Raw genomic sequence first — 57323 nt, forward strand, 5'->3', positions numbered from 1 at the left:
GATGGGGCGGCCCGCTCTGTGGCGCCGCGCCGCCGCTTTGATCGATTGCCATGATTTCAGCCTTCAGTCGCGAACGGACCCGATGGCGAGGATCATCGCACGTCTTGGCCGGTGATTCTATAAAAGACAAAGGAATCGATCCACTTGCAGGCGACGCCGACCGCAATCCCGACGACGGTGTCGACAAGGCGCAGGATTGGCTGCAACCCGGCTTCCTGCGGATTGCCGGCGGCGACGATCATGATGACGGCGATCGTGATCGCCGTTAAGCCCGCCTCGTCGCGCCGGCCGATGAGAAACATCAGCAGGACGCCGATCGCGATCAGCGCCGCCATGCCGACGATCGTCGCGGGCAACAGCCAGAGATAGACCAGGCACAACACAAAGCTTGTGAAGGTTGCCATCAGGCGCACCATTCCTGCCGTGAGACTGTGGACGCGCGAATCCTTGTAGACGAAGACGGTGGAAATCACCGCCCAAAGCTCGCCAACGGATGTGGTGGGCCAGCCCCAGAGAGGCAGCAGGAATGCCATGACGCAGTAGGTGATGAGGCATGCGATGGCCATGTCGACGGCATACGTGATGTCCCACACCGAGAGTTTTGAAAATTTCATGAGCGCTACATCAACGATTCGATTTTGGCGTCGAGGACAAATCTTACGCCTTGCGTCCGACATCCGGGGAGAGGGTGTTTCATCTTTTGAGCATGAAAGATAATGCCAGGCGCCGGGCCGGCGAGCCTGTAGCCAAGCATGATCTCAAGTATGATCTCAATATGATTCTGCGCCGCTCCCGCTTCGTTCATCAATTGCCGGTTGGCAAGGACCGCACCCTGATCGTGCATGCGATCAGCCATATGCGATTGCCTGCCGACGCCGATGTCAGCACGCTGATCGACCATTTTGCGCAGCCGCGACGGATACCTGAAGACTGCGAGGCGATGGCGGCGCTGATTGCCCAGCCGGACGAAAAGCTGTCGGAGTTGCGCGATGTGGTCGAGCGCACCGTCATGGAATTGCTGTCGCGCCAGATATTGACCGAAAAGACGCCGGAGGAAGAGCTGGCGACGATCGGCGCGGAGCTTTCGTCCAAGCACGGCCGCGACCCCGCCGAGATGCTGGAGCAGTACCGGCGCGAGTTAAAGGAGGGGGTCGCTTCCTACTGGTCGGTCGGGGCTGCGTACGGCCTCGACGATCTCGGCGCCACCGGCAAGCGCGTCGACGCCATTCTGTTTGGCGATTGCGATATCCAGATGGAGGCCGATTTCCTGCGCCGCGAGGCGGCCCGCCGCGGCATCGATCTGCATGTCTCCGCGACATTCCCCGACGACATCAGGTTTGCCAGCGAACACAAGCATGACGTGATTTTCATCGGCGCGTTGCGCGCGCGCCATCTGGTCGCCGAGGATATCGACGGCTTCAATCCGCATGCGGCCTATATCGGCCACACCACCGAGCTTCTGAGCAAGTTGCGCGAGATAACCTCTGCGCCGATCCTGATCGACAATCTGCCGGAGCCGACGGTGCAGCCGCTGGGACTGGCCGAGCGCGGCGTCAAGGGACATCGCACGCGATTCCGCCTGACCAATGTCGCATTGGCCGAACTCGCCAGCGCCTTTGCGGATGTCTATGTGATCGATGTCGCGGCGGCACTGGCGGCGGTCGGCTCCGAGCGGCTGCTTGATGACGGGCAGGTCGGCTTCACCCATTTCGGCTCGCCGGGATGGATGCTGCAGCGGCCGGAAAATGAAAAGGCCGCGGTTCATAATATCTTTCCGGATACCGCGCCGCTGGTGCAGGCGCTGGGCGGCGATCCCTACGGCCGCGAGACTGTGATCGCCGAGAAGCATATCGATGCGCTCGTCACGGTGATGGGAGTGGGGCGCAAGAAGTGCGTCATCCTCGATTTGGACGGCACGCTGTGGCCGGGCGTGCTCGCGGAAACCGGCAGTCCCTTTGCCTGGACGCCGGAAGTCAGCGGCGCTTTCTCCTATATCGGGCTCTATTTCGGCCTGCATGAAGCCTTGCTGAGCCTCAAGAAGCGCGGCGTCGTGCTGGCCTGCGTGAGCAAGAACGACGAAGCGACCGTGCGCGAGCTCTGGAAATATCCCGATCACTATCCCAGGCAACGCCTGCTCACGCCCGATGATTTTGTCACATGGCGCGTCAACTGGGACGACAAGGTCGGCAATATCCGCTCGATCGCCGAGGAATTGGGCTTCGCGCTCGATACGTTCCTGTTCATCGACGACAGCCCGGTGGAACGCGATCGCGTGCGGCAGCGATTGCCGGAGGTGGAAGTCTGGGGCGAGGATCCCTTCAGCCTGCGCCGCCGGCTGCTCAATGATCCGCGGTTACAGATACCGGTCATTACCGCAGAGGCGGCCACGCGCAGCGCGCTGGTGAAGGCGCAGATCGCGCGGCAGCAATTGCGCGCCGAGACGGTGGGCGAGGCGCAATATATCGAGTCGCTGCGCATTCAATGCCGGATCGAACGTCTCATGCCGGACTCGACCAGGCTGGAACGGGTCGGGGAGCTGTTTGCGCGCACCACCCAGTTCAACACCACGGGCCGGAAGTTCTCCTCTAGCGAATTGGCGGCGCTGGCCGGCAATCCGGAGGCGCGGATTTTTGCGATCGACGTGTCGGATCGCCTCGGCGATCACGGGCTGGTCGGTGCGGCAATCATCAACGGCGGCGATATCACAGGCTTTGCGATCAGTTGCCGTGCGCTCGGCATGGGCGTCGAGCATAGGTTCCTGCGCCATGTCCTCGACGCGATGAAGGATGCATTGCCTTTGCGCGGGCGCATCATCCCGACGCCGCGTAATATCCCCGCGCGCAATATCTATCGCGACAATGGTTTTGCAGAGCGGGAAGAGGGGCTGTGGGAATTTCCCAAATAAGCCCGCCGGAGCGGTGCTGCGCAGAGGGCGCCAGCTCGAATTCAGTTGCTATGCAATTGGGGCAGGCGGCGAAGGGTAGATGTGTCGGCAGCCATTTCCTTGCGAGACTGATAAACTTTCAATACTTTTTTGGATGTTTCAACATTTAACCGGGCAAAGTCATTTTTCAGGGCTTCCAGGTCACCTGCGGTTATTCGACATTTATCGGCACCCAGAAACAGCAAAGACATGGTCGTAGCCCAGGAGAGATCCAGGGCCTTTGCCAAAATCAGAATTACTTCCCTGTTCTTGTCCACCATCGCACGCTCCACGACGTCAATCGGGAGGGCGCATAACAAGGACAAGGCGACCGCGGTTTCGTCGAACTTGAGGGAATAGGCGAATTCAAAAATCTTCTCTTCATTCAGCTCGCCATATTGATGCAGTTTCCCCACGGTGCGTTTGGCGGAAAAGTAGCTTTTCGATGCTGGTCCGAACTTTGCGTGGATCATGCCGGTGACATCGGTGACCACGGTTTGAATCTGACCACCCATCTCGGAGCGCTCCCGCTCCAGCTTCTTTTTGACTTCTTCGGACGCCTTCGCAATCAATTGTTGAAAGAGATGGCGGGGGATGTCTTTGCGCAAGCCAACTTGCTCGGCAAGAATAGAGTCATCCTCCGAGCGCTTTACAAGCTGTAGAAAGCTGCAATTTGAAAGACGCGCGCCGCCGTTGCCGGCTACGGACGTTACGACCTCTTTGTTGCCACGCGCGACCAAAACATCCGTAACGTCATTGGAAATTGATTTCCGTTTTGAAATCGCAAGCAGGTGTTGCTGACTTTTGCATCTGGCATTTTCAACCAGCATTTTGGCGTCGAGCCGCTCGGATTGCCGAAGGACGGGGCCCGCAACATCGATCGAATCGTCAAAAGCGAGTTTCTTGATTACCTTGAACGGCGCATTATTGCTGGGGGCGAGTTTATTAGCCAGCCGAACGCGCGAAACGATTTCAATTTCGTCCGCAAGTAGCCCGATGACTTCGCCGAAAGTCCAAATTTGATCTTCGGAGTACCGGCCTGCAATAAGAATATCGGTCGCGTGCCATAAAGCCTTCAGGCGGCTTTCGGCCGTTCCTCTGGATACCGCGCCTTCCAATTCCGCCAGTAGCGACGTTGGTTCGGTCATCTGACACGCCCGGTTTTCTCTATAAGGACTTTCCTGTACGCAGCCTGGAATAATGCCGGCGTATTAAACGGCCTGCGCGTATAACAAATAAATAAATCTGCTGCCGATTTATGTTGCCAGTATTAACAGGGTGCTAATGCACCGGCTCGACACATCAGGTCTCCGCCGGCTTCCGTTTTTTTAAGGCTATAGTTTTACCGGGCGCCAAGAATTTAAATATAATATAAATATAAAGGCGGTAGAGGTGATGTGGCAATCGTCTACCGATTCTCAAGATAAAAGCCGCGTCAGCCTTTTGGCCGACGCGGCTTTTGTTTAAGTGCTGGAGGCTTGCATTGAATGGCAGATCGCCTCAACCTCTTCAAGTTTGATGTAATGGTGTTTTTCGGTCTGTCAGCTGAGGTCCATGATGACCATTGATTTGCGGGAAAGTTATGAGGGCGATTCCGGTGGCGCTCTTAACAAGGACTCGATTTGGCGGGGTGAAGAACGGCGAGAAAATCCACGCACGGAAATTGATGAGGTCGCTTATCTCTCAAGCGGTGGAGCGAGTACACGTTGTCGCGTGCTCAATATTTCGGCGGATGGTGCGGCAATCGATGTCCCAAATGCGACCTTCGTTCCCGATCGCTTCCAATTAATGACTGAAACAGATCGCCGGGTCCGAAGATGCCAGGTCGTCTGGATAAAGCAAAACCGGATTGGTGTCGCGTTCGTGAAAGATAGCGACGCAAGTTAGTCCTCCCGAGCTGCAGCAGGATCAACGCCCGCGGTGACTCCGGTTAAAACCGTCAATACTCGACCCACACAGCGGGGGCAGTCGACGGGCCTGAGCTGCGACCGCATTATCCGCAACCGATACAGATAAAAAATCGCTTTTACGAAACGTTTAGGCGATTTCTTTATAAGTGATCATTCGCTTAGAATAGCGCTCTAACGCTCAGGATGAGCGATGTCACCTGCAGTTTTGTCGATCGTCGACGAAGTAGAAACAGCGATAAGCGCCGGATCGCCGGAAAAGCGTCTGGAGACGATCAAGCGCGTGACGGATCTTTTTCTGCTGTCCGCCGGCAATTTTAATAGCGAGCAGATTGACTTGTTCGATGGCGTGCTCGATCGCCTCATAAAGACGATAGAACTTCGGGCGATTGCGGATGTCAGCACCCGCATTGCTCTTGCCGAAATGAGCAGTCAGCTTGCTCCTTTGGCCCAGGCGCCTCCATCTGTCGTTCGTCGCCTTGCGGGCAATGACGAGATCGCCATCGCCGGTCCTGTTTTGGCCGAATCCGCGCGACTGAATGCCGAGGATCTGATCGAAATAGCGAATACAAAAGGAGAGCAGCACCTGTTGGCCATTTCGGGCCGTTGGTGGTTGAAGGAAATTGTGACCGATGTGATCCTGGCTCGCCGATACCCGGCTGTTAGCCGCCGGATAATCAATAACCCGGGCGCACGCGTTTCCGCCGCCGGATTTGCGATTGTGCTGACACAAGCGGAATCTGATCCTGAACTTGCTGTCGAAACCGGAATACGGGTCGATCTGCCCCGGGAGCTTCGTCAGAAACTCCTGCTCAGCGCAACTGAAGCAGTCCGCTCCAGCCTGCTGTCGCGCGCGCCTGCGGACCTTTTCGAGGAAATTCGAACTGCGATTGCAGCCGCCTCGGCAGGACTGGATCGCGAGATGTCCAAAGTTCGAGATTTTACGGCGGCCAAGAGCTTCGTGGCGTTGCTGCACGAAAAGGGCGAATTGAATGAAGCGACCTTGTTAGAATTTGCCAGCCAGCGTCAATATGAAGAGACCGTGGCCGCGCTTGCCAAGTTATCGCGAACCACGATTGAGGTAGTCAGGCCCCTGATGCAGAGTCTTCGCGACGACGGTATCTTGGTCCCTTGCAAGGCAGCGGAGCTTGGTTGGGAAACCGTGCGGGCGGTGCTGGATAGCCGCTTCGCGGCCGGAAAAATGGGACCGCATGAACTGGCCAAAGCCCAGGATCAATTTGCCAAACTAACGGTGGAAAACGCGCGCAGGTTGCTCAGGTTTTGGCAGGTTCGATCCGCTTCATGAATTTATTGGGCGCATCTCATTCGACCAATTCATCGGCCGCAACAAGAATGGATTGCGGCACGGCAAGCCCCAACGTCTTTGCGGTCTGCGTATTGATCACCAACTCGAATTTAGTGGGTCGTAGCACGGGCAGATCGTCCGGCTTGGCGCCGCGTAAAATCTTGCCGGCGTAGACGCCGAGCTGACGATAGGTATCGGAAAGGCTGGCACCATAGCTCAGCAGTCCGCCATCCGCCGGATACTCGCGGATGTGGAAAATGCCGGGCAACCCATGACGAGATGATAGCGCCAATATGTGGCCTCGACGGGAGTCGAAGAACGGATCGTTCTGTACGACCAGCCCGGCAATCCCGGCCTTCGTCAAAGTGGCAAACGCCGTTTCGATTTCGGCGTCTGTTGCCGCCTCTTGCACGACCAACTCGCGGCTGAGCGCCTTGGCTGCGGCAGCAACCGCCTGCCGATGCTGCTCAACCACCTCGGTGCCAAAACGCGGATTGACCAGCAACCCCAGGGTTTGCGCCGATGGTACCATCGAACAGAGGAGCTCCAGCCGCTTGCCACCCAGGTCGCCCGTGAAGAAGTTGACGCCGGTGGCCGTTCCCGGCCGGTTCATGCTGGTGACCAGGCCTGCGCGCACCGGATCTTCGCCGACGAGAAAGACAAGGGGATGATCCGGTGAGCCCGCAACCTTGGCTGCTCGCGCGGCCGGGTCGCCTGCGCCCACGATCACCGAAAGGGGGTGGCGGACCAGTTCGGCGGCCAATGACGGCAAAGTGCTGTAATCGCCATTCGCCCAGCGATACTCGATGCTGACGTTGCGGCCCTCGACATAACTCATCTCCTGGAGGCCGCGGCGAAAGGCGTTGGTATGGCTTGCGGCTTCATCGGCGGAGCGCGTGCTCAGAAATCCGACCGTAGGCATTGTCTGCTGGGCGCGTGAAATTGCCGGTAGCGCAGCCGCAATTCCCAGCCCCGCCATAAACGCTCGCCGCTTCATTGCTCCCCCGAGGTTTAGTCAAGGCATCCTATCCACAATCAACCATTGGGCGAGGGCAATTATGCGGTGAGACTGCAAAAAATGTCGGCACGCTCGATATCCATTGCGATAATGGTTTTGCGGAGCGGGAAGAGGGGTTGTGGGAATTCGTGAAATCGGCGGCGGGCTGAACTGATGTCGCGGATCGATTTATGCCGCGGCAATTGTGCATCTATTCGATCACCTGGTCGGCGCGGGCAAGCAGCGTCGCGGGAATGTCGAGACCCAGCGCTTTTGCGGTCTTGAGGTTGACGACCAACTCAAACCGGGTCGGTTGCATGACCGGCAGATCGGCCGGCTTTGCACCACCGAGAATCTTGCCGGCATAGATACCCATCAGGCCGTAAAGTTCGTCAGTGCTGGTTCCGTAACTTGCCATGCCCCCGGCTTCCGCGATTTCGCGGCGGAAATAGATGGCGGGCGTTGCGTTGCGGGCCGCCAATTCAATGATGTGACTGACGCGGGTAAAGAAGTAAGGACTGGCCATGACGAGCAGTGCGCCAGCGTGCGCCTCGACCAGCGTGGCAAAGGCGGCATCGATTTCGGGCTCGGTGTTTGCTTTAAGAATGATCAACTGCTGACCGAGGGCTCGCGCGGCCTCTTGTATGAGGCTGGCGGATGGCTCGGACCAGGTTTCACCGGGATTGACGAGCACGGCAATTGTCCCGGCCTTGGGAACCAGCTCGCGAAGCAATCCGAATTGTTTGGGTCCCAACTCACCCAGAAAGCTGGCGACGCCGGTCAGGTTTCCTCCCGGGCGGTTGAGGCTGGCGACCAGGCCCAGCCTGACGGGATCATCAGCGACGGTGAAGATGATCGGTATCGTCGCAGACGCAGCCCTGGCGGCCGGCGCCGTCAGTTCTCCACCGGCGGCGACGATGACGGACACGTTGCGGCGGACCAGATCCGCAGCGAGCGCCGGCAGGCGATCATTTTGACCCTCGCTAAAGCGAAGTTCGAACTTTACGTTTTTCCCCTCGGTATAGCCGATCTTGCTCAGCCCCTGACGAAGCGCGGTCAGCAAGGGTTCATCGCTCGCGGATGACCTCGTGCTGAGATACCCGACCACCGGCGTTGCCTGCTGCGAGCGTGCCGCAATCGGCCATGCCGCAGCCACGCCGCCGATGCCTGCAATAAATTCCCGCCGCCGCATGTCCGCCCCGAAGATCAGAATGTCGCAATTTAACTGTCACGACATCGAAAGACCACTGCAAGCCCATCCGACCAAATATCTTCGGAGCTATCGACTTCCGGGTCGGCCAGTAGGCGACATAGGCGAAGGGGTTTAGTTCATCTATTATCCAAATTGATTTGTCATCTGACCTAGGCGGCGCGAGGAATGACTTCACCAACTCTGGACTCCGACCCGAGCGAATCCCGCTACCGGTTCGACCGGGTGCAACGCTGGCTGCACTGGATCATGGCCGCGCTGATAGTGGTTGCGATCGCATTGGGTGCGATATCGTCCTTCCTGCCGGCCGGACATCAGCCGCGCCAGGGTATTTTGGAAATACACAAGTCGCTCGGCTTTACGATTTTCGCTCTTTTGATCGTGCGCGTGGTGTGGCGTCTGGTGGCCGGCGAGCCGCTCTACCGCGCGCCGCTCGGACGGCTGACCCATCTGGCTAGCCGCGCCGGCCATGTTGCCCTCTATGGCTTGATGCTTTTCATGCCGGTCACCGGATATCTTTACTCGGCGCCGGGTGGCTTTTCCTTGCCCTGGTTCGGCTTATTCCAATGGCCGCGTCTGCTGGCGCATGATGATAATCTGAGCGCATTGGGAAAGTTGCTCCACGATCGGGGTGGATGGGTGATCGCGGTTGTGGTGGCGGTGCACCTCGCCGCGGTGGCCTGGCATCAGTGGATCAAGCGCGACGAGGTGCTGTCCCGGATGACGGGCTGAAGCTGCGTCAAAGCACCGCAACTATCCCTCCCGGTGCCCCGCTGCGGAGTACCTTCACCGGACCGACAATTGCCATCTAATGGCTGGATGAGTAGACAGATTGCATTGTCGTTCGTGCTCGGGGGAGCGAATTCATGAAGTCATATTGCGTTGCAGCGGTTCTGGCACTGGCTGCCTCGGCGTTCTTGCCCACCAAGGCATTGGCAGCGGATTGCGCCAATCGCGGTCAGCTCGACGACGCCTATTGCGATGCCGACAACGATCTCGTCGCCGATATTCCGGCGAAAACCCGGGATCCCAGCGTGATCGTGTTCGCCTATACGCCGGTGGAAGATCCCGCCGTCTACGAAAACGCCTTCAAGCCCTTCACCGAATATCTCGGCAAGTGCATGGACAAGCGCGTGGTCTATTACCCCGTGCAATCGAACTCGGCCGAGATCGAGGCGATGCGCTCCGGCCGGCTGACGGTTGCGGGCTTTTCGACCGGACCGATCGGGTTCGCCGTCAATATGGCGGGCGCGGTTCCCTTTGCCGCCAAGGGAACCGAAAAAGGCGTCGAGGGCTATAACCTCATCGTCATCGTCAAGAGCTCGAGCCCGTTCCAGAAACTCAGCGACCTCAAAGGCAAGAAATTCGCGCACACCGCGCCATCCTCGAACTCCGGCAACCTCGCGCCGAAGGCGTTATTTCCGGCGGAGGGGCTCAAGCCCGGCGAGGACTATCCGATCATCTTTTCGGGCGGTCATGACAAGTCGGCGCTGGGCGTCGGCTCCGGCGACTACGAGGCCGCCGCCGTCGCCTCCGACGTGTTCGACCGCATGGTCGCGCGCGGGACGCTCAAGGGGGATGATTTCCGCATCATCTATCGCAGCGCGACGTTTCCGAGTTCCGGTTTCGCCTACGCGCACGACCTCAAGCCGGAGATCGCCGACAGGCTGAAGAAGTGTTTTTACGATTTCCGTTTCCCGCCCGAGATGCAAAAGGATTTCGAGGGCGACGATCGTTTCTTCCCGATCACCTATTTGAAGGAGTGGGCGATCGTGCGGAAAGTCGCCGAGGATTCCGGCACGCCCTACAACAAGGCCGCCTATGAAAAGGAAGCGGCACGAGAAGCCGAAGCCGCCAAAAAGAAGGCCGAGCAGCCGAAGAAGCCGTGATGCAGGCATCTGAAATCGCGCCGGGGGTTGGATCTGCAGAAGACTCGCGCGCGCTGGTATTGCGCGGGCTCACCAAGGAATACCGCAAGGGTTCTCCGGTGCTGAGGGGAATCGATCTGGTGCTGCCGGGTTCCGGGCTGACGGCGATCATCGGTCCCTCCGGCACCGGCAAGAGCACGCTGATCCGGTGCATCAACCGGCTTGTGCAGCCGACCTCGGGAGAAATCCTGTTCCGTGGTCAGGACCTCGCCAAGCTGTCCGGGCGGGCGCTTCGCAACGCGCGGCGGCGGATCGGGATGGTGTTTCAGGAATACAATCTGGTCGAACGGCTGACGGTGATGGAAAATCTGCTGTGCGGTCGACTGGGTTACGTGCCGGCGTGGCGTGCGTGGCTGCGCAAATTTCCGCCTGGGGATATCGCCCGCGCCTTCGACCTGCTCGATGCGGTGGGGTTGCCTGATTTCGCGACCCGGCGGGCCGATGCCTTGTCCGGCGGGCAGCGCCAGCGCGTCGGCATCGCGCGCGCCATCATGCAGGAGCCTGAGATTATCCTGGCGGACGAGCCGACGTCGTCGCTCGATCCCAAGACCTCCGTGGAGATTATGGAGATCCTGAGCAAGTTCGCTAGCGAGCGCGGCATCCCCGTTATCGTCAACATCCACAATGTCGAGCTGGCGCGGCGCTTCGCTTCGCGCGTGGTCGGCATGTCCGGCGGCAAGGTGGTTTACGACGGCCCGCCGCAGGAATTGACCGAGGCGCATCTAAAGCAGATTTACGGCGGCGAGAACTGGATGGAATGAGCGACGTCGCGAACCAGAATGCAGACCGGCCAAAGCCGTTCGCCGTGAACTGGGGCGCGCGGCTCGGCTGGTGCCTGCTCGCGCTGTATCTGGTCTATGCCTGCGCGCAGCTTGGCTTCAGCCCGGCGCGGTTTTCCGCCGGGCTCGAACACGGCCAGCGCTTTCTGGAGCGGATGTTCCCGCCGAATTTCACCCGCTGGCAGTTGATCGCCAGCGGCATCGCCGAGAGCCTGCAGATCGCTGTGATCGCCACCTTCGCCGGCATTTTGGTTTCGCTGCCGATCGGTCTGATGGCCTCGCGCAACCTGATGCCGGGCTGGATCAGTTGGCCCGCGCGGGGCTTCATCGCGCTGTGCCGTTCGTTTCATCCCATCATTGTCGCCATTCTCTTTGTCAAAGCGATCGGGTTTGGCGCACTGGCGGGCGTAATGGCTTTGATCGTGGCGTCGATTGGCTTCATCTCAAAGCTGTTCGCCGAAGCGATCGAGGAAATTTCCGCCAAGCAGGTCGAGGCGGTGCGGGCCACCGGCGCCGGGTTCCTCAGCGTCCTGATCATGGGCGTGCAGCCGCAGGTGCTGCCGCGCTTCATCGGCTTTGCGACCTACCAGCTCGATTCCAATTTGCGGAACTCGACGATGGTCGGCATTGTCGGTGGCGGCGGCATCGGCGCTTCGCTATTCACGGCCTATCAGCGTTTTGATTTCGACGTGGTGCTGGCGATCCTGATCGTCATCGTCAGCCTCATCATGCTGGCCGAAATATTGTCCGGCTGGGCGCGCAAGGTGTTCCAGTGACGGTGACCGAACATCTCGACCGGGAGTGGCAGCGTTTCACGCCGTTGAAACGGCTGTCGCGATTTGCCTTCTATCTCTTCGCGGTCGCGGCACTGGTCATCTCGGTGCGGACCATCGATGTCATTCCGGAATTTCTCTACGACGCGCCGGAACAGATGGCCGATCTGTTCAGGCGGATGTGGCCGCTCGATCCCAATTACATCAAGCCCACGATCACGAGCCTGATCGAAACCCTGCATATCGCCACGGTAGGGACCGTGATCGCGATCGTGCTCGCGGTGCCCGTCGGATTGCTCGCCGCGCGCAACGTCACGCCAAGCCTTCCACTCAATCTGTTCGCCAAATTCGTTTTCGTGACCTCGCGCTCGATCAATTCGCTGGTCTGGGCGCTGCTGTTCGTCGCGGTGTTCGGGCCCGGACCATTGGCGGGCACCATCGCGATCGCGTTCCGCTCGATCGGCTTTACCGGCAAATTATTCGCCGAGGCGCTGGAGGAGGCCAATCAAGGCTCGATCGAGGCGCTGACCGCCGCGGGCGCCTCGAAATTCTCGATCCTGCTGCTGGGCTACTGGCCACAGGTTCGCCCGGCCTTCTGGTCGATCGCGCTGTTTCGCTGGGACATCAATATCCGCGAATCCGCCGTGCTTGGTCTGGTGGGCGCCGGCGGCATCGGTGTCGCGCTCGAGACCGCGCTCAATCTGTTGTACTGGGATCAGGTCGCGGTGGTTCTGCTCGCGATCTTTGTCGTGGTCATCCTGGCCGAAATTATCGTCACGCAGGTGAGGGCGAAGGTTCTGTAGCTTCGGTGCCAAATGCGCCGTGTCACAAATCTTTCATATACCGCCTATACTTCGCCGCTTTACCCTACTGCTGATCGTCCGATCCAAGTGCCTCTTTCCGCATCGGAGCTTTTCCATGAAATCGGTTCGTTTTGTCCTGATCTTGCTTGCGCTGTGCGTTTGCGCATCCTGGCAGTCCGCCAAAGCGGCTGACATCATCTGCTACAATTGCCCGCCGGAATGGGCCGACTGGGCCTCCATGCTCAAGGCCATCAAAACCGATCTCAACTACGACATCCCGCACGACAACAAGAATTCCGGCCAGGCTTTGGCGCAGATCCTTGCCGAGAAAAGCAATCCGGTCGGCGATATCGGTTATTTCGGCGTTACCTTCGGCATGAAAGCCAAGGCGCAGGACGCGCTGGAGCCTTACAAGCCCGCCAAATGGGATGAGGTCCCGGCCGGATTGAAGGATCCTGACGGTTACTGGACCACGATCCATTCCGGCACGTTGGGCCTGTTCGTCAACAAGGACGCGCTTGGCGGCAAACCGGTGCCGGCGTGCTGGAAGGATCTCCTGAAGCCCGATTACAAGGGCATGGTCGGCTATCTCGATCCGAGCTCGGCGGCGGTCGGCTATGTCGGTGCGGTGGCGATCAACATCGCGCTGGGCGGCTCGTCCAAGGACTTCAATCCCGCGATCGGCTTTTTCAAGGATTTGAAAAAGAACGACCCGCTCGTCCCCAAGCAGACATCTTATGCGCGCGTGGTTTCGGGCGAGATGCCGATCTTGCTGGATTATGATTTCAATGCCTATCGCGCCAAATACTCCGAGAAAGGCAACTTCGAATTCGTGATCCCCTGCGAGGGCTCGGTGGTGTTTCCCTATGTCGTCGGTCTGGTGAAAAACGCGCCGGACAAGGACAAGGCCAAAAAGGTCATGGACTATCTCTTGTCCGACAAGGGGCAGGCGATCTGGACCAACGCCTATCTGCGCCCGGCACGCCCGATCGAACTGCCGGCGGCCGTCAAGAACAAGTTCTTGCCCGACAGCGACTATGCCCGCGCCAAGAGCGTCGACTGGGGCGAGATGGAAAGCGTGCAGAAAGGCTTTGTGGACCGCTATCTCGCCGAGGTCCGTTGACTTGATCTAGACTTGGCCCTGAGGGAAGGGCAGCATCGCCTGATGTCGCATCGCTCTTTCGTCTGGTTCTGCCTGCTGCCGTTGGCCGTGGTGACGGCGGCCTTCTTCCTGCTGCCGATGGTGCGGCTGGTGGTGACCAGCGCCGATGGGCCGCAAGGCTTGGCCGGATATCTCGCGATCCTGACCGAACCGCGCTACCGGGCGACCCTGATCAATACGGTTCTATTGGCGGCCGCGACCACATTGGTCACATTGATCGTGGCGACCATCGCCGGAATGTTCCTGCAGCGCCATCGCTTCCCCGGCCGCGCGGTGCTGATTGCGATGCTGACTTTTCCGCTGGCGTTTCCGGGTGTCGTGGTCGGCTTCATGATCATTCTGCTGGCCGGCCGCCAAGGGTTGATCGGGGATATCACCAAATTGCTGGTCGGGGAAAAATGGGTGTTTGCCTATTCGATCTACGGATTGTTTCTCGGCTATCTCTATTTCTCGATCCCGCGCGTCATTCTCACCATCATGGCGGCGGTACAGAAGCTCGATGTCAGGCTGGAGGAGGCCGCGCGTTCGCTCGGCGCCAGTCCATGGGCGGTGCAGCGCGATGTTGTGCTGCCTGCACTGGCGCCGGCCTTCGTGGCGTCAGGCGCGATCGCCTTCGCCACCGCGATGGGCGCGTTTGGAACGGCGTTTACGCTCGCGACCAATATCGATGTGCTGCCGATGCTGATCTATACCGAGTTTACGCTGGCCGCGAATTTCTCGATATCAGCCGCGTTGTCGGTCGGGCTTGGCGTCATCACCTGGTTCATCCTGGCGCTCGCGCGTTCCTTCAGCGGCGATGCGGTCGCGGCGGCCGGGTGAAACCATGCGCGATCGCCTGATCTTTGCCGGCCAGTTGCTGTTTACGCTTGTGGTCGCCGCTTTCCTGGTGGTGCCGGCGGTGCTGTCGATGATGGCCGGCGTGACCGTGAATTATTTCCGCGGCATTTCGTCGGGCGTGACGCTGCAATGGGTAGGGCAGGTCTGGGAGCTCTATGCCGGAACCATCCTGCTGTCGTTCATGATCGCCATCGCGACGCTTGTCGTGACGCTGGTGGTGGGCGTTCCCGCGGCCTATGCCCTTCATGTTCGCGGCGGCAGGCTTTCGCGTATCGTCGAGGAAGTCATCACCTTGCCGCTGGCGATTCCGGGGCTGGCGATTGCGCTCGCGTTATTGATGACTTATGGCGGCTTCAGCGATTTTCGTCGCTCATGGTTGTTCATCCTGGTCGGACACGTCATTTTCACGATGCCTTTCATGGTGCGGTCTGTCATGGCGGTGTTTGCCACCGTCGACGTCAAGACGCTCGATGAAGGCGCCGCGTCGCTGGGCGCCTCGCCGTGGCGCCGGTTTCGCGACGTTATCGTGCCGAACGCCGTGCCGGGTATTCTGGCCGGCAGCCTGATGGTGGTGACGCTCTCGCTCGGGGAATTCAACCTGACCTGGATGCTGCATACGCCACTCACCAAAACGCTTCCGATCGGTCTTGCCGACAGCTACGCCTCGATGCGGCTCGAAGTGGCTTCGGCCTATACGCTGATATTTTTCGTCGTGATCATTCCGCTGCTGGTGGCGATGCAGGTCTTCGCGCAAAACGAGGCGGCGCGATGAGCGCGATAGCGGGTCATGGCGCGGCGGTGCGGGTCGAGAATTGCGGCAAGACATTCGCGGACGGCACCCGTGCGCTGGAGCCAGCGACGCTCGACATCGCGCGCGGCGAAACGCTGGTGCTGCTCGGCCCCTCCGGCTGCGGCAAGACCACGATGCTTCGCATCATCGCGGGCCTCGAACTGCCGGATGCCGGCGGCAAGGTGCTGTTCGACGGCAGGGACATGACGTCAACTCCGATCGAGAAGCGCAATGTCGGCATGGTGTTTCAGTCCTATGCGCTGTTTCCGAATATGAGCGTTGCGGAAAACATCGGCTACGGCCTCAAGATACGCGGCGTGCCCGCGGATGAGCGGGCCGCGCGGGTTGCCGAACTGGTCACGTTGACGAATATCACGGGACTTGAAAACCGCCGGATCGACCAGCTCTCCGGCGGCCAGCGTCAGCGCGTGGCCTTGGCGCGCGCGGTGGCGATCCGGCCGGGGATCCTGTTGCTGGATGAACCCTTGACCGCGCTGGACGCGGCCTTGCGGGATCGCTTGCGCGGCGAGCTTAATCGGTTGCTTCGGGCACTCGGTATCACCGCGATTTATGTCACCCACGATCAGGCCGAAGCGATGGAGCTGGGCGATCGCGTGGTGGTGATGCGCAAAGGCGCGATTGCGCAGATCGGCACGCCCCGCGACATCTATTTCGCCCCGCAAAGCCGCTTTGTCGCCGAGTTCATCGGCGCGGCCAATATCATCGAAGCGCCGCTCGATCGTGGCGAACTGGTTTTGCCGGGCGGCCGGCTGCCGATCGGCGGCGATGCCAGCCTGCCGGCTGCGGTTGCGATGATACGCCCTGAAACGATCGGGATCGTCGACGTCGGTACCGCGGCGTTGACGGGAATAGTCGACAGCGTCAGCTTCACGGGCAATCGGCAGCGCATTGTCGTCAGCGGTGTCGCCGACAAGCCGCTCACGGTAGACGCGCCGAACCTGGTAAAGGCCAAGGCCGGCGACCGGATCGGGCTTGCGATATCAGCGGAAGCCATTCGCTTGTTGCCGATGGAAGATTGAACAACGATGTCCAACAAACCAATTTGTATCGCTCAGATTTCAGATTTGCACATCAAGGCGCCGGGGCAGTTGGCTTACGGCCGTGTCGATACGGCGAAAGCGTTGGAGCGCTGTGTCGCAGCCTTGAACACGTTCAAGCCAGTCCCGGACTTCGTCGTGATATCGGGAGACCTCGCCGATACGCCGACATCTGAAGAATACGACTACCTCAAGCAGATGCTGTCGGCGCTGAAACTGCCGTTCGCCGGCATTCCCGGCAATCATGATTCCCGCGACATGATGCGCGCCGCGTTTCCGCAAATCGCTCACGCGGCCCCAACCGGGCCTCTCAACCAGAAGATCGAAGTCGACGCTCTCGATCTGCTGCTGCTGGATTCGAGTGTGCCGGGCAAACCCCATGGCAGGCTCGAAGCATCCACCCTGCAATGGCTCGATACAATGCTGGCCGCGTCAGTGGACAGACCCGCGCTGCTATTCCTGCATCATCCGCCATTTGCCGCGGGCATCTGGCACATGGATCGCCAGAACCTGGAGAATGCCGCTGAACTGGAATCCATCGTCAGGCGTCACCCGCGCGTGCAACTCATTGCGACCGGTCATGTTCATCGCGCCGCACTGACGATGTTTGCGGGCATTCCCTGCACCATCTGCCCGGCGCCAAATCACGCGGTAGACCTCGATCTCGCCGAACTGCGCGAACCGTCTTTTAAGGTCGAGCCGCCGGCGTTCCATCTCCACACCTGGTTTCCGGGTGAGGGTTTCGGCCGTCTGGTGACGCATCAGGTACCAACAGGCGAGTTCGACGGGCCGCATCCGTTCTTCGGACCTGATGGAAAGCTGCTCTAACTTCGCTTGCTCGCGCGAAGTCGTCGTTTTCGTATCGGCAAGCGCTGATGGTCTTGCGCTTTTTGTCGCGCTCTTGCTGTTTTGTGCCGGCGGTTGAACCCGTCGCAACTTTTGGGGCAGCCGGCCTTAAACTTAGGTAAGGTCTCGATCGACCCTCTGTACAATAGCCCGCTCTGACTCCTTCCGATTAGGGTTGCCTTAAGCTGCCGATGCGTCGGGCGGTGAGGCGATCCGAGGAGTTCAGCGATGAGGATCTTGTTCGCAGATCTTTCCCAGAAACTGGCAGAGTCAGCTTCAGACTTCGCTTGTGTCGATCGAAATCTGATCAGGGATGTGCACGATTGCTATCGGCCAGGACTATACGACATGCGCGGTCCCGGCCTGAGAATGGCGCGACAAGTCGTGAGACGGAGGCGCATGTGAAGCCAATCAAGGCAGTTATCGGCGCAGCGGTATTTCTGGCTGTGTTCGCCGTCACAGGGAATGTGCGGATGGATTCCGTCGCCGCAAGCGGTGACCCGAGAGCCGAAGCGGTGACTGACGCGAACGGAAATTTGCACGTGCCTGCCGACTATCGATTGACGTATGAATTCCTGGGAACGTGGGCCGTTGCCGCCGACAAAGACCCGGGCTCGTCGGAGTTACACACGGTCTACGTTTCGCCCGGGAGCATCGCTGCCTATCGCAAGGAGGGACACTTTCCTGACGGCGCGGTGCTGGTGAAAGAGGTTTTCAAGGCGGCGACGGGAGAAATGACAACCGGCACGATCAGCCATGCCGACAGTCTCATCGGCTGGTTCGTGATGGTGAAGGACAGCGAGGGTCGCTACGCCGGCAACAAGCCGGTGTGGGGTGACGGCTGGGGCTGGTCGTGGTTCGACGCTGCCAACCCGTCGGTTTCCTCGCGGCATCTCCCGCTACCGGGTGGCGGCGTGGCGACGTCGACCGACTACCGGGAGAATTGCAAATCCTGTCATCTGCCGGCGCAGGCAACGGATCTCATTTACGTCGACGGGTACCCGCCGTTGAAGCGGTAGCGTAGCGGTGGCCTATTTATTAAGTAAAAGTTAACCATACCGGGCCTAGCTTTTCGCGCGCCAAAGGTGCGCTCCAGCGAAAGTTCGACCATGATCGATCAGCAAACCGGCGTTAATCGCGTTGTTCTCGGTGATCCCGTGCCGTTGTTCAGCGCGCCGCTGGTGACCGGTGGATCATTCGATCTGCATGTCAGCGCGGGCCGCTGGGTGGTGCTGAGCTTCCTCGGCTCGCCTTCCAATCCGCGGGCGATGGTTGAAATCGACGAACTCGTGCGCGCCAGTTCTTCGCTTGGCGAGGACCACGTCGCGATCGGTTGCGTCTTCACCGGGCAGCCCGACGATATCGCGAGCTTTGCCGCGCTCACCAGCAACAAGCTTTTCTTTCTCGCCGATTATGATGGCGCGATCAGCCGTGCGTTCGGGGCGCAGGAGATGCCGCGCACCGTCGTGCTCGATCCGATGCTGCGGGCGGTCGCCGATATCGCCTGGGACATGCCGCAGGGACATGCGCAGACCGTCGGCAATGTGCTGCGCGGGCTTCCCTCGGTCGATGATTCCGCAGGGGTGCCGATGTTTGCGCCGGCGCTGATGATCCCGCGCGTGTTCAGTTTCGAGATCTGCGACTTTCTGGTACAGTTCTACGACCAGCAGGGCGGCGTGGATTCCGGCTTCCAGTTCGACGTCGGCGGCAAGACCACGACGCTGTCCGACTGGCGGCTCAAGCGCCGCAGCGACGTCGCGGTGGCGGCGCCTGAAGTGCGCGATCTCGTCCGCGGCCAGATCGTTCGCCGGCTGCTGCCCTCGATCGAGCAATTTTTCCAGTTCAAGGCGACCCGGATGGATCGCTGCATCGTCGCCTGCTATGACAGCGAGGTCGGCGGCCATTTCCATCGTCATCGCGATAACGTCAATGCCGGCGCCCAGCACCGGCGCTTTGCGGTCTCGATCAATCTCAACAATAATTTCGAAGGCTGCGACCTGATGTTTCCGGAATTCGGCCGCAAGGTCTACCGGCCATCGGAAGGCGGCGCGCTGGTGTTCTCCTGCGGCGCCCTGCATCAGGTGACTCCGGTCACCAAGGGGAAGCGTTATGCCTTCCTGGCGTTCCTTTACGGTGAGGAAGACGCCAGGAAGCGCGAAGCCAACAATGCGCGACTGCATATCGGCGAGACGCTCTACACCGGCATGAACGACCGGTTGTTCCCCGAAGACGCACCGTCGCTGGACATGACCGCGGTGGCATGATCGCCGCGATAGCGGAACCATGAAGCCCGGCATCAGTACCATGTTGCGCATTGTCGGCAATCTGTCAGGGAACGCCGGGATCAAGCCGGGCTAACACCCGTTTCATTCGGCCTCTTGTTGATCGTTCCGCCGAGCAGGCTGACGAGTTCTGCCTGTCGCTGGACGCCGGTTTTTGAAAACACGGATTTCAGGTGCGTTCGGATCGTATTGGGCGACAGTCCGCTGGATAGCGCGATCTGCTCGATAGACTTGCCGGTGGTGAGTTGACTGGCCAATCTTGCTTCCGCTGGCGTGAGATCGAAAAGGGCCTGGAGCAGTTCCGGTGCAGGGCTGTTGTTCGGAATGACCGAGGTGATGAAAATAATCGACAACGAACCGGTAAAGACATCGAGCCCGGCCCCCCGCAAGGGGACCACATGCGCGACAAAAGGCGGCTCGTGTTTGGTGCCGCCCACGGGAATCGATCTTCCGAATCCTGTTTGGGAGTTGGCGACATTTGAAATGGCTTCCATCAAAAGCGCCTGAGCGGGCTTGCTTTCAAATTGCACGATGTTGCCTGCTCCAACACCGATGCCGGCGCATGCCAAGAACCGTTTGTTGGCCGAGATGACACGACCGTTTGCCGTCAGACCGGCTGCCGGCAATCCGATCAACTCGAGCGTTGTCACAGCCGTCTTTGCCCGGTCCAGCCCGAGCCGTCCCGACAGCAGCGCCGCCCGGGCCAGATGCGGCCGCAACTTATCAAGCTCTTCCGCAACAGCCCGCGGCACAGGGCCCTTGTCGTGGGCCTTCTCGATCGAAAAAACCAGCGTGTCACCCGATGGCGCGTGGATCGATGTTCCGACGCACCATCCAAGCCCGCGAGGCCGCAGGAGGTCGGTATAGTAATCCGACGCGTCTATTTCCTCGATCGTCAGCGCGTCGAAATCCGTCAGAAATCTCGGCTCATTGAGCGGGACCAGCCGCTGCCCTCGGGGATTGTCGAGAAACCAGCGGCTCCTGGTCCATTCGACAACGGTGCTTTCGATCGCCTTCGATGAAAGCCATCGTGGAACGCCCGGGCCGGCCGCGAACAACAAGGTGCCCTCGGCATTCGCCATTTGTGCAAGTCGGTCGAGGACTGGTCGCCACTTCTCCGGCAGGACGGCAGCTTCATAAATTTCATCAATAAACGGATCAAAAACAAACGAATCGTTGCGCACTACGCCCCCTGGTCAGTCCCCTGTGATCTCAGGTTGCAGACGCATTCCTCGCGGTCAACACGGAACCGGATTTATCGTAACCAGGCCGGTGAATTGCTGTGGCGGATCGCTGGAACAGGCCAGCTTAAGCGCTGGACGGGAGAGTTTACCTAAACGAGTGAAGACAGGCGGCTCGTCCCATGATGATCCTCGACGAAAGTTCAGATTTCTTTTCAATTGCCTCGCGTGATCAGCCGTAAGTGAAGTCCGGCTTGCTTTGCCCGACTTCTATGATGTAGCCGTCGGGATCGCGAATGTAGCAGCGCGTTTCGCCGTATTTGTCCTTTGGCTCCGTGATAAATTCGGCTCCGCGTTTTCGCCAAAGTTCGTAGCAGGCATGAATATCCGCAACGCGAATATTCATGAAGCTGCTGACTGAATCCGGGTCGGCGGGGACGCTGAGCGTTACCGATGGCTTGTCGGGCGTCGGGCCGCCCCCGACGTTGACGATGAGCCATGTGTTCGCGATCTGGATATATCCCGGCGCGCCGCTACTGTCGCCCCGGCTTAGAATGCGACCTCCAAAGACCGTTTCGTAAAATCGAGCGGATCGTTCGATGTCGGCGACGGTGAGAAAGTGTGCGACCGATATCCCCTCCAGCGGCGGCATTTGATAGCTTTTCTGCTCGACCTGAATCCCGTTCATGGACGGCTCCCATTCGGATGATATTCCAACTCATCACCTAACAGCTTCACGTTAGAACGGCGAACCTCAGCACCTCAATTGAACGTAGGGGTCACGGAACGATACGAAGGTTTATGGCGTTCGCCCCGAAGACCCGCCGCCCATGACATGCATGACATGGCGGAAGGTATTTTTGAGGGGCGTGGTCGGGCGAACGTATCGCGAGGCGCCAAAGTTTCAGCGATCCATGTCCGCGCTGATACCAGCCACATGCGCGGGCAGGGCGATTTGAAACACGGCGCCTTTGGGAGTGTTCGGGACGACCCCTAGCCTTCCGTGGTGGCCCTCGATAATCGAACGGCAGATCGACAGGCCCAGCCCCATACCGCCGGACTTTGTCGTGAACAGTGGAGTGAACACGCGCTGGATATCCTGCGACCGGATTCCTGCTCCGGTGTCGGCGACCGACACCACGACATCGTCGTCGCCGTGAACCCCGGAACTGACGGACAGAACCCGAGGCCCGTCCTCGACCGCCATCGAATCGATGGCGTTTGCAATCAGGTTCAGCAGCACTTGCTGCAGTTGAATTCGATCTCCCATGATCCGCGGCAGTCCCGAATTGGCCGGGGAGTTGAGGTGTATTCCGTGCCTTCGCAGATCGTCGCGCGTCAAAGCAAGGGCGTCCCCGATGAGATCGTTGACGTCGAGCAAGGTTCTGATCTGGCCCTGCTGCTTCAACGACGCCCTGATACTTTCGATCACCGCTTCCGCACGGCGGCCATCGGCGGTGATCTGCTTGAATGCGTCCTTTGCGTTGTCGAGATCGGGTACCGGGCGATTGAGCCAGCGGAAGCCCGTGTCGGCTCTCGTCATCATGGCCGCCAGTGGCTGCCTGAATTCGTGCGCCATCGTGGCCGCGACCGCGTCACCGGTCATCAGGCGCGCGTCGCGCTCGCGGCGCTGGTCGAGGATCGCGTGGAGCAGCCTGCTGTAAAGCATCGTTATTTCATACAGCAGGAAAATCAGGACGAGACTGCTGGATATCGCCGCAAAGGTCCGGACCGAATACCAGCCGATGCCGAAGCGCATCGAGGAAGAAAAGTAATTCAGCGGGATCAACATCGAGTAGGTGCACATCACGACCAGCAGCCAAAGATCGAGCATCGAATTGCGCCGGAACCAAAGCACGATAAGCGCCGCAAAACTCATCAACGCCACGGGCAATCCGACATAAGGCCAGAGCGGTCCGAAATGAGAGGAGTCCAGCATGATCGGCGGCAACGACGCTTCGCCCGCAATGAAAAGAAATGAAACCGCCAGCACGAAGGCCGTCGTAGCCACGGCGCTTGCGACGATCGCCGTGCTCGCGGCGCCACGGAGGGACCGTTTGCCGGGATTGCCATCCTTCAACAGGGCATAGGCGATCACAAACACGGGAAAGACGGCGTATTGAAAGAAGTAGACCCAGGACGTGCTCTGCAGGCCGCCGATCAGGCCGGTTCGTGTGAACACGCCGGGGAACGTCAGCAGATACGGGATCAGCATCAACGCCGTGAAGAGATAGCCATTCGCAATCACCAGCAACGCACGCGAGCGCTGGATGGAAAATTGGGCGAATAGAAGCACCGCGGTGATGGAATCGCTGACAAACATCCCGGTCAGATAAATCGGGATGAAGGCTTCGACCCGGCCCGTCTCGATTCTCGATAGCGGCCCGGCGGTGATCAAGATGAAGACGGTTACCAGCACGAGCACAACGACAAGCGCGAACCGTTTTTGCGCCGGACCCGGCGGAGAGTTCGCAAGGGTGTAATGCTGTTCCTCTGGCGTACCGGCGACCGCTTTCGGCATTTGAGGCACGCCCTACCGGTTCGCAGAACGGCACGGAGCCGTCCTCAACCAGTCCTGGTGCCGTACGGCCCGCATCTCGCACCCCAGTTGGTTCTGGTTGATGGGACGGTCGATGGCAGCGCAAGCTTCGGCCGCCCCCATAGCCTTCAAAGCCTATCCCATGAGCCAACGGTCATGCAATGAGATGACCGGCAGAGGGCGACCAAATATGACAGGATCGAGCGGCGTAGATCCGGCGTCCGCTACGGGTATCGCTGTCATTTGACAGAGACGAATCAACGATGTTTAGGGTACCTGCAAGCGATATCCGCTGCCGCAGGACATTGTTCACCCATGGATATGAAGAGCCCCGTTTCGCTCAATAGCGAATATCGTTTTTACGAAGGTCCGGTTGCCACCTGTGTTGCCAACGGGATTCAGGCTGCGAATTTTCTCGGCGATCGATTCCTGAGAAGGACGCTTCGTTTATCTTCAGAAATCGGTGAGCTGTACGCTCACTCGATGAACAGCGCCTTTTCCGCAACAGAATCCTTTCTTGTCACGGGAGCGCCGCACGCAACGGCCTATTATCCGCGGGACTTTGCCTGGTTCTATCCCGACGTTCTCGATCCCGATACCATCATGGATTCCGAGGATGCCATTCGCAGGGTTCGTCTGCTTGAAAGAAGTGTCCGGCTCATGCTGGAGGCCGTTCGCGCCGGTGTTGTCACCACCACCATTATCCCCGCGGGACGCAACCGGTACATTGGCGTCAACTACTTCTCGCGACCTTCAGACACGCTGCTCGGCATCCTCGCCGGTCTGGAGCAAATCATAACCGCCGACCAAAGGGCGTCGGCGTCGTATCTGGGGTTGTCGCAAGGCGCCCATGCGGGCCGCCTGTTGCTGAACGAGTATCGCGACGATCTGAAAAAGGCGATCATCCAGCTCGCAACATCGCTGGAGCCGTTCGACGATAACGGAACCGGATATTTGCTGTGTGACGCGGCCGCACCCCGCTCCGCGGCGACGGATACCCGCGCCGAACGCAGGCGTTTCGTCACCAATGCCTGCGTTTATGCAACCTTTACGCGCGCGATAGAACTTGAAGTCATCGGTATCAGCGAACTGGAGCAACTGCTCGGGCGCGAACTTTCTCAATATAAAGCGCAACTTCTCTCCTTGTTCGGCGCGCGTGGCTATATCCGCCATTCCCTGGATTGCCGGAACGAACTGCCTGCGTCTTGCGTTGCGCTGGACTTCGTCAATGTGCAGCGAGGATTTTGGGATTTAAAACGCGAGAGCGAGCGCGCGTTGTTCGCAGCCACGACGGACCTGATCCTCGCGGACCCGCGGTTTCGTGTACCGAATACGTCTCACTTCCTGGTTTCCACCAATAATCCACGCCGAAGGATGATCCACAAGATCGCTTCCCCCTCCTATCAGGGGCGTTCTTCCTGGCCGACGTTTAATGTCGAATTCGCGGACCGCATGCTGGATTACGATGACTTTTCAGGAACCGATACCTATCGATCCTGCGCCCGGGATATCCTGAGCGACATTCGCGCTGCAACTGAATTGCATGGTGGATATCAGGAGCTCCTGACTGAGAAGGGTCTCAGATATGTTACGTGGGCCTATAAGGGAGCTGTTGCTCACTCCTGGTTTCCTCGTTTCCTGACCGTCTGGAAAAGGGCATTCGGAACGCCGCTGCTGGATTGGAAATAACAGCGTATCGATGCGGCGGCTTCCCCAAAACGAGCACGGCCTTCGCCAGGGGAGCTGGCGAAGGCCGCGTAGTACATCTCTTCCCGCCTAGGTTCGCGAAGAGATGTGGGAGCTCGTTTCCGTTAGGGGGCCACGGTTTTTCGAAAACCGGTTCACACCCTAGAACGGCAGCAGCACGTCCATCACCTGTTGGCCGTAACGTGGCTGCTGGATGTCGCTGATCTGGCCGTGGCCGCCATAGGCGATGCGGGCCTGTGCGATCTTGCTGGAATCGATGGTGTTGTCGCTCTGGATGTCTTCCGGCCGCACGATACCGGCGACGATCAGTTCGCGCATTTCGAAATTGACGCGGACCTCCTGCTTGCCTTCGACCACGAGGTTGCCGTTCGGGAGCAACTGGGTGACGACGGCGGCGATGTTGGTCTGCAAGGTTTCCGCGCGCTGGATCGTGCCCTTGCCGTCGCTGTTGGAGGTGGCGTCCGCCGTCAGCAGGCGGCCGGGAAGGGCGGTTTTTCCGGTCAGGAGGTTGCTGCCGAGGAACGCGGTAATGCCGGAGTCTTCAGTCACGGTGCGGGTGCGCTGGGTCTCGTTGGCGAAGTTCGCCTGGTCGGTGATGTTGACGGTGACGGTCAGGAGGTCGCCGATCTGATGCGCGCGCTGGTCCTTGAAGAACGACCGCGATCCGTTGCGCCACAGTGAATTGGCGTTGTAGGAAACCGCTTCCGGCTTCGGCATCGGCATCTGCACCGGCTTGTAACCGGGCGCCGTTGTCGGATTGTCGATCGACGACAGTTTCGGCGTTTCACCGATCTGGGAAAGACGATCGATCGATGAACAGCCGCCTGTGAGACCGACGATGGTCATCAGACTGGCCGTCAACGCGAAGCGATTGATACTGGACCTGAACAACATCTACATTACTCGGCTTTTGGAGACACTGGCGCGTTATTGCTGTTGGCGACTGAAACGGGGGCGGCGGTTTCGGCATCGGCGGTAGCGGGAAGCCGCGGGGTGGCGACTGAAATCGCGACCTGGCCGCGGCCGATCACGACGCCGGACACCGTGCGCTTCGATTGCAGATTGAGAACGTTGACGACGTCGCCGTCGGTGCCGTTGTCCATGGCCTTGCCGCGAACGGTGAGATAGAGGCCGGTGGCTTCGTAAATCAGCGTCACGTTGTCGTCGCGCTGCACCAGGTCCGGTTTGCCGAGATCGGCGACCTTGATGGCCTGGCCGGCGCGCAGTTGCTTGCGCATCTGCATGCCCACGGCCTTGGTGCGGGTGGCGGCGTCGCCGCCGACTTCGGCCTTCGGGCGCCGTTCGGTGATCACGTCGGAGGATTTCAGCACATCGTTGCGCTCGACGTTACGGGTCAGCACCGCCGTTTCCACCGTCTCGATCGCAACGCCGGTGAATCGCAGTTTGGCCGACGGCTTGTTGTTATCGTTCGAAACCTCGAAGGAGATATCGAAGCGGCCGTTGCGCGGCTCGTAGCGGACCGAGATCGGCTGCAGCGCGCCGGTGCTCGACGCCTCCAGCCTGATATCGGCGATGTCGCGGTCGAAGGTCAGGCCGAGATTGGCGGCGTCGCCAAGGCCGTTGCGATGTTCGAGCGTGTGGGCGACCGCGGCTTCGATCTCCTTGCCCTCGAAGGCGCGCGACAGCCGGGTCACCGAAACCGCCTTGATGTCCCTGGTGTCGACGCCGATCACCTGATGGGCCTGCAATGCTGCGATAACCTGCGCGGTCGGCAGCGAGCCGGTGGTGCCGAGATCGGGCGCACGATAGATCGCGATCTGCGCGGATGTGCCGGCATTGTCGATCATGTCGCCGATCCGCACCACGTCGCTTTCGACGGTGACGGTTGAGCGAAGCACCGGACCTGCGATGACTTCCTCGCTGTCCTGCGCCCACGCCGTCACGGATGTGGCAGCAAGCAGGATGACGGCAAATATGAACGCGCGGGCAGTCATCGTCAGCTCCCTCAGCGGAACAGCGCGGTGGTGGATTGCATCATCTGGTCGGCCGCGGTGATCACCTTCGCATTCATTTCGTAGGCGCGTTGCGCGGCGATCAGGTCCGACATTTCCGAGACGACGTCGACGTTCGCCTGTTCGAGGCTGCCTTGGGTGATGCCGGCATAGCCTTCGGCGTTGGCGAGGCCATCCTGCGGCGCGCCGGAAGATGGCGTGTCGGTGAACAGGTTGCTGCCGACCGGCTGCAGGCCGGCCTTGTTGATGAATCGCGTCAGGCCGATCTGGCCGATGATCGTGGACGTGTTGGTCGATCCCGGCAGCGTCACGGAGACCTGGCCCTGGGCGTTGACGGTCAGGCCCGAGGCATTGTTCGGGATCGTGATGGTCGGCTGTACCGGATTGCCCTGCGCGGTGACGATGCGTCCGGTGTTGTCCATCTGGAACGTGCCGTCCCTGGTATATTGATAGGTGCCATCCGGCATCAGGATCTTGAAGAAGCCTTCGCCGGTCAGCGCGAGATCGAGATCGTTGCCGGTCTGCGACAGCGTGCCCTGGGTCATCGAGCGCGGCGTGCCGACGGTCTTGACACCGCCGCCGATATCAATGCCGACCGGCAGGATGGTGCCCTGATCGGAAGCCTGCGCGCCGACCCGGCGGACATGCTCGTAGATCAGGTCCTGAAACGAGGCGGTCTGCTTCTTGTAGCCGGTGGTGCGCAGGTTCGCGATGTTGTTGGAGATGACCTGGACGTTGAGTTCCTGGGCCGCCATTCCGGTCGCAGCAGTATGAAGCGCTTGCATGGATCGTCTCCTGAATGGCCGTTAAGCCGGAACGTCGGCGAGTTGCTGAATTGCAGTCTTGTGCAGATCGTGTTGCTGCTGCAGCAGCGTCGACATCGACGTGTAGGCGCGCGTGACGTCCATCATGCGGCTCATTTCCGCCACCGCGTTGACGTTCGACTTCTCGATGAAACCCTGGCGGACCACGGATTTGATGTCGGGCTGCGCCGCGCCGCCTTCGCCGGCGGCATAGAGGTTCAAGCCCTCTTTCAGCAGTTTCTGCGCGTCGGCGAAGTTCACCACCCGGAGCTTGCCGCGGATCGAATCCGTGCGGTTGTTGCCTTCCACCACGGTGACGGTGCCGTCGGGCGTGATGTTGATGTCATGGTCGGTCGGCTGAAACACGATGGGGCCGCCGGTGCCGAGCACCGGATTGCCAGCAACCGTCACCAACTGGCCCTGGTTGTTGATCTGCAGGCTGCCGTCGCGGGTGTAGCGTTCGCCGCCCGGCGCCTGCACCACCAGAAAGCCGGAGCCGTCGATGGCGAGATCGAGGGGATTTTTGGTCTGCTCGCTCGCGCCCTGGGTAAAGTTGCGGAAGGTGCCGCGGTCCTGGACATAGCTGACGCGGCGGTCGCCGCCGACGAAGTTGTCTTCGTGCGCGCCCGACTTCAGATATTCCTCGAACAGCGAACTGTCGGCCTTGTAGCCCGTCGTATTGACGTTCGCGATGTTGTTGGCAACGACATCCATCTGCCGTTCCAGCGTCGTCTGCCGCGATAGTCCGACGAGAAGCGTGTTCTCCATCGCTCATTCTCCCCTTGATGATCCGCGCCCGAAGCCCTCCCAGGCTGGTTGCGGATCCTGCGAACCGCTGGCTCTCCCAAGCCGCGATCCGCAGACCACACAGCGAAAGCCGTGCCAGTTCGGAAAACGTCGATTTTATAACGGCTTAGATATTTAAGAGGGGTCCCGCACGGGCGGCAATAAGGTCTTGTTGACCATGTTTGCCCGGCAACTTTTTCCTACCTGGAGCGCAAAAGAAAGGTTCCATTAACCATTATTACCTTAGCGTTGCTTTCAGAGAGCGCGACTGCGCTGGCGGCATTCGTATTGCGTCCTTGAGCCTGCCTGCCGGCATCGCGTTCATTTCCCAGGGGATCGTCTCTTAATGGGATCATTTCCTAACAGGGCTGCGGGCAATGGCAGACAAGGACGAAGCGGAAGGCGGCGCGGAAGCTTCGGAAGAAGTCGTCGCCAAGCCCAAAGGCAAACTCAAGCTGATCCTTGCCGTGGTCCTCGTGCTCGTCGTCTTGGGCGGCGGATTGGGCTGGTTCTTTTTCCTGCGCCATCACGGCGAAGAGCAGCATGCCGAGGCGCCGCCGCCAAAACCGTCAGCCTTTGTCGAGGTGCCGGACATGCTGGTCAACCTGGTCGGCTTGCCCGGCGAGCGTGTGCAGTATCTGAAATTGAAGATCGTGCTCGAGGTCAAGGAAGAGAAGCAGGTCGAGACCATCAAGCCGAACCTGCCGCGCGTCACCGATATCTTCCAGACCTATCTGCGTGAGCTGCGGGCGAGCGACATCGGCGGTTCGGCCGGGCTGTTTCGCTTGAGGGAAGAGTTGACCAAGCGCGTCAATGCGGCGGTGTCGCCCGACAAGGTCGCTGCAGTTTTGTTCAAGGAAATCGTCGTTCAGTGACGAGACGGATTTGGAATCATGGCGGGTAACGATCCAGTCGACCAGGATGCAATCGCAGCCCAATGGGAAGCGTCGCTGGATTCCGAGGACCCCACGGAGGCCGCGGAAGCGGCTGCGGCCAATGAACTCTCCGGCACGATGGCCCTGCAATGGGCCGCGATGGTCGAAGACGGCAGCCGCGATTTCGGCAACGGCAAGAACGGCGGCGAGCGGGTTCTTTCGCAGGAAGAAATCGACAATCTGCTCGGTTTTACCGTCGGCGACGTCAATCTCGACGACAATTCCGGCATTCGCGCCATCATCGATTCCGCGATGGTGTCCTACGAGCGTCTGCCGATGCTCGAAATCGTTTTCGACCGGCTGGTGCGGCTGATGACCACCAGCCTGCGCAACTTCACCTCCGACAACGTCGAAGTGTCGCTCGATCGCATCACCTCGGTGCGGTTCGGCGACTACATGAATTCGATCCCGCTGCCGGCGGTACTGTGCGTGTTCAAGGCCGAGGAATGGGAAAATTTCGGCCTCGCCACAGTGGACTCCAGTCTGATCTATTCGATGATCGACGTTTTGCTCGGCGGCCGCCGCGGCCAGACCTCGCTGCGCATCGAGGGGCGTCCCTATACGACCATCGAAACCAATCTGGTGAAGCGGCTGGTTGAAGTCGTGCTGACCGATGCCGAGCAGGCCTTTCGGCCACTGTCGCCGGTGACTTTCAGCATCGACCGGCTGGAAACCAACCCGCGCTTTGCCGCCATCAGCCGGCCGGCCAATGCCGCCATTCTGGTGCGGCTGCATATCGATATGGAAGACCGCGGCGGCAATATCGAGCTGCTGCTGCCCTATGCCACTATTGAGCCGATCCGCAGCGTGTTGCTGCAGATGTTCATGGGTGAAAAATTCGGCCGCGATCCGATCTGGGAAGGTCATTTCGCCACCGAAGTGGGGCAGGCGGAGATTTCCGTCGATGCCGTGCTCTATGAAGCCGACATTCCGCTGAAACAGTTGATGAAGCTGAAGGTCGGCGACACCCTGCCGCTGGAGATGCGCGCCGACGCGCTGGTCGCGGTGCGCTGCGGCAACGTCACTCTGACCGAAGGACGGATGGGCCGGGTCGGCGACCGCGTCGCCATTCGCGTCACCAAGCAATTGCGCAAGCCGAATACGACCTTTGCGATGTTCGAGAAAGCCGACGAACAAAACAAGCTGATGGAGTCCCAATGAGCCATTCATTAGGTGTTGCGATCGAGAGCCTGGTGGCAGTCCTGCTCCTGCTCACCATCGGCTATTGCATGCTGCTGAACACCCGCCTGAAGCGGTTGAAGGCGGACGAACATTCGCTGAAGGCAACGATCGGGGAGTTGATCACGGCGACTGAAATCGCCGAACGCGCCATCGGCGGCCTCAAGCATACCGTCCGCGACGTCAACGAGAACCTCAACACCCAGCTCACCTCGGCGGGCCAGATGTCGCTGCAGTTGAAGAAGCAATTGCAGGAAAGCGACAATGTGCTGCGGCGGCTGTCCAAGATCGCCGCGGCGGCACGGCCATCGTCCGAGCCGGAAGCGGAGCCGGCGGTTCCCAAGATGTCGGCGGCCAAGGCGGTTGCCGCCGCAGCGCAGGCATTTTCTGACCGCAGAAGGGCTGATGGCCTCGCCGCATGAAAGCTTTTCGTGACATTCGCGTTCTGCCTGTTGTCCTGGTTGCGATCTTCGGCCTTGCGGTATTGAAGATCGCCGGGCTCGTGATCGATGGCGGCTACGTGTTCGATTACAGACCTGAAAACACCGGCCAGTCCTGGGCGCAGGAATCCTTTAATTTCCCCGGCGGAAGCAAGACCGCTGCCAACAAGATCGACAAATCCGACATCACGGGTTCGGTTAACGAGAAGCCCAAGGAAGAAGAAGCCAAGCCCGCCGTCGCCGCGCCGGAAGTGGCGAAGCCCGAAGGTGTCGCCGTCAATCCCGAGCAGCAGCAACAGGGCATGACGGTGTCGCCGTCCGAGCGCGCGATCCTGGAGCGGCTGCAGGCGCGGCGGCAGGAACTCGAAGCCCGTGCGCGCGAAATCGACATTCGCGAAAGCCTGCTCAAGGCCGCCGAAAAGCGCGTCGAGTCCAAGGTCGAGGAAATGAAAGCCGTGGAGTCGCGGATATCGACCGCGACCCAGCAGAAAAGCGAAGCGGACACCGCGCGCTTCAAGGGCATCGTGACCATGTACGAGGCCATGAAGCCAAAGGACGCCGCCAAGGTGTTCGACCGGCTCGAAATGCCGGTGCTGATCGAAATCGCAACCCAGATCGCGCCACGCAAGATGTCCGATATTCTCGGGCTGATGCAGACCGAAGCGGCCGAGCGGCTCACCGTCGAGATGGCCCGGCGCGCCGGGTCGGACAAGTCGGCTTCCGCGGCCGAACTTCCCAAGATCGAGGGCAAGATCATGCCGCAAAAGCCCAATTAACGGGGATATTTAACAAGTCCTTAAACCGCCAATTCTAGATTCGAAGGCTTTAGGGCATGCGGGGGCGCATGGCCGGCGATGTTTGAACCGAAAGACACGTTGGAATGGCGCGAAGGGCTGCCGCTGGATCTGGGTCACTGGGCCGTGTATGCGCGCGGACGATCCAGCGTGGCCTCAAGGCGGCGTGCTGGCTGCTTTTGATCGCGCTGATATTGCCCGGCGCCGGCCGCGCCGAACCGGTCAAGGGCGAGGCGACATTTTCCGCCGGTGGCGGTTTTGCCCGGCTGGTGCTCAAGCTGGCCGATGATGTCGAGACCGAAGTGGTCACGGCCGGTTCGATCATCGTGATCCGCTTCAAGCGACCGGTCGATATCTCCATCGACCAGTTGTCCGATGCGGTGCCCGATTATGTCGGATCGGCGCGGCGCGATCCCGATGGCATGGCGATCCGGCTGTCATTGTCGCGCCGGGCCACCGTCAACACCATGACGGCGGGCGAGCGGATATTCGTCGACTTCCTGCCGGACTCCTGGAAAGGGCCGCCGCCCGGCCTTCCGCCGGAAGTGGTGCGCGAGCTGGCCGAGCGCGCACGCGCCGCGGAACGCGAATTGCGCCAGCAGCGCGCCGTCGTCGAAGCCAAGAAGCGTCCGCCGACGCGGGTCCGCGCCTCGGTGCAGCCGACTTTCGTTCGTTTCATTTTTGAGGTGCCTGACGGCGTCGGGGTTTCCTCGGTGCTGAACGAGCAGAAACTCAAGCTGATGTTCAACGCCGTGCTGGTGTTCGATCTGGCGGACGCCAAGCTCGCCGCACCTTCGAACATCGCGTCGATCAATCAGCGCACCGAAGGCGAAACCTCCCTGGTGGAAGTGACGCTGATCGGTGACGTCGACGTTCACTCGTTCCGCGAGGACAAGAACTACATTATCGATGTGGCGTTCCAGCAAGCCGACAAGGCCTCGCCGCTGGCGGATGCCTCGCACGCTCCGGCCGCCGCGCCGGCTGCGGGCGAGAAGCCTGCAGTGGCGGCTCCGGCCTCGCGCCATGCCAATGAGCTGACGCCGCCGACCTCGGAGGTGATCGCCAAACAAGCCAATATCGAGATCAAGCCCGATCAGCCGCCGGCTACGTCCGAAACGCCCTCCGAAACTGCCAAGGAAGCTTCCAAGGAAACGATCAAGGAAGTTCCGTTGGAGCCGCTGAAGGAAGCGCCCAAAGAAGCGATGAAGGAAATGCCGGCTGTTGTCGCCGAGGCCGCGAAGCCGGAGTCGGCGGTAAAGGAGATGCCGGAGCCCGCGCCGAAAATGGCCGCTGCCGAAGCGCCGCGCGAGGCCAAGCCGCAAGAATCCAAAGTGCCTGAAGCCAAAGCGCCCGAAGCTAAATCCACGGGCAGCGCGGCCAACGTCAGCGCCCGGCGTGACAGCGAAGGGCTGCATTTGACCTTTGGATTTACGACCATCACGCCGGCCGCGCTGTTCCGTCGCGCCGATGCGGTTTGGCTGTTGTTCGATACCAATAAGCCTGTTGATGTCGAGCCGATCCGCAGCAATGGCGGCGCGCTGATTGCCGAAGTCACCCCGATGCCGCTGGACAAGGGGCAGGCGGTTCGCATCCGGCTCAACCGCCCTCAAATGCCGTCGCTGACCGGCGACGATCAGGCCGGCGGCTCGAACTGGGTCGTCACCTTTGCCGACACGATGCAGACGCCGACGCAGCAATTGGTCGCGACGCGCAACGTCACCGATCCCGCCAAGGCCAGCGTCACCATCCCGATCTCGCGGCCCGGTCTGCTGTACCGGTTTGCCGATCCGGATGCCGGCGACGCCCTGATGGTGGTCACGGCGACGCCGCCGGTCCGCGGCTTCATCAAGCGGCAGGACTTCGTCGACATGTCGCTGCTGGAATCGATCCATGGTGTGGCGATTCGTCCGAATTCCGACGATGTCACCGCCGAGATCGCCACCGACAAGATCATTCTCAGCAGGCCCGGCGGATTGACGCTGTCGTCGTCCAATAATGGCGGGGAGCGCGCCCCGACCTTGGCCCGGCCGATCTTCGACGACGGCGAGTGGCACAAGAACCAGGAAGGCATTTTCAACACGCGCCTGGACGCGTTGATCCAGGCCTCGGCGGAGGCCGATCCCGAGCAGCGCGCGCTGCCCCGGATCAATCTCGCCCGCTTCTATCTGGCGCGTGAGATGTATCCGGAAGCCAAGGCCATTCTCGATCTCGCCTTGGTCGATGCCAAACCGGGTGCCGAGGACCCGGTGGTTCTGATCACGCATGCGGTGGCTGCCATCCTGATGGGGCGTTCTGAACTCGGGCTGAAGGATCTCGCCAATCCGGCGATCGGAACCAATTACGATTCGCAGCTCTGGAAGGCGCTGGCCTACACCCGCACCGGAAAGTGGGTCGAAGCGCGCGAGAAATTCAAGAACGTCGAATTCGCCATCAACTCGCTGCCGATCGAATTGCAGCGCATCGTGATCTTCGACGCGTTGCGGGCCACGCTTGAGGTCAAGGATTATTCCGGCGCCGACAAACGCGCCAACGAGTTGCAGATCATCGGTCCGCCGACCGGGACCAAGCCGGCTTTCGCGGTGATGCGGGGCCGCATCGCCGAAGCGCTCGGGCGCGACAAGGATGCGCTGGACGAATACCAGAAGGCGGTCGACTCCGACGATCGTCCCGCGGCGGCGGAAGCCACGCTGCTTGAAATTGCCCTGAAGCAGAAGCGCGACGAAATCAGCACGGCCGATGCGCTGGCCCAGCTCGAGACACAGGCGATCACGTGGCGCGGCGACGGGCTCGAGGTGCAGACGCTGGGGATGCTGGGGCATCTCTATGCCGAAGCCGGGCGCTATGCCGATACGTTTGCGGCGGTGCGGACCGCGACCCGGCTGCAGCCCAATTCGGAAATCTCGCGGCGCGGCCAGGACGAAGCGTCGGCACTGTTTGCGCAGCTCTTTCTCAGCCAGAAGGGCGACGACCTGCCGCCGATCGACGCGCTCGGGATGTTCTATGACTATCGCGAGTTGACCCCGATCGGGCGGCGCGGCGACGAGATGATCCGCCGGCTCGCCGATCGCCTGGTGGCGGTCGATCTGCTCGATCAGGCCAGCGAACTCCTGCAATACCAGGTCGACAAGCGGCTGGAGGGGGCGGCGCGGGCGCAGGTCGCAGCACGCCTCGCGATGGTCTACCTGACCAATCGCAAGCCGGACCGCGCCATCGCAGCGCTTCGCTCCACCCGAATCGCCGATCTCTCGGGCGAATTGCGCACGCAGCGGCTGTTGCTGGAAGCGCGCGCGCAGAGCGATGTCGGGCGGCACGATCTGGCGCTCGATATCATTTCGAACATCAGCGGCCGCGAAGCGATTAGGCTGCGCTCCGATATCTACTGGGCGTCGCGGCATTGGCGCGAGGCGTCCGAACAGATCGAATTGTATTACGCCGATCGCTGGCGCGACTTCAAACCGCTGAACCCGACAGAGAAGGGCGATGTGATCCGCGCGGTGGTCGGGTACGCGCTGGCCGAGGACGCGATCGGGCTGGCGCGCTTTCGCGAAAAATATGCGCCGCTGATGAGCGGCGATATCGACCGCGCCGCGTTCGAGACCGCAAGCAAGCCGGCCTCGTCCACCAGCGCCGAATTCGCCCAGATCGCCAAGATGGCGGCCAGCGTCGATACGCTCGACGGCTTCCTGCGCGAAATGCGCATGCGCTTCCCGGACGCGACCGCGCGCGCGATATTACCGCCGGGAACCCAGAAGGCCGACCCGTTCCCGACCGGCTCGTTGCCCGGGATCGTTGGAATTAAACAGGTCAGCAAGGCGAAGTAGGGCGTCCTGCTCTCGACAGTGGCTCCCTGAATCGGCAACCTTCCTCCAACCAAACGTGGACAGGAATCCGCCCGCATGAGCAAGCCCGTCAAGACCGAAGCGGAACTGGTTGATATGGCCAGGGCTGAACTGAAAGCCCACGCCGATTGTCCGGATGGTATCGTAATTTCGGTGTTGCGCACGGGCGAGAGCTGGGAGTTCCGCACCGAAGCGGATGCTGCGACGGTTGCAAAACCCGGCTATCCCGAATGCGTCGCGCTGATCGTCCAGATCGGCGATCACCTCGGCAAGCAGTTCGACGTGAAGGGGTGACGCCCTAGCCGCCCGGCTGGCGCAACCGGCGGTCCTGCTTGAGCAACAGCGTGTTTACCGTTGCGGCCACCAGCACCAACAGCAGCGTCACCGACATGATCACCTGGATGTTCTGCAGGCCGATCGCGGTCATCAAGAGATAGCCGAGGCCGCTCTGCGAGCCGAACATCTCGCCCAGAATGGTGCCGATCAGCGTGAGGGAGAAGCCGATGCGGATGCCGGAGAAAATATCCGGCAACGCCGCCGGCAGCAGCACCGAGCGGATGAGATCCCAGCGCGTCAGACGCATCGCCGCCGCGGCCCGGAAAAAGATTGGCGGCACGTTGCTGCAGGCCGCGAGCGTGAAGATCGCGACCGGCACCACGCCATGGATCGCGCCGAAGGCAATCTTGGCCGGCATGCCGATCCCGAAGATCAGGAGCACGATGGGATAGAGCGCGATTTTTGGAATCGAATTGCTGGCAAGCAAAAACGGTTCGAACACCTCTGCCGTCATGCGGTTGATTCCGAGCGCGAGGCCGATCGCCAATCCGGCCACGATCGAAATCGCCAGTGCGACGATAAAGGCCGTCCCGGTCTCGGCGATATGGCCCCAGAACCGCGCGGTCTGCAGCAATCGGGCGAGATAGAGAATGGTCTCAAGCGGCGGTAGCAGCGCGTTGCGGCCGACCAGCCAGAACAAAATTTGCCAGAGCGCCAGCAGCATGATTACCAGAAACAGCGACGGATTGGCCTCGATGGTCCGGCGCATCAGACGCGCCCCCGCCGTGCCTGTAATGCGCGGTCCCAGCGGTCGAGACTCATATTGACGGTCACCGAGATCAACAGAATGAGCAGGATCAGCGGATACATCACGTTGTTGTCGAGATTGTCGTAGGCAAAGCGGATCTCGTAACCGAGCCCGGTCGAGGACATGATGAACTCGGCGCCGATGACGCCGATAAACGCATAGGCGATCGCGAGTTTGACGCCAGTGAACAGATAGGGCGCGGCATAGGGCAGCGTAACGCGGCGGATGGTTTCCACGGGGCCAAGCTGGAATACGCGGGGGGTCTTGGCCAAAACCGGCGGCAAGCTGTCGAGCCCCGATAGCGTCGAGACGATCATCGACACCACCGCGAGCATGAAGCCGATCAGCACCTGTGGTGCGTCGCCAAGGCCGAATACGATCAGAAACAGCGGATAGAACGCATAGATCGGAATGGCGTAATAAGTGGCGAACAGCGGCTCCAGCAGCGTGCGCAGCAGGCGGGCGCGATGCAGCGCCGCCCCGGCCGCGATCCCCACCACGACGGAAAGACCAAACGCCAGCGCGACATTGGTGAGCGTCTTCACAATCGCCGCGTTGAACGTCCCATTCTCGATCATCGCCCACAGCCCAAGCACGATCCGGCTCGGCGCCGGCAGCGTCAGCGGCTTGATGATTTGATTGCGGCAGAGAATTTCCAGCAGCGCCAAAGGCAACACCACCGCCAGCAGCCTGTAGAGGACGATGCGCACGCTAGACGCTCCCAGGCGCCAGCGCCTGCATCGACTGCGCGCGCAGCAGCGTCCATAGTCTGGCGGTGATCTGGCCGAATTCCGGCGCGGAGACGATCTGGCTGTCGCGCTCGCGTGGCCAGCCGGTTTCGATCACCTCCAGTATGCGTCCGGGCCGCGCCGACATTACCGCGACCCGATCGGCCAGCATGGCGGCTTCGTCAAGCGCGTGGGTGATCAACAGCACCGTCGCGCCGGTGGCGCGCCAGATCCGCAACAACTCGTCGCCCATCAACAGACGGGTCTGCTGGTCGAGCGCGCCGAACGGCTCGTCCAACAAAATCAGCCGCGGCTGCATTACCAGCGTGCGCGCGATGCAGACGCGCTGGCGCATGCCGCCGGAGAGTTGCGACGGATAGGCTTGCGCGAAATCCTGTAAGCCCATCAATTGCAGCGCGTATTGCAAACGCTTTTCGATCTCGGCCTTGTCGAGCGGCTGGCGTCGTAGCCCGAAGGTGATGTTGTCGGCGACGTTGAGCCAGGGAAAACTGGCATTCTCCTGGAACACCACACCGACGCCATTCGGCACGGTGTTGCCGATCGGCTGTCCTTCGAACGTGACTTCGCCGGAAGAGGGTGGCGCGAGAGCTGCGATGACATCGAGCAAGGTCGACTTGCCGCAGCCGGAGGGGCCGACCACGGCAAAGAACTCGCCGCGGCGCAGGTCGATATCGATCGGTCCCAACGCGTGGGTACGGCCGAGTTTGGACTCATAGACCCTGTTGACGCCGCGCAGCGAGACGTGAATCGGAATTGGAGTATCCACTAGTAGTCTTTCTGCAGATCGTCGGCGAGAAAGCGGCGGTCGATCATCTTCCCCCAGTCCGGCGTGCCTGTGTAAGCGCCGACATGACGCTGCGCTGCGATCATCGCGTCCATGCCCTTGATGTCGAAGCGTCCGACGCCCCAATAGGGGATCGCGCCCGGCGCCGTGGCCGTGAGGTTGTGCACCGCCTGGCGGCCGATGGCGGGGTCGAGATCGTACACCTTGGCAACGATATCGCCGGCTTCGTCGGGGTGAGCGTACATGAATTCGACCGCCTTGCGCCGCGCGCGCAGCACCGCGCGCAGGAAATCGCCATGCTCGGCGACCGCCTTGCCGGTGGCGACGCCGATCACATTGCACAGCGGCGGCAGCGCGTCGGCGGCGCGAACCACCGTGCGCAGCTTGGCGCTGTTCTTCGACCACACCGGATCGGCCAGCGTGGCGACATCGATCGCGCCGAGATCGAGCGCCACTACTTGTTCGCCGAAGCCACCGACCTTGGTCGGCGCGAAATCGGCCGGAGTCAGGCCTGCGGTCTGCGCCAGCAGCACGTTGAGCGCCTGGCTGGTCGAGCGCGGATTGGTGTAGCCGACCTTGCGTCCCTTGAAATCCTGCAGGCTCTTGATCGGCGAATCCGGTTTCACCGCCCAGACGAATTCGCCGACGGTGAGCACGTTGTCGCTGATGATGCGCAGATCATTGCCCTGCTCGATCGCGGCGACAGTGCCGGCGAGATCGGCCTCGCCATAATCGAGATTGCCGCCGAGCAGGTTGCGCAGCGTGGTGCCGCCGCCATTGGAGGAGAGGATGCCGGAGACGTCAGCGCCCTCCTGTTTGAAGAAGCCCTTCTCCATCGCAACCGCATACGGCATGCCGTTGGCGGCGATACCGTAATTGCTCACCACAAGCTGCTCGGCCCTAGCCGCATTGATGAATGTCAGGCCGGCAAGTGCGGCCGCCAGCATCAGGCTCCGTGGCATTGTTGCCATCGTTCGCTTCTCCCTTATCGGCCCTTTGGGCCTTATTTTTTTAGCCGCGCATGTTCGCGCTCGCGCCAATATTGCACGCTTTTTGTTGCAGGTATTCTGTCTATCCGCCGGGGAACTGCAAGGGCCGCTTTCGGCTTCGGAGCCGATGCGGGCCAGATATCAGACGGGCGAGGCGACGCGCCTGGCCATCAATTCTTGTGGACCATCTCTGCCGGCGCTTGCGCAAAAGCGTAATTCAATCCGACCAGGCCGCTGAAAACGGTCGCGTGATTTTGGCCGAGCTGCGCGGTCAAGGACGTGAGGCCGCTCCAGGCCGGGGTGAGGGTGACTTGCGTCCCCACGGTCGCGGTGGCCCAGTCTCGTCCCAGCACGACCGCCGGCAGCGAATAGCTTGGCGCGGCGATCGTGGTCAGCGACGCCGTCACCATGCGGTCGAGTGGATCGAATTCGTGATCCCACACGATCTGCGCAAACGGATGCCATCTGCCCCAATCGAGCCGCGCCTGATAGCCCAGCACGCCCACTTCGGAATTGCGGACCTGGCTGCCGAACGACAGGCTGGTGAAGCTGCCGCTTTCGGTGAAGCCGCCAATTCGCGCCTGCTGCAGGATGAAGCCGGCGACCGGGCCGTGCGTTACGATGCCGGTGTGGAAATCGTAGCCAATTTCGCCGGCGAGCGAGAGATCGTCGCCGGTGGTCGATCCGTTGTTCTGCTGAACGGTGATGCCGATCGGCACGAGACGGTTGGTGCTGTAGCCGAGCCAACTGGCGGTACCGACGAGATCGCCCCACCAATTGGCGTTGCGGTACGCCGTGTAGAGGCTGAGCGCGACGGCATCCTGTTTGTAACCGCCGCCGAGCGAGAACGATGGATTGACGTAGCCAGCCGTGATCGCCGCGCCCGCGAGCCAACCGTTCTGCCACTTGTAGTCGATGCCCAGGCTGCCCGCGAGCGGCAGACCGGGATCGCCGGGAAAGCCCGCCGAGCTGTTGTCGAGTTTAAGATATGACAGCTCGCCATTGACCCACACGTTCCAGCCGGAGCGGCGCTGGCGTTGGGTGAGATCGATCTGCTGCTGGATGCCGCCGATGGTCTGGAACGTGGTCTGCAGCGCGGTTTCCGCAAGGAACGATATCTGGCTCGGTGCGACCAGCAGATTGTAGAAATAATCCGCCTCGATCAACTGGCCGGCTTCGGTGAGATGAACGCCGTCCATGAACAAATAGGTTTGCGTGGCGTCCGCCGATTGCAGATAGCCGTGCGTTGCGCTTGGCGTCGTGGTCGGCGCGCAGGTCACGCCGTAGCCCGAGGTTTGTCCGGACCCGATCGCGGGTAGGCAGGCATAGGCGCTGGGGCCGGTGGCATGCGGATCATGCGTGATGCCGAATGCAAGAGGGTTTTGCTCCACCGCGGTAAAGACCGAGTTGGTATCCGCGAAGATAAACCTGACACCCGCCGCCGTCAGATCGCTCGTGGTCGCCGACAGGATGGTATGTGCGTAAGACTGCGTGGCGGCATTGTCGGAAGGGCCCGGATAATAATTGCTGGTGATGATGGTGCGCGCGCCGGCGGCCTGCAGGCTGGCTACGGCGTTGCTCAGGGCTTGCGCTTCACCGAGCAGGTAAGTGACCGCCATCGGAGAATTCGCGCCGTATGTCGAGAACGCCGCTGCGGCATCGTTGGCGCCGCTGGCCAACAGATAGATCGCGTTGGGATTGGCGCGGCCGTTCACCGAAGCGAGGTAATTGCCGATCTGGGTCGCCGTGCCCGGCAGCAACGGATTTGGGTATTGGTTGCCGGTGGACGTGGCGAACATATAGCCCTGCGGAACGAGATTATCGACGGAGTTGCCGATCGCGTAGTTCGTGCCACCGGGCATGCCAGCGGAATTGGCCGACAGCCCGAAGAAACCGGCGAGCAGTTGCGCGTTGCCAAGGCCCGGCCCGGTCGGATGGGCGTTGCCGCCGGCCGCGAGCGAAGCCGCAATTGACGCATCCATGCCGGACAAGCCAGTCGCATGCGGGCCGCTGGCAGCACCGGTGTACCAGCCGGTGTCAAGCGTGCTGTCGCCAAAGCCGATCACCTGGTTGAAATTCTGCGCCCGTGCCGATGGCGTCAGGCTGAGAAACGCCGCGCCGGCCAGGCAAATGTGTTTCAACCTCAGCATGCAACGCAATCCGGCTACTCAATCACCCTGTCCGCGGTCGACAACAGCGATGCAGGGACGGTGATCCCGAGCGCATTCGCGGTCTTCATGTTGATGATGAGTTCATACATGGTCGGCATCTGCACGGGAAGATCTCCGGGACGCGCCCCCTTTAAAATGCGATCGACGTAACCCGCGGCCTGACGGAATTGCTCGGGGAGGTTGCTGCCATAGGACATCAGGCCACCCGACGATGGAAATATCGGGAATGGATAGATCGCCGGAATCCGGTACTTCGCCGCGGAGGTGACGATCAAATTGCGCTGTTGCAGCAGATAGGCGTCCGCCAGGATAATCACGGCCGTGGTCTGATCTTCGCCAAACTTTTTTTCTGCAAACTTCGCAAATGCGCGATCGATATCCGCTTCATTTTCGACCGGCGCATCCACAAGCTCGACGGCATAGTTCTTGGCCGCCTGGTCCGTGGCCTCTTCCGAGACAATCCACTCGCGCTTGCCGCCGGCGTAGACGTTGCTGTGCATCAATGCGACGGATCGTGTGCGCGGCGCGACCTCCTTCAACAGGCCGATCATCTTGCCGATGGTGGTCGGCTCGACATTGGCGAAACCGGTGATGTTACCGCCGGGATGCGCCAGCGAAGCTATGAAATGAGCGCCGAGCGGATTGTTGACGCCGATAAACACGATCGGAATGGTCGAGGTTTCGCGCCGGATCGCCTCAACCCCTGGACTGGTGCCGGTAAGGATGACATCAGGTCCAAGCGCTACGATCTCCTTAGCCTGCGCCTCCAGCGCCTTGGCCCGGTCGGCCACATCGCCGGCGATATAACGGCGTTCGATCTGGATGGTTTTGCCGTCAGTCCATCCGAGCTTCGCCAGCGCATCGAAGAATGGCATTCCCAGCGGCGGGTTGGTGGGAGGCGAGGGGATCAGCCAGCCCAGCAGCGGCAGCTTCGCCCGAGATTGCGCATGCGCGCCGCCAAGGCCAAGCGATACGGCGCACCCGATGACAAAATCCCGCCGCTTCATGATGGCTCCAGACCCCTGAAGCGGCATCGTAACCGAAGAGATAGCCGCCGAAAATGCCTGCTGCGGACTTTAACGCAGCCGTGCCGGGCGCGCGGTGGCTTCTACGGCCGCCGGCCAAAGAACGCGTTATCGAGCAGTCCGCGGATTTTCGCCTGCGTCGTCGGCTCGGGATTATAATAGGGCGCTTCCATCACCAGCGATGCGGCGCGATCGAGGTCTTCCTGTTTCATGCCGATTTGCTGCAGCGAGACCGGCGCGCCCAATTGCTTCATCAGATCGAAAATGCCCTGTGCGGCATTCGAAGTGCCTTCCGATATCTTCATGGCGCGCTCGATCCGCGCCATCGCCTCCGGCGCTGCCGCATAGTTGTAGGCGACAGCATGCGGCAAGATCACCGTGTGGGTCTCGGCATGCGGCAGATTCCAGGTGCCGCCAAGCACATGGCAGAGCTTGTGGTGCAGGGCCATGCTGCTGCTGCCGAGCACCGCCCCGCACAGCCACGCGCCATAGAGGCAATCGCTGCGGCCGCCGGGATCGCGGGAGTTCTTCGCGATTTCAGGCATTCCCTGCGCCAGCGCGCGGATTCCCTCTTCGGCCATCAAAGTGGTGATCGGGTTCGCGTTCTCCGCGTACAGACCCTCGACCGCATGGGCGATGGCATTAAAACCGCTGGCGATCGACGTCGCGACTGGCAGACCCGTGGTCAGTTGCGGATCGTAGATCACGGTCCTCGGCAGCACGCGCCGGTCGCGTCCGGTCCTTTTCAATCCAGCTTCGGTCAGCCCGTAGATCGAGGTCATTTCCGAACCGGAATAGGTGGTCGGGATCGCCAATACCGGCAGACCTGATTCCAGCGCGATTGCCTTGCCCAGTCCAACCGTCGAGCCGCCGCCGGCCGCGACGATGCAATCGGCACCGAGACGCATTGCCTCGTCATGCGCCTTGCGTGCGACCTCGATCGGAACGTGCATCACGGCATGCGGGTAGATGCCGACGCTGCGCGCGCCGAGGCGCTGCGAGATATCGTTCGCCAGCTCCTGTCGCCCCGGCGTCGACAACACCAGCGCACGATTGGCGCCGAGCTGTTCGATTTCGCGCGGCAGATGTTCGATGGCGTTTTCCCCGAACACCACGCGCGACGGCATCGCTTCATAGACAAAGGATTTCATGCTGGACTCCACGCGCGGTATTTCCGCGCGACACACTTTATCAGAATGCTTAGGGCTTGTTGATGCCGGCGTCGCGAATGATCTTGCCCCACTTCTCACTCTCGCGGTCGATGAACTGGCCGAACTCCGGCCCCGGCAGGAAGTTCACATCGAGGCCCTGCACGGCCAGCTTCTCCTTGATAACAGGATCGGAAAGCGCCGCACGGATTTCGGATTGCATCTGACTGACGATGGGATCGGGCGTGGCGGCCGGCGCCATGAAGCCGTACCAGCCGAGCGAGACGACATCGGTGCCTTGCTCGCGCAATGTTTTCGCGTCCGGATAGACCGAGCTGCGCTGGTCCGAGAAACATCCGAGCACCCGCAGCGCGCCGGATTTGATGTGCGGCAAGGCTGCGGGCAGGGCGGTGGTAGTCGCGTCGACGCGCCCGGCCAGAAGTTCGATATAGCACGGCGCATCGCCGCCGAATTGAACGGCGACGCCCTTGATCCCGGCGGTTCTGATCAGCAGCTCTGCCGCCAGATGCGGCTGGGAGCCGGGCGTGGGTGTCGCGAAGGTGACGCCGTCGGGTTTTGATTTGGCGTAAGCGATGAATTCCTGCAGGGTTTTGTAAGGCGCGTTGGCGTTGACGATCAGAAACAGCGGAACGATCATCGCCATCGCGATGGGGCGCAAATCCCTGTGCGGATCGTAGCTGAGCTTGCCGAACATGGCTTCGGCCGTTTCATACGGTGCGGCAGCATACAGGAACGTGTATCCGTCCGGCTCGGCGCGCGCCACCGTCTGGTTGGCGATCGTAGATCCCGCGCCGGGCTTGTTCTCGACAAAGAATTTCTTGCCGAGTTTGCCTTCGAAGTATTCCGCCAGCAGGCGCAGCGAAATATCGCTGGAGCCGCCGACGGCATAGGTCGAGATCATGCGCACCGGGCGGGCAGGCCATGTTTCGGCTGACCACGCGGCAGTGGCCCGGCCGAGCGTCATGGCTGCCGCGAACCCGCCGAACACATCCCTGCGCGTGATCTTCATGATTTCCAGCGGATCGTCCTACTGTGCAATCGATCCCCAGTTCGAGACCAGATTTTCCGAAGCCCGCAGCGACAGCGCGAACACCGTGTAGGTCGGATTGGAAGCGCCGCAGGTCGGGAAAATGCCGGGGCCGGCGACATAGAGGTTCGGCACCTCGTGGGTCTGGCCGAAGCTGTTGACCACGGAATTATCAGCACCGGTGCCCATGATGGTGCCGCCCATCAGATGGATGGCCGGCATCGCGGTGCGCACCTGCCAGACATCCTTGGCGTCGGTCGCGCGACCGATCTTCATGCCCTCTTCGAGATTGGCATTCCAAAGCGCCGCTTCGTTTTCGTCGTAATTGTGGGTGATGCGCGCGAGCGGCATCCCGAACTCGTCCTTCTGGCTGACCAGTTCGACCCGGTTCTCGATCTTCGGCTGCTCCTCGCACGCCGCGGTGTAACGCGCGAAGCCCCTGGAGCCGCGCTTCATGAACGCGGCGAGCTCGGCGCCGAACAGATCGGGCCGGGCGTTGTGAAGGCCGGTCAGGCCGCTCGCCTTGGTGGCGCCGCCGCAGACCAGCAGCGTGGATCCGAACGCGCCCTTGTGGGCGGTCTTCGCATAACGCTCATACGACATGTACTGGCCGCCGATGGTGCCTTTGGCGGGCTCGAGGTCCTCGTCGAACAGCGCATTCGTCACCGCAGTGAAATGCGTCATGATGAACTTTCCGACCAGCCCGCTGGCATTGCCGAGGCCGTTGGGATGCTTGTCGGTGGCGGAATTGAGCAAGAGCCGCGGGTTCTGCGCCGCCCATGAGGCACAGATGACGACGCTGGCCGGCTGTATATGTTTTTGGCCGTCGCGGTCGAAATACTCGACACCTGTGGCCTTCTTGCCTGTGGGATCGGTGAGCACGCGCGTGACCGTACTCCATGCCCGCACCTCGGCGCCGGCCTTGCGGGCTTCACCCAGATACGTCACCAGCGGATTGGCGAGCGCGCCGATGGGGCAGCCGACATGGCACCAGCCGTCATAGATGCAGGCGGGCCGGTCCTTGAAGTCGGTCGAGTTCATCGCAACCGCTGCCGGCGCCATGCGAATGTTGTTGGCGGCAAAACCCTTTAGCCAGACCTCTCCGTTCCTGAAGGTCTTCATCGGCGGCATCGGATACGGCCGCCCGCCGGGCCGCCACAATTCTTCCGCCTTGGCATCGCCAGAGATTCCGATGTCGTGCGCGACCTTGTCGTACCAGGGCGCAACGTCTTCATAAGCGATCGGCCAGTCATGGGCGCGGTTATGCTCGCTCTTGATGCGGAAATCATTCGGCAACAGACGCGGGACGTTGGCGAACCAGTGCAGCGCCGCGCCGCCCACACCCCAGCCGCCGTGATACCCGATCGGAGCGACCTGTTTGCCCTCGAGAATAAAAGGCGGTCCGGCGGGTTTGATGCGGCGGCCCCACGTATCAGATGAGATCAGGTCGGTCGCTTCCCAGTCAGGGCCGTTGTCGAGCAGCACGACCTTCTTGCCGGCCTTGGCGAGCACGGCAGCGAATGTCGAGCCGGACGCGCCGGCGCCCGCGATCACGACATCGATTTTTTCGTGGACGTTTTCTTGCGTAGCCATTTTTATTACCACCTCTTTTCGGGTGCGATATGCGCCATATAGGGGACGCCGAGACTCTCGTAGCCTTCCATGGTGCCGTAGACGACATCGACGGCGTCGCTGCGCAGCACGAAATAGACCAGCCCGGCCGGCGGACCCTGCCAGCCTTCGATCTTGTTCTGACGGAGCGCATCGATGAAATCATGCTGCTCGGTCGCCGAAAGTGCCGCGAAACGCTTGCCGCTGCGGGCCGTGCTCGCTTTGTCGATGCCGCCGATCGCGGCGCGATAGAAATTGATGTAGGGCGGCTTGACGTTGACGATGCGGGCTTCGAGCAGCGCCTCGCCGGGTGTCACGGAGACCTGCTGGTCGATGAAATGCGCGACACCGGCCGCGCGCGCGCCGGGCAACAACGTCTCGCCCAGCGCTTCGATCGTCTCGGCCTCATCGCCACTGAGCAGGCGGAACGGCACCGCGCGGGCGCGCGCCTCTCCCGGCGTCATCAGTATCTCGGCACCGGCCACCGTAAAGGCCAGCATGCCCATGCCGGCCCCCTTGAGGAAGACGCGCCGTTCCAAGGCGTTCAATTTGTCCATGCGTTTCTCCCCAACGTAAGCGGTCGCCAACAGCGCCGTTTGAAATGATTCTAAGGGGAATGAACGATAAAGAGCGCGATGAATCAAGCGCACGCCTTCGTGATCGCGAAAGCGGCTGGCATGGCCGGTTCGGCCGGGGTTACTGCTGAAAAACAGGGCTGCTGGCGGTCGTACCGATTTCAGTCGTCATTGCGAGCGCAGCGAAGCAATCCATCGCGCCGTGTAAAGAAAAGAAAGGATGGATTGCTTCGCTGCGCTCGCAATGACGGCAGAACACAATCCCCGGTACTTATTTCCGCATCAGCGGAATCTGCAGATTGGTGGGGCGGTTCTGCTCGGTATCGAAACCGCGGCCGTCGATATTGCGCGCGCCCCAGAACAACAGATCGCCTCTGAGGTAGACGAGGTCGTATTCCATGAAGTTGGTCCCTTCCTTGAGACCGAACGGCAGGAACGTCTTTCCGAATATGCTCTGGGGCGCGTTGACCGCCCAGGGCGCGTATCCAACCGAGGCGACTTTGTTGAGCAGGTCGGCAAATCCCTGCACCAGGGGAGTGACCTCGTAGGTTTCGTCCGCCAGGAAATCGACCTTCTGCGCGCCCGGCGCGATCGGATGGGCGCCTTGCCATTGCATGTGTCCGCCGATCCTGATCCGCACCAATGGCACAGCACCGTAGGGATCGGCGAAGTTGACGACATCGAGCTCGAACCGGTCGGATGGCAAATATCTGAAGGTGCGTTTGAGATAGAATGGCTTGAGCGAGCCGTCCGGGTTTTTGCTCGGCCGGATCTCCGGCGCGATGCTCTCCCAGTTTCCGAGCAGCGCCTGCTTGATATCAGCGATGTCTTCCATAACGGTCGCCTTTGGTTGATTGCCGGATGACTGCTCCGCGGCTCCGGCTGGTCCGATCAGCGCCAGCAGCAACACCAGCGATGCTCGGATGCCGTTGCTCATGCGCGCGCTCCAATGGGGCCGGCGCGGCCTTTGCCAAGCCGCACGGACCAAACCCGCGATGCGTTCTGCCTGTCAGGCAGTCCCTCGCATGCACTGCATTTTGATATAGAGAGCGCTGGTCCCGCTGAAAAAGACTTTGTAAGCTGGGCCCATGCCTGCGGGATATGGGAGATTACGATGGAGTTACGGCATCTCCGCTACTTCGTCGCGGTGGCCGATGCGGGCAGTTTGACTGTTGCCGCCGAGCAAAAGCTCCACACCTCCCAGCCGTCGCTGAGCCGGCAGATCCGGGATCTCGAACGCGAAGTCGGCGTCGCCCTGATCAGCCGCAGCACTCACGGCATCGAACTGACGTCGGCCGGCAAGGCTTTTCTGGACCATGCACGGATGTCGCTGCTGGAAGCGGACGCGGCCAAGGAAGCCGCATTGCGCGCCGCGCAGCCGGCGAAACCGACATTTGCCCTGGGGTTCATCTCGGGAGCTGAAATCGGGCTGTTGCCCGAGGTGCATCGCATCCTGCACGACGAGTTTCCCGGCATCGACATCCGGCTGTCGAGTGATTATTCCCCCGTGCTGGCCAAGGCCCTGATGCGGCGCAAACTCGATGCGGCTTTCATGCGGCCCGAAGAGAACATGGGCGATCTGGCCTCCAGGCGCGTGCGGACCGACCCGCTGATTTTTGTGTTTCCGAGCGACCATCGCCTCGCCTCGCACGAGGCGATCGCGCCGGAAGCGATCGTAAACGAGACTTTCTATTTTCCGTCCAAGTCCGCCCCCGCGGTGCGCCGCGCGGTTCTGGAGTATTTCAACCGGGCCGGTATCGACCTCAAGCCGGATCATGAAGTGCACAATGTCGTTCACGCGATCTCGATGATCACATCGACGCGCGGGGTCATGCTGCTGCCGGCTTACACCAAACGTTATCTGCCGGAATCGATCACGACACGTCCGGTAAAGGGTGAAGTACCCACGCTCGATCTGATCCTCGCCTACCACAAGGCGAACAAATCGCCGGTGTTGAAGCTGCTGCTTTCCAGTGTCGGCAAGCTCGTTGGAGCGCCATCGTAGCCGCACTATGGATTGCTTTGCTTTGCTCGCAATGACGAACAAATCCTCGCCGCTACCCGCTGCCGCCATAGCTTTGCACGAGACTGCCGGCGACCAGCGACCAGCCGTCGACCAGTACGAAGAAGATCAGCTTGAACGGCAGCGACACCACTACCGGCGGCAGCATCATCATGCCCATCGACATCAGGATCGACGCGACCACGAGGTCGATGATCAGGAACGGCAGGAACAACAGGAAGCCGATCTCGAAGGCGCGTTTCAATTCGGAAATCATGAAGGCCGGGATCAGAATCCGCAGCGACATGTCGGCGGGGGTCGCCGGTGGCGGTTCGCCCGACAGATCCATGAACAGCTTGAGGTCTTTCTCGCGCACGTTCTTCTGCATGAAGCCGCGCAACGGCACGGAAGCACGCTGCAGCGCGTCCTCGACGCTGATCTGGTTGGCGATCAGGGGCTTGATGCCGTCGTCATATGATTTCTGCAGCACCGGGCCCATCACGAATGCGGTCAGAAACACCGCCAGCGCGATGATGACGGTGTTCGGCGGCGCGGTCGCGGTGCCGAGCGCGGTGCGCAGCAGCGAGAGCACGACGACGATGCGGGTGAACGACGTCATCATGATCAGGATCGATGGCGCGACCGAGAGCACCGTCAACAGCGCGATCAACTGGATCGCGCGCTCGGTGACGCCGCCATTGCCCTGGCCGAGATTGATGCTGATATCCTGCGCAAACGCAGGTCCCGCCAGCGAACCGGCGGCGATCAGAACGGCAAAAAATAAAACTCTACGCGGGAGGGTCGACGGCCTCACGAAGGCGTCTTGGGACGACCGAGCAGTGATGCCATTTCGTCTTCCAGATTCTCAAAGCCGCTCTTTCCCGCAGGTGCGGGCACCGGCGGCGGCATCGGTTCGACGCCACGCGCTGCGCTGCGGCCGGGCGGCGGTTCGGGAGCGACCGGCGGCGCGCCGATACGCGGTTCGGAATCGCCGGAGGGCCGGCGAAGTGCGGCTTCCAGGCGTTGCGCCATCTCGGCGAGATTCTGATCCGCCGACGACATGGCCGGGGCCGGAGCGGGGGCCGGGATCGGGGGCGGCGCTGGAGGGGGCGGCGGCGGTGCAACGGCGCGTTCCGGCGTGCGGATCGGGGGCGGCTTTGGCGCTTCGCTCTGACGCGTCGGGCGCGGCAGCATCGGTTCGGTACGCGACGGCATCACGCCGCGCGACGGCGGCGGCTCGGGGCGCGGTTCGGGCCTTAGTTCGGCCCTGGGTTCCGGGCGCGATTCCTGGCGGCTGCCGATCGGCTCCGGCGAGAATCCGGCCAACGGATCGCTGCGTTCGCTGCGCCGCTCCGATATGGCCGGCGTTGCCGGACGGCGGATTTCGTCGGCGAAAGAAGGACGGGACGGGCGGGGCGGCGGCTCGGGCATTTGCGGTTCGGGAAGCTCGAAGGCCTCGGCGCGCGGGCCGTCGTCGCCCCAATTGCCGGCATCCGGCAGCGGCGCGATCCGGGGCTGCGGCTCGACGCCGCCGACCGCCGGCCGTGACGGTAGCTGATCCCGTCCGGGCATCGCACGCACGATATTGGGCTCGACCACGATGTCGGTCGGACCGCCGATCATCAGGAGGTGTTCGATATTGTCACGCCGCACCAGCACCAGCCGGCGGCGGCCATCCACCGCGGCGGCGTCGATCACGGCGAGCCGCGGCATCCGGCCCCGGTTGGTATTCGCGCCCAGCCGGTTCCCCGCGAATCGACGCACCAGCCAGGCGGCAAGGCCGATCAGCGCCAGAACCGCCACGAATGCGAAGAAAAATGTCAGTGCCTGCATGCTTTGTCCCCGGCAAACGGCGTTTTCTTCAAGAGTCTGTTTGCTTCAAGTCTACGCGTCGAAGGTGGATCGAAACGAGCGCCCGGTGGCATACCAGATGGCGAACGAAGCCTCGATCCGGCCCTAAACGTTAATTCCCCGCGGCAGAAACTGCCGCCCCATATCCTAATAACCTATGAATCGTCTGAGCCAAAACGACTTCTCGCAATCCCGACGCCTTTGATTTCATTGGTTAACGCAGCATTCGTGGCGAAAATGTGCACGGTGCCGGGCGAATCGGCATTGCAGCGGGACATTGTTCAGTGCGGCAATTTTAACCCGCTGTTAACCATACACACGGCAAATTCTGCCCACCTCCTGCGGCGTCGTGCCGTCAGGCGAGGGGAGAGCGGCGCGATGGCTATCAACGATCTTCCGATGCTGGCGGCGCTGCGCACCAAGATGCAGTGGCATCAGGAGCGCCAGCGGGTACTCGCGGAAAACGTTTCCAACTCCGATACGCCGAATTTCAAGCCGCGCGACCTGGTCGCACCGAAATTCGATGTCACCGGCGCCAGTCCCACGGGATCGATCGGGCCGCTGGCGATGGCGCGCACCAGTACCGGTCATATGGTGATGGCCGGGGCCGATCCGACCTTCGATCAGAACAACAGGGTCGGTTTCGAGACCAGGCCCGCCGGCAATGCCGTCAACCTGGAAGACGAGATGCTCAAGGTCTCGGCCAACCAGATGGACTACGCGGCGGTGAGCTCGCTCTACAGCAAGAGTCTTCACCTGCTGAAGACCGCGATCGGCAAGGCCTGACGCATGATCCGGACCGCCAAGGAAACTGCAAAGAGATAAGGGAGCGGCAGCATGGCAACCGACGCAAACGATTTCGCCCGCTCGATGGGCATCGCGACCTCGGGTCTGCGCGCGCAGTCCGGACGGATGCGGGTGATCTCCGAAAACATCGCCAATTCGAGTTCCACCGCGGCAACCGCCGGCGGCGATCCCTACCGCCGCAAGGTGCCGACGTTTTCTTCCGCGCTCGACCGCACGCTGGATGCCCAGGTCGTCACGCTGGGCAAAATAAGACCCGACCAGACCGCGTTCAACGTCAAATACGAGCCGAGCAACCCGGCCGCGGACGCCTCCGGCAACGTCAAATATCCCAACGTCAATCCGCTGATCGAAATGACCGACATGCGCGAAGCGCAGCGGTCTTACGAGGCGAATCTCAACATCATCAGCGCGACGCGCCGGATGATCCAACGCACGCTCGACATTCTCAAGAGCTGAACAGGAAAACTGAGTCATGGCTTCTCCGTCAGTCGCTGCAAACGCCTACGCCGCACTCTCCCGCATCATGGACAGCAACGGCGCCGCCACCGGCAAGGGCGCCGAAGTCGGCGGCGGGCAATCCTTCAGCGCGGTGCTCAAGGACGCGATCGGCAGCGTGCTCGACACCGGGCGCAAATCCGACCAGCAGACCGTCGCGATGGCATCGGGCAAGGCCAATGTGATGGACGTCGTGACCGCGGTGGCGGAAACCGACGTCGCCGTCTCGACGCTGGTGTCGGTGCGCGACAAGGTCATCCAGTCCTACGAAGACATCATGAAGATGGCGATCTGAGTTTTTCAACCGCCGTCATTCCGGGATGGGCCGAAGGACCAGACCTGGAGAATCTCGAGATTCTCAGATGTGCAATTGCACATCATAGTTCGATGCTTCGCATCGCCCCGGAATGACAAGTTGACAAAATGGAACACATGTAATGACCGGTGCTGAAACTCTCGACGTGGCGCGCGATGCGATCTGGACCATCGTGGTGGTGTCGTCACCGCTGATGGTCGTCGGCCTGGTGGTCGGCGTCGTGGTGTCGCTGTTCCAGGCGCTCACCCAGATCCAGGAACAGACGCTGGTGTTCGTGCCGAAGATCCTGGCGATCTTTGTGACATTATTGCTGGCGCTGCCGTTCATGGCGGATGCGCTGCACAGCCACATGATGCGGATATCGTCGCGAATCATAGGCGGTTGAGGCACTATGCGTCGATCATGCGCATCGATATCTCACTGCTGCCTGCGCTCGCCGCCGCTTTCATGCTGGTGTTCGCCCGCGTCGCTGCCATGGTGATGGTGTTGCCGGCGCTGGGTCAGTCCAATATTCCGGTTCGCATCAAGATCGCGATCGCGGTGCTGCTGACGTTGATCATCCTGCCGCTGCACCGTACCGCCTACACCATCGACATGAGTTCGATGACGCCGCTGGTGGTTTCGATGCTGCATGAGATCATCATCGGCGTCGTGCTCGGCGCCACCGCGCAGGTCGCGATGTCGGCGCTGCAGGTCGCGGGATCGGTGATCGCCCAGCAGCTCGGGCTTGGATTTGTCACCGCGGTCGATCCGACCCAGGGCCAGCAGGGCGTGGTGATCGGAAACTTCCTCACGATGCTCGGCGTGACGCTGCTGTTTGCCACCGACAGCCACCATCTGATCATTGCCGCGCTCAACGACAGCTACACGATTTTCTCGCCGGGCGATCTGGTGCCGAGCGGGGACGTCGCCGAACTCGCCACCCGCGCCTTTGCCGCGGCGTTCAAGATCGGCATGCAATTGTCGGCGCCGTTTCTGGTGTTCGGCCTCGTCTTCAATATCGGCCTTGGCGTGCTGGCGCGGCTGATGCCGCAGATGCAGGTCTATTTCGTCGGCGTGCCGCTTTCGATTCTCACCGGCTTTCTGATCTTTGCAGCCGTGCTCGCCGCGATGATGGGAACATTCCTCGATTATTTCGTCAGCGTCATGCACGACCTGATACCGCTCAACTGAAAGCCCCCAAGCGATGGCGGAAGAAGACGAAGGCGCAGAACGCACAGAGGACCCCACACAAAAACGTCTGGATGATGCCCTCGAACGCGGCGATGTCGCCAAAAGCCAGGAGGTCAATACCTGGTTCATGATCGCCGGCGCGACGCTGATATTGTCGTCGTTCTCCGGTTCGATCGGCAGCATCCAGATGCCGCTGCGCAATCTGATCGCCAATTCGTGGATGATCCACGCCGACGGAAACAGCCTGCTCGAACTGGCAAAGACCCTCGCCTATATACTGTTGGGGGCGCTCGGCGTGCCGCTGTTGTTGCTGGCGCTGGCGGCGATCGCCGGCAATATGCTGCAGCACCGTCTGGTGTGGTCGGGCGAATCCCTCAAGCCCTCATTCAGCAAGATCTCGCCGGCGTCCGGCGCCAAGCGGATCTTCGGCAAGCAGGCGGCGGCGAACTTCGGCAAGGGCCTGTTCAAGCTGTTCGCGCTGGGCGCCGTGATGACGATGATCCTGTGGCCGGAACGGCTTCGGCTGGAGTCGATGCTGCATTTCGATCCGAACATGATTTTCGGCGTGATCACCGGCCTGACGCTGCATCTGATGGGCGCCGTGGTGGCGATGCTCGCGGTGGTCGCGATCGCGGATTATTTCTTCCAGTACCGGCAGTGGTACAACCGGCAGAAGATGTCGCTGCAGGAGATGAAGGAAGAATTCAAGCAGTCCGAAGGCGACCCGCACATCAAGGGCCGGATCCGGCAATTGCGGCATGCGCGGATGAAGAAGCGCATGATGGCCGCTGTTCCCAAGGCCTCCGTGATCATCACCAACCCGACGCACTATTCGGTCGCGTTGTCCTATCAGCGCGGCATGGCGGCGCCGATCTGCGTGGCCAAGGGCGTCGATCGGATCGCGTTGAAGATCAGGGAGATCGCGGGCGAGCACGACATTCCCATTGTCGAGAACGTGCCGCTGGCGCGCGCGCTGTACGCCACCGTGGAGATCGACCAGGAGATTCCGGTAGAGCACTATCATGCGGTCGCCGAAATCATCGGCTACGTGATGGGTCTCAAGCGCGGGTTTTCGGGCCGGCGGGCGTGATGCAAGCAATCATTAGCCAGGGAACGGTCGGGCTTAAGGCGCCGGAAATGCGCGCAACCAGCGAAATAACAGCGTGATGGACTTGCATTGGCGGGTCCGATTCAGGCACTCAGGAGCAGAGCGTGCGAAACACACGACAAATCCAGCGCGTGCGAAGCACGCATCACCTTCAAGCCGACAGGCCACGTCCCCTGGCATGACCGCCGAACCTGACCACGATCTGTTACCGGAACCGCTGCCCGCCCATGAGCCGGCGCGGCGCAGCGGCAGCATCGTGCTGGTGTTGCTGGTGGCGGGCGGGATCGTCGCGGCCGCGGTGGCGCTGATGACCATCGGCCGGGCGCAGGCCCAGCCTTATATCCTCGGCCTGCTGGCACTGCTGGCGACGGTCGGGCTGTTCAATCTGTTCGCCTATGCGGCAGGGATCATCCGCTTCGCCGATCGCTCCACCGACGATCCTGTCATCCGTCGCATCGCCGATCTGGCTTATGATGGCCTCGCGGTCACCGATCCCGGCGGCCATGTGGTCTATTTCAACGCCGCCTATCTGGCGCTTACGGGGGCGACGACCGCGCTCGACGTGCGCCCGGTGGAACGGGTCTTCATCGGCAATCCCGATGTCTCCGAGGCGGTGTTTCGGCTGCTCAAGGCGGCGCGCGAAGGCAAGCGGCAGCAGGAAGAAGTCCGCATTGCCGGTCAGGACGGCAATCACGGCCGCTGGCTGCGGATGCGGGTACGGCCGCTCGGCCAAAGCAAGCGCGAGGCCAGATACGCGGTGTGGTCGATTGCCGACATCACCCGCGACCGCGAGCGGCAGGAAGACGTGTTCCAGGAGTTGCAGCACGCGATCGAATATCTCGATCACGCGCCATGCGGCTTCTTCTCGGTCAATGCCGCCGGTGACATCGTCTATATCAATGCGACGCTGGCGAACTGGCTGGACCATGATCTGGCGGAAATCGGTTCGGGCGGCCTGAAGCTGGCCGATATCGTGTCCGGCGACGGCGCATCGCTGCTGACGTCGATTCCGCCGGTGCCGGGCGAGGTCAAGACCGAAGTATTCGACATCGACCTGCGAATGCGCGGCGGCAAGACCGTGCCGGTGCGGCTCTATCACAAGCTCGCCTTCGGCGCCGACGGCGTGCCTGGCGCATCGCGCACGCTGGTGATCAGCCGGGCGCGGGACGAGCGGGCCGATCCGCAGCGCGCCGCCGAAGTACGCTTCATGCGCTTCTTCGACCATACCCCGATGGCGATCGCGACCGTCGATCGCGGCGGTGCGGTGGTCCGCGCCAATGCGCGCTTCGCCAAACTGGCGCAAGGCCTCACGGCCGATGGCGCCGCCAGCAAATCGATCTTCCGCACCGTCAATGCGCGCGACCGCAGCCTCCTGATCGCGGCGATCAACCAGGCGGCCGAAGGGCAGGGCGATATCCCGCCGGTCGAGGCCATGCTTGACGGACCCAAGGAGCGCTGGGGGCAGTTCTTCGTCACCACCGTCGAGGAAGACGAACGCGAGACCGAAGCCGCCATCGTCTACATGCTGGAGACCACCGAGCGGCGAACGCTCGAGAACCAGATCAACCAGTCGCAGAAGATGGACATGGTCGGCCAGCTCGCCGGCGGCATCGCCCATGACTTCAACAACGTGCTCTCCGCCATCATGATGGCGAATGATTTCCTGCTGAACGCGCACAAGCCGACCGATCCGTCGTTCCAGGACATCATGCAGATCAAGCAGAACGCGACCCGCGCCGCGACGCTGGTGCGACAGCTCCTGGCATTCTCGCGCCGCCAGACGCTGCGGCCGCAGGTGCTCGATCTCGGCGACGCATTGTCCGACCTCACCATGTTGTTGCGCCGGTTGATCGGCGAGAAGGTCAAGCTCGACCTCGTGCATGGCCGCGATCTCTGGCCGGTCAAGGTCGACGTCTCGCAGTTCGAACAGGTGATCGTCAATCTGGCCGTCAACGCCCGCGATGCGATGCCCGAGGGCGGCAAGCTGACGGTGCGGACCGGCAATGTATCGTCGGAAGAAGCCGCCGGGCTGTCCTACAAGGGAATGCCGGCGGCGGATTATGTGCGGATCGATGTCGCCGACACCGGCACCGGGATTCCCGCCGAGATCGTCGACAAGATCTTCGAGCCGTTCTTCTCGACCAAGGAAGTCGGCAAGGGGACGGGTCTCGGCCTGTCGACGGTGTACGGCATCGTCAAGCAGACCGGCGGTTTCGTCTATGTCGACTCCGAAGCCGGCAAGGGCACTTCGTTTCATATCTTCCTGCCGCGGCATCACGCCGAGAAGGAAGCTGCACCTGACATCGCCGCTGCTAATGGCGCGGCCACGAATGGCGTCGCCAAAGAGCCGCCGCCGGCGGAGGTGAAACCGCGCACCGATTTGACCGGGCAGGGCACCATCCTGCTGGTCGAGGACGAGGACGGCCTGCGCTCGCTCAATGCGCGCGGTCTTCGCTCACGCGGCTACAGCGTCATCGAGGCGGCGAACGGGCTCGAGGCGATGGAAGCGCTGGAAGAAAAGAACGGCGCGGTCGATCTTGTGGTGTCCGACGTGGTGATGCCGGAAATGGACGGCCCGACGCTGCTCAAGAACATGCGCGGCCGCAATCC

At 61.3% G+C, this 57323-nt stretch carries 55 protein-coding genes (2 of these 55 running past the window's edge); 30 read left to right on the forward strand and 25 right to left on the reverse strand.

Translation table 11 applies throughout. The features are described 5' to 3' along the window. A protein-coding gene (locus HB676_RS14390) for a hypothetical protein (protein WP_213738471.1) crosses the window boundary here: on the reverse strand, positions 1-52 show its 5' portion. Its footprint begins 182 nt before the window's first position; 52 of the gene's 234 nt are visible here — the first part of the coding sequence; it begins with the start codon at positions 50-52; the stop codon falls past the left edge of the window. 40 nt (positions 53-92) lie between these two features. Then, a complete protein-coding gene (locus tag HB676_RS14395) occupies positions 93-614 on the reverse strand; it encodes an FUSC family protein (protein ID WP_213738472.1) in 522 nt (173 codons plus the stop codon). Positions 615-706: 92 nt separating this feature from the next. Here HB676_RS14395 and HB676_RS14400 point away from each other — a divergent pair, with 92 nt between their 5' ends. Further along, positions 707-2905 carry an HAD-IIIC family phosphatase gene (locus HB676_RS14400; protein WP_249780252.1) on the forward strand — a complete coding sequence of 733 codons (2199 nt, stop codon included), beginning with the start codon at positions 707-709 and terminating at the stop codon, positions 2903-2905. 41 nt (positions 2906-2946) lie between these two features. On the opposite strand, the gene HB676_RS14405 is transcribed toward HB676_RS14400, so the two are convergent. Continuing rightward, positions 2947-4071 (reverse strand): DUF2336 domain-containing protein, encoded by a 1125-nt coding sequence (locus HB676_RS14405; protein WP_213738474.1) that lies wholly within the window; start codon positions 4069-4071, stop codon positions 2947-2949. 409 nt (positions 4072-4480) lie between these two features. Between HB676_RS14405 and HB676_RS14410 the strand changes: the two genes are divergently transcribed. Both HB676_RS14410 and HB676_RS14415 read left to right on the forward strand, forming a co-directional pair. Beyond that, entirely contained in the window at positions 4481-4810 is a 330-nt protein-coding gene (locus HB676_RS14410; RefSeq protein WP_213738475.1) for a PilZ domain-containing protein, read from the forward strand. A 213-nt stretch (positions 4811-5023) separates the two neighbouring features. Next, complete coding sequence (locus tag HB676_RS14415) at positions 5024-6136, forward strand: DUF2336 domain-containing protein (RefSeq protein ID WP_213738476.1); 1113 nt, start codon at positions 5024-5026, stop codon at positions 6134-6136. Positions 6137-6152: 16 nt separating this feature from the next. On the opposite strand, the gene HB676_RS14420 is transcribed toward HB676_RS14415, so the two are convergent. Together HB676_RS14420 and HB676_RS14425 are read right to left on the reverse strand one after the other, a co-directional pair. Then, entirely contained in the window at positions 6153-7115 is a 963-nt protein-coding gene (locus HB676_RS14420) for an ABC transporter substrate-binding protein (RefSeq protein WP_213738477.1), read from the reverse strand. A 229-nt stretch (positions 7116-7344) separates the two neighbouring features. Further along, on the reverse strand, positions 7345-8325 hold the full coding sequence (locus HB676_RS14425; RefSeq protein ID WP_213738478.1) for an ABC transporter substrate-binding protein: 981 nt from the start codon (positions 8323-8325) through the stop codon (positions 7345-7347). 186 nt (positions 8326-8511) lie between these two features. Here HB676_RS14425 and HB676_RS14430 point away from each other — a divergent pair, with 186 nt between their 5' ends. From HB676_RS14430 to HB676_RS14485, 12 genes are all read left to right on the forward strand, one after another. Beyond that, positions 8512-9075 carry a cytochrome b gene (locus HB676_RS14430; protein WP_213738479.1) on the forward strand — a complete coding sequence of 188 codons (564 nt, stop codon included), beginning with the start codon at positions 8512-8514 and terminating at the stop codon, positions 9073-9075. Positions 9076-9209: 134 nt separating this feature from the next. Beyond that, positions 9210-10232 (forward strand): phosphate/phosphite/phosphonate ABC transporter substrate-binding protein, encoded by a 1023-nt coding sequence (phnD, locus tag HB676_RS14435; protein WP_213738480.1) that lies wholly within the window; start codon positions 9210-9212, stop codon positions 10230-10232. Beyond that, positions 10232-11032 (forward strand): phosphonate ABC transporter ATP-binding protein, encoded by an 801-nt coding sequence (phnC, locus tag HB676_RS14440; RefSeq protein WP_213738481.1) that lies wholly within the window; start codon positions 10232-10234, stop codon positions 11030-11032. The genes phnD and phnC overlap by 1 nt, the downstream gene beginning before the upstream one ends. Then, complete coding sequence (gene phnE / locus HB676_RS14445) at positions 11029-11826, forward strand: phosphonate ABC transporter, permease protein PhnE (protein WP_213738482.1); 798 nt, start codon at positions 11029-11031, stop codon at positions 11824-11826. Before phnC ends, phnE (HB676_RS14445) begins: the two co-directional genes overlap by 4 nt. Further along, positions 11823-12626, forward strand: coding sequence for a phosphonate ABC transporter, permease protein PhnE (gene phnE / locus HB676_RS14450; protein ID WP_213738483.1), 804 nt, complete (start codon positions 11823-11825; stop codon positions 12624-12626). Before phnE (HB676_RS14445) ends, phnE (HB676_RS14450) begins: the two co-directional genes overlap by 4 nt. Before the next feature lie 115 nt (positions 12627-12741). After that, positions 12742-13749: an ABC transporter substrate-binding protein gene (locus HB676_RS14455; RefSeq protein WP_213738484.1), complete on the forward strand. Its 1008-nt coding sequence runs from the start codon at positions 12742-12744 to the stop codon at positions 13747-13749. A gap of 42 nt (positions 13750-13791) precedes the next feature. Continuing rightward, positions 13792-14607, forward strand: a complete 816-nt coding sequence (locus HB676_RS14460; protein WP_213738485.1) for an ABC transporter permease — start codon at positions 13792-13794, stop codon at positions 14605-14607. A gap of 4 nt (positions 14608-14611) precedes the next feature. Beyond that, entirely contained in the window at positions 14612-15397 is a 786-nt protein-coding gene (locus HB676_RS14465; RefSeq protein WP_213738486.1) for an ABC transporter permease subunit, read from the forward strand. After that, the gene (locus HB676_RS14470; RefSeq protein ID WP_213738487.1) at positions 15394-16455 is read left to right on the forward strand and encodes an ABC transporter ATP-binding protein; all 1062 of its coding nucleotides are present in this window, start codon (positions 15394-15396) and stop codon (positions 16453-16455) included. Before HB676_RS14465 ends, HB676_RS14470 begins: the two co-directional genes overlap by 4 nt. Positions 16456-16461: 6 nt before the next feature. Next, on the forward strand, positions 16462-17301 hold the full coding sequence (locus HB676_RS14475) for a phosphodiesterase (protein WP_213738488.1): 840 nt from the start codon (positions 16462-16464) through the stop codon (positions 17299-17301). Positions 17302-17720: 419 nt separating this feature from the next. Next, complete coding sequence (locus tag HB676_RS14480; protein WP_346347338.1) at positions 17721-18338, forward strand: cytochrome P460 family protein; 618 nt, start codon at positions 17721-17723, stop codon at positions 18336-18338. A 90-nt stretch (positions 18339-18428) separates the two neighbouring features. After that, positions 18429-19583, forward strand: a complete 1155-nt coding sequence (locus HB676_RS14485; RefSeq protein ID WP_213738489.1) for a 2OG-Fe(II) oxygenase — start codon at positions 18429-18431, stop codon at positions 19581-19583. Positions 19584-19663: 80 nt separating this feature from the next. Here HB676_RS14485 and HB676_RS14490 read toward each other — a convergent pair whose 3' ends face one another. From HB676_RS14490 to HB676_RS14500, 3 genes are all read right to left on the reverse strand, one after another. Next, complete coding sequence (locus tag HB676_RS14490) at positions 19664-20683, reverse strand: helix-turn-helix transcriptional regulator (protein WP_213738490.1); 1020 nt, start codon at positions 20681-20683, stop codon at positions 19664-19666. A gap of 331 nt (positions 20684-21014) precedes the next feature. Further along, positions 21015-21434, reverse strand: a complete 420-nt coding sequence (locus tag HB676_RS14495) for a VOC family protein (protein WP_249780242.1) — start codon at positions 21432-21434, stop codon at positions 21015-21017. Positions 21435-21686: 252 nt separating this feature from the next. Continuing rightward, on the reverse strand, positions 21687-23303 hold the full coding sequence (locus HB676_RS14500) for an MASE4 domain-containing protein (RefSeq protein ID WP_213738492.1): 1617 nt from the start codon (positions 23301-23303) through the stop codon (positions 21687-21689). A gap of 339 nt (positions 23304-23642) precedes the next feature. Between HB676_RS14500 and HB676_RS14505 the strand changes: the two genes are divergently transcribed. After that, entirely contained in the window at positions 23643-25010 is a 1368-nt protein-coding gene (locus tag HB676_RS14505; RefSeq protein ID WP_213738602.1) for a hypothetical protein, read from the forward strand. 159 nt (positions 25011-25169) lie between these two features. Here the strand turns inward: HB676_RS14505 and flgH are convergent, their stop codons facing one another. From flgH to flgF, 4 genes are read right to left on the reverse strand one after another with little or no spacing between them, the layout of a single operon-like run. Next, positions 25170-25922: a flagellar basal body L-ring protein FlgH gene (gene flgH / locus HB676_RS14510; RefSeq protein ID WP_213738493.1), complete on the reverse strand. Its 753-nt coding sequence runs from the start codon at positions 25920-25922 to the stop codon at positions 25170-25172. A 5-nt stretch (positions 25923-25927) separates the two neighbouring features. Further along, positions 25928-26983 carry a flagellar basal body P-ring formation chaperone FlgA gene (flgA, locus tag HB676_RS14515; protein WP_213738494.1) on the reverse strand — a complete coding sequence of 352 codons (1056 nt, stop codon included), beginning with the start codon at positions 26981-26983 and terminating at the stop codon, positions 25928-25930. 11 nt (positions 26984-26994) lie between these two features. Further along, on the reverse strand, positions 26995-27786 hold the full coding sequence (gene flgG, locus HB676_RS14520) for a flagellar basal-body rod protein FlgG (protein WP_213738495.1): 792 nt from the start codon (positions 27784-27786) through the stop codon (positions 26995-26997). A 21-nt stretch (positions 27787-27807) separates the two neighbouring features. Beyond that, entirely contained in the window at positions 27808-28572 is a 765-nt protein-coding gene (gene flgF / locus HB676_RS14525) for a flagellar basal-body rod protein FlgF (RefSeq protein ID WP_213738496.1), read from the reverse strand. A 395-nt stretch (positions 28573-28967) separates the two neighbouring features. Here flgF and fliL point away from each other — a divergent pair, with 395 nt between their 5' ends. The 6 genes from fliL (at position 28968) to HB676_RS14555 (ending at position 36071) form a co-directional block, all read left to right on the forward strand. Continuing rightward, positions 28968-29465, forward strand: a complete 498-nt coding sequence (fliL, locus tag HB676_RS14530) for a flagellar basal body-associated protein FliL (protein WP_213738497.1) — start codon at positions 28968-28970, stop codon at positions 29463-29465. An 18-nt stretch (positions 29466-29483) separates the two neighbouring features. Then, positions 29484-30686, forward strand: coding sequence for a flagellar motor switch protein FliM (fliM, locus tag HB676_RS14535; RefSeq protein ID WP_213738498.1), 1203 nt, complete (start codon positions 29484-29486; stop codon positions 30684-30686). Next, positions 30683-31126, forward strand: a complete 444-nt coding sequence (locus tag HB676_RS14540) for a DUF6468 domain-containing protein (RefSeq protein WP_213738499.1) — start codon at positions 30683-30685, stop codon at positions 31124-31126. Before fliM ends, HB676_RS14540 begins: the two co-directional genes overlap by 4 nt. Beyond that, positions 31123-31920, forward strand: coding sequence for a flagellar protein FlbB (locus HB676_RS14545; protein WP_213738500.1), 798 nt, complete (start codon positions 31123-31125; stop codon positions 31918-31920). The genes HB676_RS14540 and HB676_RS14545 overlap by 4 nt, the downstream gene beginning before the upstream one ends. 104 nt (positions 31921-32024) lie before the next feature. Next, a complete protein-coding gene (locus HB676_RS14550; protein ID WP_213738501.1) occupies positions 32025-35759 on the forward strand; it encodes a tetratricopeptide repeat protein in 3735 nt (1244 codons plus the stop codon). A gap of 75 nt (positions 35760-35834) precedes the next feature. Beyond that, positions 35835-36071, forward strand: a complete 237-nt coding sequence (locus HB676_RS14555) for a hypothetical protein (RefSeq protein ID WP_213738502.1) — start codon at positions 35835-35837, stop codon at positions 36069-36071. Between the two features lie 4 nt (positions 36072-36075). On the opposite strand, the gene HB676_RS14560 is transcribed toward HB676_RS14555, so the two are convergent. From HB676_RS14560 to HB676_RS14610, 11 genes are all read right to left on the reverse strand, one after another. Then, on the reverse strand, positions 36076-36822 hold the full coding sequence (locus HB676_RS14560; RefSeq protein ID WP_213738503.1) for an ABC transporter permease subunit: 747 nt from the start codon (positions 36820-36822) through the stop codon (positions 36076-36078). Next, positions 36822-37571 carry an ABC transporter permease gene (locus HB676_RS14565; RefSeq protein WP_213738504.1) on the reverse strand — a complete coding sequence of 250 codons (750 nt, stop codon included), beginning with the start codon at positions 37569-37571 and terminating at the stop codon, positions 36822-36824. The genes HB676_RS14560 and HB676_RS14565 overlap by 1 nt, the downstream gene beginning before the upstream one ends. Position 37572: 1 nt before the next feature. Beyond that, positions 37573-38376: an ABC transporter ATP-binding protein gene (locus HB676_RS14570; protein ID WP_346347339.1), complete on the reverse strand. Its 804-nt coding sequence runs from the start codon at positions 38374-38376 to the stop codon at positions 37573-37575. After that, positions 38376-39365, reverse strand: a complete 990-nt coding sequence (locus tag HB676_RS14575) for an ABC transporter substrate-binding protein (protein ID WP_213738505.1) — start codon at positions 39363-39365, stop codon at positions 38376-38378. Before HB676_RS14575 ends, HB676_RS14570 begins: the two co-directional genes overlap by 1 nt. 188 nt (positions 39366-39553) lie before the next feature. Further along, positions 39554-41533 (reverse strand): autotransporter domain-containing protein, encoded by a 1980-nt coding sequence (locus HB676_RS14580; RefSeq protein ID WP_213738506.1) that lies wholly within the window; start codon positions 41531-41533, stop codon positions 39554-39556. A 14-nt stretch (positions 41534-41547) separates the two neighbouring features. Beyond that, complete coding sequence (locus HB676_RS14585; protein ID WP_213738507.1) at positions 41548-42561, reverse strand: ABC transporter substrate-binding protein; 1014 nt, start codon at positions 42559-42561, stop codon at positions 41548-41550. A gap of 101 nt (positions 42562-42662) precedes the next feature. After that, positions 42663-43730: a maleylacetate reductase gene (locus HB676_RS14590; RefSeq protein ID WP_213738508.1), complete on the reverse strand. Its 1068-nt coding sequence runs from the start codon at positions 43728-43730 to the stop codon at positions 42663-42665. A gap of 49 nt (positions 43731-43779) precedes the next feature. Then, on the reverse strand, positions 43780-44757 hold the full coding sequence (locus tag HB676_RS14595) for a tripartite tricarboxylate transporter substrate binding protein (RefSeq protein WP_213738509.1): 978 nt from the start codon (positions 44755-44757) through the stop codon (positions 43780-43782). 18 nt (positions 44758-44775) lie between these two features. Beyond that, on the reverse strand, positions 44776-46368 hold the full coding sequence (locus HB676_RS14600; RefSeq protein WP_213738510.1) for a GMC family oxidoreductase: 1593 nt from the start codon (positions 46366-46368) through the stop codon (positions 44776-44778). Positions 46369-46373: 5 nt separating this feature from the next. Then, positions 46374-46943 (reverse strand): gluconate 2-dehydrogenase subunit 3 family protein, encoded by a 570-nt coding sequence (locus tag HB676_RS14605; protein ID WP_213738511.1) that lies wholly within the window; start codon positions 46941-46943, stop codon positions 46374-46376. Positions 46944-47232: 289 nt separating this feature from the next. Further along, positions 47233-47898, reverse strand: a complete 666-nt coding sequence (locus tag HB676_RS14610; RefSeq protein WP_249780243.1) for a hypothetical protein — start codon at positions 47896-47898, stop codon at positions 47233-47235. 177 nt (positions 47899-48075) lie between these two features. On the opposite strand from HB676_RS14610, the gene HB676_RS14615 reads away from it, so the two are divergent. Beyond that, complete coding sequence (locus tag HB676_RS14615; protein WP_213738512.1) at positions 48076-48966, forward strand: LysR family transcriptional regulator; 891 nt, start codon at positions 48076-48078, stop codon at positions 48964-48966. A 52-nt stretch (positions 48967-49018) separates the two neighbouring features. On the opposite strand, the gene fliP is transcribed toward HB676_RS14615, so the two are convergent. Then, complete coding sequence (fliP, locus tag HB676_RS14620) at positions 49019-49777, reverse strand: flagellar type III secretion system pore protein FliP (protein WP_213738513.1); 759 nt, start codon at positions 49775-49777, stop codon at positions 49019-49021. Further along, the gene (locus tag HB676_RS14625; RefSeq protein WP_213738514.1) at positions 49774-50796 is read right to left on the reverse strand and encodes a flagellar biosynthetic protein FliO; all 1023 of its coding nucleotides are present in this window, start codon (positions 50794-50796) and stop codon (positions 49774-49776) included. Before HB676_RS14625 ends, fliP begins: the two co-directional genes overlap by 4 nt. A 396-nt stretch (positions 50797-51192) precedes the next feature. On the opposite strand from HB676_RS14625, the gene flgB reads away from it, so the two are divergent. The 7 genes from flgB to HB676_RS14660 form a co-directional block, all read left to right on the forward strand. Then, positions 51193-51600, forward strand: coding sequence for a flagellar basal body rod protein FlgB (flgB, locus tag HB676_RS14630; RefSeq protein WP_213738515.1), 408 nt, complete (start codon positions 51193-51195; stop codon positions 51598-51600). A gap of 51 nt (positions 51601-51651) precedes the next feature. Further along, positions 51652-52077, forward strand: coding sequence for a flagellar basal body rod protein FlgC (gene flgC / locus HB676_RS14635; RefSeq protein WP_213738516.1), 426 nt, complete (start codon positions 51652-51654; stop codon positions 52075-52077). 16 nt (positions 52078-52093) lie between these two features. Further along, a complete protein-coding gene (gene fliE, locus HB676_RS14640) occupies positions 52094-52411 on the forward strand; it encodes a flagellar hook-basal body complex protein FliE (RefSeq protein ID WP_213738517.1) in 318 nt (105 codons plus the stop codon). 142 nt (positions 52412-52553) lie between these two features. Then, complete coding sequence (gene fliQ / locus HB676_RS14645) at positions 52554-52817, forward strand: flagellar biosynthesis protein FliQ (RefSeq protein WP_079571707.1); 264 nt, start codon at positions 52554-52556, stop codon at positions 52815-52817. A gap of 17 nt (positions 52818-52834) precedes the next feature. Further along, positions 52835-53605 carry a flagellar biosynthetic protein FliR gene (fliR, locus tag HB676_RS14650; RefSeq protein WP_213738518.1) on the forward strand — a complete coding sequence of 257 codons (771 nt, stop codon included), beginning with the start codon at positions 52835-52837 and terminating at the stop codon, positions 53603-53605. 13 nt (positions 53606-53618) lie between these two features. Further along, positions 53619-54695, forward strand: a complete 1077-nt coding sequence (flhB, locus tag HB676_RS14655; RefSeq protein ID WP_213738519.1) for a flagellar biosynthesis protein FlhB — start codon at positions 53619-53621, stop codon at positions 54693-54695. A 196-nt stretch (positions 54696-54891) separates the two neighbouring features. Further along, a protein-coding gene (locus HB676_RS14660; RefSeq protein WP_213738520.1) for a PAS domain-containing protein crosses the window boundary here: on the forward strand, positions 54892-57323 show its 5' portion. Its footprint extends 148 nt past the window's final position; only the first 2432 of its 2580 coding nucleotides appear in the window; its start codon is at positions 54892-54894; its stop codon lies beyond the right edge, outside the window.

It is taken from the genome of Bradyrhizobium sp. dw_411 (genome assembly GCF_018449695.1).
Lineage (GTDB): Bacteria > Pseudomonadota > Alphaproteobacteria > Rhizobiales > Xanthobacteraceae > Bradyrhizobium.

Bases quoted from the DNA above. Each gene is read 5' to 3' on its own strand.
- HB676_RS14395 (WP_213738472.1), bottom strand. From the start codon at position 614: ATGAAATTTTCAAAACTCTCGGTGTGGGACATCACGTATGCCGTCGAC.
- HB676_RS14400 (WP_249780252.1), top strand. From the start codon at position 707: ATGAAAGATAATGCCAGGCGCCGGGCCGGCGAGCCTGTAGCCAAGCAT.
- HB676_RS14405 (WP_213738474.1), bottom strand. From the start codon at position 4,071: ATGACCGAACCAACGTCGCTACTGGCGGAATTGGAAGGCGCGGTATCC.
- HB676_RS14410 (WP_213738475.1), top strand. From the start codon at position 4,481: ATGACCATTGATTTGCGGGAAAGTTATGAGGGCGATTCCGGTGGCGCT.
- HB676_RS14415 (WP_213738476.1), top strand. From the start codon at position 5,024: ATGTCACCTGCAGTTTTGTCGATCGTCGACGAAGTAGAAACAGCGATA.
- HB676_RS14420 (WP_213738477.1), bottom strand. From the start codon at position 7,115: ATGGCGGGGCTGGGAATTGCGGCTGCGCTACCGGCAATTTCACGCGCC.
- HB676_RS14425 (WP_213738478.1), bottom strand. From the start codon at position 8,325: ATGCGGCGGCGGGAATTTATTGCAGGCATCGGCGGCGTGGCTGCGGCA.
- HB676_RS14430 (WP_213738479.1), top strand. From the start codon at position 8,512: ATGACTTCACCAACTCTGGACTCCGACCCGAGCGAATCCCGCTACCGG.
- phnD (WP_213738480.1), top strand. From the start codon at position 9,210: ATGAAGTCATATTGCGTTGCAGCGGTTCTGGCACTGGCTGCCTCGGCG.
- phnC (WP_213738481.1), top strand. From the start codon at position 10,232: ATGCAGGCATCTGAAATCGCGCCGGGGGTTGGATCTGCAGAAGACTCG.
- phnE (WP_213738482.1), top strand. From the start codon at position 11,029: ATGAGCGACGTCGCGAACCAGAATGCAGACCGGCCAAAGCCGTTCGCC.
- HB676_RS14455 (WP_213738484.1), top strand. From the start codon at position 12,742: ATGAAATCGGTTCGTTTTGTCCTGATCTTGCTTGCGCTGTGCGTTTGC.
- HB676_RS14460 (WP_213738485.1), top strand. From the start codon at position 13,792: ATGTCGCATCGCTCTTTCGTCTGGTTCTGCCTGCTGCCGTTGGCCGTG.
- HB676_RS14465 (WP_213738486.1), top strand. From the start codon at position 14,612: ATGCGCGATCGCCTGATCTTTGCCGGCCAGTTGCTGTTTACGCTTGTG.
- HB676_RS14470 (WP_213738487.1), top strand. From the start codon at position 15,394: ATGAGCGCGATAGCGGGTCATGGCGCGGCGGTGCGGGTCGAGAATTGC.
- HB676_RS14475 (WP_213738488.1), top strand. From the start codon at position 16,462: ATGTCCAACAAACCAATTTGTATCGCTCAGATTTCAGATTTGCACATC.
- HB676_RS14485 (WP_213738489.1), top strand. From the start codon at position 18,429: ATGATCGATCAGCAAACCGGCGTTAATCGCGTTGTTCTCGGTGATCCC.
- HB676_RS14490 (WP_213738490.1), bottom strand. From the start codon at position 20,683: ATGGCGAATGCCGAGGGCACCTTGTTGTTCGCGGCCGGCCCGGGCGTT.
- HB676_RS14495 (WP_249780242.1), bottom strand. From the start codon at position 21,434: ATGCCGCCGCTGGAGGGGATATCGGTCGCACACTTTCTCACCGTCGCC.
- HB676_RS14500 (WP_213738492.1), bottom strand. From the start codon at position 23,303: ATGCCGAAAGCGGTCGCCGGTACGCCAGAGGAACAGCATTACACCCTT.
- HB676_RS14505 (WP_213738602.1), top strand. From the start codon at position 23,643: ATGAAGAGCCCCGTTTCGCTCAATAGCGAATATCGTTTTTACGAAGGT.
- flgH (WP_213738493.1), bottom strand. From the start codon at position 25,922: ATGTTGTTCAGGTCCAGTATCAATCGCTTCGCGTTGACGGCCAGTCTG.
- flgA (WP_213738494.1), bottom strand. From the start codon at position 26,983: ATGACTGCCCGCGCGTTCATATTTGCCGTCATCCTGCTTGCTGCCACA.
- flgG (WP_213738495.1), bottom strand. From the start codon at position 27,786: ATGCAAGCGCTTCATACTGCTGCGACCGGAATGGCGGCCCAGGAACTC.
- flgF (WP_213738496.1), bottom strand. From the start codon at position 28,572: ATGGAGAACACGCTTCTCGTCGGACTATCGCGGCAGACGACGCTGGAA.
- fliL (WP_213738497.1), top strand. From the start codon at position 28,968: ATGGCAGACAAGGACGAAGCGGAAGGCGGCGCGGAAGCTTCGGAAGAA.
- fliM (WP_213738498.1), top strand. From the start codon at position 29,484: ATGGCGGGTAACGATCCAGTCGACCAGGATGCAATCGCAGCCCAATGG.
- HB676_RS14540 (WP_213738499.1), top strand. From the start codon at position 30,683: ATGAGCCATTCATTAGGTGTTGCGATCGAGAGCCTGGTGGCAGTCCTG.
- HB676_RS14545 (WP_213738500.1), top strand. From the start codon at position 31,123: ATGAAAGCTTTTCGTGACATTCGCGTTCTGCCTGTTGTCCTGGTTGCG.
- HB676_RS14550 (WP_213738501.1), top strand. From the start codon at position 32,025: ATGGCGCGAAGGGCTGCCGCTGGATCTGGGTCACTGGGCCGTGTATGC.
- HB676_RS14555 (WP_213738502.1), top strand. From the start codon at position 35,835: ATGAGCAAGCCCGTCAAGACCGAAGCGGAACTGGTTGATATGGCCAGG.
- HB676_RS14560 (WP_213738503.1), bottom strand. From the start codon at position 36,822: ATGCGCCGGACCATCGAGGCCAATCCGTCGCTGTTTCTGGTAATCATG.
- HB676_RS14575 (WP_213738505.1), bottom strand. From the start codon at position 39,365: ATGGCAACAATGCCACGGAGCCTGATGCTGGCGGCCGCACTTGCCGGC.
- HB676_RS14580 (WP_213738506.1), bottom strand. From the start codon at position 41,533: ATGCTGAGGTTGAAACACATTTGCCTGGCCGGCGCGGCGTTTCTCAGC.
- HB676_RS14585 (WP_213738507.1), bottom strand. From the start codon at position 42,561: ATGAAGCGGCGGGATTTTGTCATCGGGTGCGCCGTATCGCTTGGCCTT.
- HB676_RS14590 (WP_213738508.1), bottom strand. From the start codon at position 43,730: ATGAAATCCTTTGTCTATGAAGCGATGCCGTCGCGCGTGGTGTTCGGG.
- HB676_RS14595 (WP_213738509.1), bottom strand. From the start codon at position 44,757: ATGAAGATCACGCGCAGGGATGTGTTCGGCGGGTTCGCGGCAGCCATG.
- HB676_RS14600 (WP_213738510.1), bottom strand. From the start codon at position 46,368: ATGGCTACGCAAGAAAACGTCCACGAAAAAATCGATGTCGTGATCGCG.
- HB676_RS14605 (WP_213738511.1), bottom strand. From the start codon at position 46,943: ATGGACAAATTGAACGCCTTGGAACGGCGCGTCTTCCTCAAGGGGGCC.
- HB676_RS14610 (WP_249780243.1), bottom strand. From the start codon at position 47,898: ATGAGCAACGGCATCCGAGCATCGCTGGTGTTGCTGCTGGCGCTGATC.
- HB676_RS14615 (WP_213738512.1), top strand. From the start codon at position 48,076: ATGGAGTTACGGCATCTCCGCTACTTCGTCGCGGTGGCCGATGCGGGC.
- HB676_RS14625 (WP_213738514.1), bottom strand. From the start codon at position 50,796: ATGCAGGCACTGACATTTTTCTTCGCATTCGTGGCGGTTCTGGCGCTG.
- flgB (WP_213738515.1), top strand. From the start codon at position 51,193: ATGGCTATCAACGATCTTCCGATGCTGGCGGCGCTGCGCACCAAGATG.
- flgC (WP_213738516.1), top strand. From the start codon at position 51,652: ATGGCAACCGACGCAAACGATTTCGCCCGCTCGATGGGCATCGCGACC.
- fliE (WP_213738517.1), top strand. From the start codon at position 52,094: ATGGCTTCTCCGTCAGTCGCTGCAAACGCCTACGCCGCACTCTCCCGC.
- fliQ (WP_079571707.1), top strand. From the start codon at position 52,554: ATGACCGGTGCTGAAACTCTCGACGTGGCGCGCGATGCGATCTGGACC.
- fliR (WP_213738518.1), top strand. From the start codon at position 52,835: ATGCGCATCGATATCTCACTGCTGCCTGCGCTCGCCGCCGCTTTCATG.
- flhB (WP_213738519.1), top strand. From the start codon at position 53,619: ATGGCGGAAGAAGACGAAGGCGCAGAACGCACAGAGGACCCCACACAA.